Below are 48,315 nucleotides of genomic sequence, written 5' to 3'. Positions count from 1 at the left end.
AGGGCGGTCCCCGCCCGACGCCCGGCGGCATGCCCCGTCCGCAGGCTCCCGGTGGCGCCCCGCGTCCCGGCCCGGCGGGCAACCGTCCGAACCCCGGCATGATGCCGCAGCGTCCGGCCGCCGGCCCGCGTCCGGGCCCCGGCGGCGGCGGTGGCCGTGGTCCCGGTGGCGCCGGTCGTCCCGGTGGTGCCGGCCGTCCCGGCGGCGGCTTCGCCGGCCGTCCGGCCGGTCCTGGCGGCGGCGGTCGTCCGGGTGGCGGCGGCGGCTTCGCCGGCCGTCCCGGCGGCGGTGGTCCCGGTGGCGGCGGCGGTGGCTTCGGCGGCCGTCCCGGCTTCGGTGGCCGTCCCGGCGGTCCCGGTGCCCGCGGTGGCACGCAGGGTGCCTTCGGCCGTCCCGGCGGTCCGGCCCGTCGTGGCCGCAAGTCCAAGCGTCAGCGGCGCCAGGAGTACGAGGCCATGCAGGCCCCGTCGGTGGGCGGCGTGATGCTGCCCCGCGGCAACGGCGAGACCATTCGCCTGTCGCGCGGTGCCTCCCTCACCGACTTCGCGGAGAAGATCAACGCCAACCCGGCGTCGCTCGTCGCCGTGATGATGAACCTCGGCGAGATGGTCACGGCCACGCAGTCCGTCTCCGACGAGACGCTGCAGCTCCTCGGCGGCGAGATGAACTACACGGTTCAGATCGTCAGCCCCGAGGAGGAGGACCGCGAGCTCCTCGAGTCGTTCGACATCGAGTTCGGTGAGAACGAGGGCGGCGAGGAAATGCTCGTCGCGCGTCCGCCGGTCGTGACCGTCATGGGTCACGTCGACCACGGCAAGACGCGCCTCCTCGACGCGATCCGCAAGACCAACGTGGTCGCGGGCGAGGCCGGTGGCATCACCCAGCACATCGGTGCCTACCAGGTCGCGACCGAGGTCAACGAGGAAGAGCGCCGGATCACCTTCATCGACACCCCGGGTCACGAGGCGTTCACCGCCATGCGTGCCCGCGGTGCGAAGTCGACCGACATCGCGATCCTCGTGGTGGCGGCCAACGACGGTGTCATGCCGCAGACGATCGAGGCCCTGAACCACGCCAAGGCGGCCGACGTGCCGATCGTGGTCGCGGTCAACAAGATCGACGTCGAGGGCGCGGACCCGACCAAGGTGCGCGGTCAGCTGACCGAGTTCGGCCTGGTGGCCGAGGAGTACGGCGGCGACACGATGTTCGTCGACATCTCCGCCAAGCAGGGTCTGAACATCGACAAGCTGCTCGAGGCCGTCGTCCTCACCGCCGACGCCGCGCTCGACCTGCGCGCCAACGCGGAGCAGGACGCGCAGGGCATCGCGATCGAGGCCCACCTCGACCGCGGCCGCGGCGCCGTGGCCACCGTCCTCGTCCAGCGCGGTACCCTCCGCGTCGGCGACACGATGGTCGCGGGCGACGCCTACGGCCGCGTGCGGGCCATGCTCGACGACAAGGGCCAGAACGTGGAGGAGGCGGGTCCGTCGACCCCGGTCCTCGTCCTCGGTCTGACCAACGTCCCGGGCGCCGGCGACAACTTCCTGGTTGTCGACGAGGACCGCACGGCCCGCCAGATCGCCGAGAAGCGCGCCGCGCGCGAGCGCAACGCCGCCTTCGCCAAGCGCACCCGCCGGGTGTCCCTCGAGGACCTCGACAAGGTGCTCAAGGCCGGCGAGATCCAGCAGCTCAACCTCATCATCAAGGGCGACGCGTCCGGTTCGGTCGAGGCTCTCGAGTCCTCGCTGCTCCAGCTCGATGTGGGCGAGGAGGTCGACATCCGCGTGCTGCACCGCGGCGTGGGTGCGGTCACCGAGTCCGACATCAACCTGGCGTCCGGCTCCGACGCGATCGTCATCGGCTTCAACGTCCGTGCCGAGGGCCGTGCCACCCAGATGGCCGAGCGCGAAGGCGTGGACGTCCGGTACTACTCGGTCATCTACCAGGCGATCGAGGAGATCGAGGCGGCCCTCAAGGGCATGCTGAAGCCGGAGTACGAAGAGGTCGAGCTCGGTACGGCGGAGATCCGCGAGATCTTCCGCTCGTCCAAGCTGGGCAACATCGCGGGTGTCCTCATCCGCTCCGGCGAGGTCAAGCGCAACACCAAGGCGCGCCTCATCCGCGACGGCAAGGTCATCGCGGAGGAGCTCAACATCGTCGGTCTGCGTCGCTTCAAGGACGACGTCACCGAGATCCGCGAAGGCTTCGAGGGCGGTATCAACCTCGGAAACTTCAACGACATCAAGATCGACGACGTCATCGCGACCTACGAGATGCGGGAGAAGCCGCGAGGCTGAACCCTGTAGATCGCCCCGGGGCCGGTCGGCGGAGCGTATTTCCGTCGATCGGCCCCGGCCGTTGCGTGTACGGTTCGAAGAGTCGTACAGCACATGAATCTCACGCCTCCCGGGTGGGCCTCACCCGTCACGCATGTATGTAGGGACGCTGTCCTTCGACCTGCTCCTCGGCGACGTACGGTCGCTGAAGGAGAAGCGCTCCGTCGTCCGCCCGATCGTCGCCGAGCTGCACCGCAAATTCGCGGTGAGCGTGGCGGAGGTCGGCGACCAGGACCTCTACCGCAGGGCCAGGATCGGCCTGGCGGTGGTCTCCGGGGACACGGAGCACCTCATCGACATATTGGACCGTTGCGAGCGCTGGGTCGCCGCACGGCCCGAGGTGGAGCTGCTCTCCGTACGGCGGCGGTTCCACGGTGACCATGACGACTGAGCTCGTCGGGTCGTCCACAGCACAACGGCGGAAATCAAGAAGGAGACGGACCAGTGGCCGACAATGCGCGGGCTAAGAAGCTGGCGGACCTCATCCGGGAGGTGGTCGCCCAGAAGCTGCAGCGCGGGATCAAGGATCCCCGGCTCGGCACGCACGTGACCATCACGGACACCCGGGTCACCGGCGACCTGCGGGAGGCGACGGTCTTCTACACGGTCTACGGCGACGACGAGGAGCGCGCCGGCGCTGCCGCCGGACTGGAGAGCGCCAAGGGCATGCTCCGCTCGGCGGTCGGGAAGGCGGCGGGCATCAAGTTCACGCCCACCCTGACCTTCGTCCCGGACGCCCTGCCGGAGAACGCCCGGACCATCGAGGACCTCCTCGACCGGGCCCGCAACCTGGACGCCAAGGTGCGCCAGGAGGCCTCGGGCAAGGACTTCGCCGGCGAGGCGGACCCGTACCGCAAGCCGGGCGACGAGGACGAGAGCGGGGACGCGACCTCCGCATGAAGCGCAAGACACCGCCCGGCCCCGACGGGCTGGTCATCGTCGACAAGCCCGCCGGCTTCACCTCGCACGACGTCGTCGCCAAGATGCGCGGCATGGCGAGGACCCGGCGCGTCGGGCACGCCGGGACGCTCGACCCGATGGCGACCGGTGTGCTCGTCCTCGGCGTCGAGCGGGCCACCAAGCTGCTCGGTCACCTCGCGCTGACCGAGAAGGAGTACGTGGCCACCATCCGGCTCGGCCAGAACACCGTGACGGACGACGCCGAGGGCGAGATCACCTCGTCGGCCGACGCCTCCGGGGTCACCCGCGAGGCGATCGACGCGGGCGTGGCCAAGCTGACCGGGGCCATCATGCAGGTTCCGTCCAAGGTCAGCGCGATCAAGATAGACGGCAAGCGCTCGTACAAGCGGGCGCGCGAGGGCGAGGACTTCGAGATCCCCGCCCGCCCGGTGACGGTCTCGTCGTTCACCGTGCACGGCGTGCACCCGGCCGAGGCCGCCGACGGCACCCCGGTGCAGGACCTGCTGGTCTCCGTCGTCTGCTCGTCCGGCACCTACGTCCGCGCCCTCGCGCGCGACCTGGGCGCGGACACCGGCGTCGGCGGCCACCTCACGGCGCTGCGGCGCACCCGCGTCGGCCCCTACGGGATCGGCGAGGCGCGCACGCTCGACCAGCTCCAGGAGGAGCTGACCGTGATGCCCGTCGCGGACGCGGTCGCGGCCGCCTTCCGGCGCTGGGACGTGACCGAGGAGCAGGCGAAGCTGCTCGGCAACGGCGTCCGGGTCCGGATGCCGCTCTTCGACACCACCGGACCGGTCGCCGTCTTCGGGCCGGACGGTGCCTTCCTCGCCCTGGTGGAGAACCAGGGCGGACGGGCGAAGAGCCTCGCCGTCTTCGGCTGATCCACGCTCCTGATCCGCGCTCCTGGCCCACGCTCCTGATCCGCGCTTCCGATCCGTGCCTGGTCCGCGGCCGGGGACGGCCCGGAGCAGCCCCGGAACACCGTGGGGCGGGGACCGCGTCACCGCGCTCCCCGCCCCACGACCCCCCTCCCTCCTTCTCTATCCATCTGATACGCACGATTCACCCCAACGGGCAGGCGCTCGGAGTGAACGAGGGGGGTGCAAGGGGGCGCGTTCGGCTCGCGATCTGTCCCGCCGATCAACACCTGCCTACCGTCGGAACGTACGGGCGTACGGACGTACGGTCACGCTGGGAGGTTCGGCGGATGAGCGGTCGGCGGACCGATGCGGACGAGTCCTTGGTGCGCATCAGGGACCTCGCCGGGCGGCGGCGCGGCACGGGCTTCCCGGTCGACGACCGGTCCACCCTGATCACCAGCCACGAGGCGGTCGACGGCCTCGCCTGCCTGGTGCTGCACGCCGCGGGCGACCGCACCGTCGTCGTCGGCGCGGACGCCGTCACCCCGCTGCCCGAGTGCGACCTCGCCCTGGTCAGGACCGAGGGGCTGGACCTGCCGCCGCTGGCCGTCGCCGCGACGGAGGACATCGAGGACGGCACCCGGGTCCGGCTGCGGGCCGGCCGCTGGCACGACGCCGCGATCGTCGGCGAACCCGTGGTGACGTACACCGCCACCGACCGCTTCCACCTGCTCCGCACCGCGCTGGAACTCTCCCTCCCCGAGCGGACGCCGCTGCGGCTGGGGGAGGAGGCCACCGGCGGTCCCGTGCTGGACGCCGACACCGGAGCCGTGCTCGGCGTCCTCGGTACCGCGCTCCACGCCGAGCGCCGGGCCGGCGGCTACGCGATCCCGCTCCGGGCCACCGCCGCCGCCGACCCGGACGGCCCACTCGCCGCGCTCCTGGACCGGAACGCCGCGACCGTCCCTGCCTACGGCCGCGACCTCAACCTCGCGGGCGCCCTCCAGCTCACCGGCACCTCCCTGGGCTCCGTGGTCACCCCCCGCACCTGGCGGGATCCCGTCGAACGGCCCGAGACCGTACGGGAGTTCAGCTGCTTCCTGGCCGGCGGGGCGGCCGGCGCCCGGGTCCTGACCCGGGCCGGGGAGGACGGCACCCCGGCCGGGCCCTACGTCCTCGGCCTGGTCGGCGAGCCGGGCACCGGCCGCACCACCGAACTGGGCGCCCTCGCCGCCCGGCGCTCCCGCGGCGCGGAGCCCGCGCCGACGCTCTGGCTGCGCGGCGCCGACCTGCGCGCCGACGACGAGAGCGTCCGGGACGCCATCGCCCGGGCGCTGAAGGCCGCCGGCCGGATCGTCACCGCCTCGGCGGGCGCCGCGGGCACGGTCGGCGACACCTCGGCGGCCACCCCCGAGGCCGTCGCCCGGCTCGCCCACCGCGTCGGCCGGCCCCTGCTCGTCCTCCTCGACGGGCCCGAGGAGATGCCGCCCCTGCTCGCCCACGCGCTGCCCGCCTGGACCGCGGCGACGGCCCGCTGGCTGGAGCGGACCGGCAGCCGGCTGGTCGTCGCCTGCCGTCCCGAGCACTGGGAGACGGCCGGTGCCCTCTTCCCGCCGGCCGCCCTCCACTCACCGGCCACGGCCCTGGTCTCCGGCGCCCCGGCCCTCACCGCCGCGCCCCCGGCGGCGCTGCCCGCGTGCGTCCGGCTGACCGGCCTCACCCCCGAGCTCGCGGAGCGCGCCCGCGTCTCGTACGGCATCCCCGCGGGCGCCCTCGCCGTCCCGGACGGCGGCCATCCGCTCGCCCTCCGGCTCCTCGCCGAGGTCCGCGCCGCCCTGCCGGACGGGGCGGACCGGTCGGAGGGCGACACCGCCCCCGACCGGTGGGACGTCTTCGCCGCCTACCTCGACCTCGTCTGCCTGCGGATCGCCGTGCGCCTCGCCGCCGCCCGCCGGCCACCGCTGCGCGGCACGGCCGTCCGCAGGCTCGCCGCCAAGGTGGCCGGGCAGGTCCACGAGGCCGCCCGGCAGTGCCTCGGTCCCGGCCAGGGCGAGCTGGAGCGCGAAACGTTCGAGCAGCTCTTCCCCTGGCGCACCGGCTGGGCCTCCGCCGTGCTCACCGAGGGCCTGCTCGTCCCGGCGGGCAGCGGCTACCGCTTCGCCCACGAGGAGTTCGCCGACTGGCTGCACGGCACCCACCTCGACCTGGACGCCGCCCTCCACGCCCTCGTCCACCGCTGGTACGAACCGGAGGGCCCGCCCGCCGAGGCGGCCGTCCGGCTCCCTCCCCGCCGGGGCGGCGGCCCCGCCCGGGCGCCCGAGGGCCATGTGCCGCCCCCGCCCGGCTCCCGCGGCCCGACCAGACGCCGGGGCCGGCGCGGCGGCGGGGAGCAGCAGGAGCAGCCCACGCTGCTGCCTGTTCCGCGGCACCGCATCGGCCCGGTCCTCCAGGCCCTCCTCCTGCTCGCCCGCCGCTCGGGCCCCAAGGAGCTCTCCCGCCGGCTGACCGCCCTCGTGCACGCGGTGGAGACGCTGTCCGGCCGCGAGGGCGCCCCGGCGGCGAACGGAGACGTGGGGGCGGATGGGGGCGCGGGGGCGGGCGGGGGTGCGGCGGCGGACGAGTGTGCGGCGGCGAATGGGGGCGCGGGGGCCGCCGACGGACGCCCGCGGGCCCTCACCGACCCCGCCTGGTGGGCCGCCCACCTGCTCGCCGAGGCCCTGCTGCGGCTCCCCGACGCCGCCTCCCAGCTCCCCGTCCTGCGGCTGCTCGCCGAGCGGGTCGCCGCCTGCTCGCGCGCGGCCGGCGGCTTCGACAGCACCGCGACCCACGTCCTCGGCGGCCTCACCCGGTTCGGCCCGCCGTTCTGGCTCCAGCTGCGCCTCGGCCTCGCCGACCGCCTCGACCTGCTGCGACTGCTCGTCCCCGCCGACGGGCCACCGCCCGGCGCGGCCGGCGGAGCGCCCCAGCCGTTCCCGACGGACCGCTTCCTCCCGGCGACGGCCGCGCTGCTCGGGGACAACCCGTCCACCGCCCAGTCCCTCATCTGCCGCTGGTTCGACGACGACCACCCGCTGCTGACCCCGGCGGACGGCGACGGCGAGTTCGCGGCCCCCACCGTCGCCACGGCCGCCCAGGCGCTGCTCCACACCCACCGCAAGCGCGCCGTGGACGACCTCACCGACGCGCTCGTGGGCGCCGCCCACCCCAGGGCCGACGAACTGCTGGCCGCCCTGGCCGAGGACGAGCCGTCCGCCTTGTGCCGCGCCGTCGACCGCTGGGCGCACGACGACCGCGTCGAACTGCACGTCGCCGCCGCCGCGTACGGGCTCAAGGCCGTGCCGCACGTCACCACCGAGGCCGACCGCGAGCTGCTGCGCTACTCCGCCCTGGCGCTGCTCTCCCGGCCCGCCGAGGGCGCCCTGCACGGCACCGCGCTCGCTGTCCTCGTCCGCGATCCGCTGACCCGCGCCAAGCATCTGCCGGAGGCCGTCGCCCGGTTCTCCGCCGGCGACCCGCAGGTGCCGGCCAGCGCCCTGGCCGCGGCCCTCACCACCCACCCCGAGCCCGTGCTCGGCGCCTTCCGGGCCCGCCTCTACCAGCCGGGGGACGGCCCGGCGGACGTCCTGCGGATCCTCGCCGAGGTCGGCAACCCGGCCCTGGCCCGCCGCGCGGCCTCCCTGGTCCGCGAGCACGTCGAGCACCGGCCGGAGAGCGCGCCGCACGTGGCGGCCTTCGTCGACCGGCGGCTGGAGGACGGCCCGTCGGCCCGCGCCGTCCTCTTCCCGCTGGTGACGCACCTGCTGCGGACCCGCCCCGCCCAGGTCCGCCGCGCCCTCGTCCCGGTGCTCGCCGCTCCCGGGACGGCGGCCTCCCGGGGACTGCGGCGCGAACTGCTCGACGTCCTCCTGGAGCGCGAGCAGCAGGAGCCGTACGAGCGGGGCGGCACCGTCCTCGACGCGCTGTTGCGCGCCGTGGCCGAGTGCGCCTCCGAGCGCGCCGAGGCGCGCACGCGCGACCTCGTGCTCCTGACCGGGCAGCTGATGGTCCGCACCGCCGAGGGCGCCGCCTGCTTCGACCGCCGCCTGGTCCAGCTGGCCCGGGAGATCCCCGCCTTCGGCGCCCGGGTGCGCCGCTGGCTGCGCACGGCTCCCGCCCAGTGGGCACCGCTGGTCGGTCCCGGCGCCCGGATCCGGCTGACCGCGGGGGGCGGGGCGGACGGGCCGGGGGCACCGGCCGATGCGGACCGCCGGCAACCGGCATGGCACTCTTAGACCTGCGTAATCGACAGACAAGAGTTCGGGTTCGGGCGAGGAGCGGGCACAGTGCAACGCTGGCGTGGCTTGGAGGACATCCCCCAGGACTGGGGGCGCAGCGTCGTCACCATCGGCTCGTACGACGGTGTCCACCGCGGACACCAGCTGATCATCGGCCGTGCGGTGGAGCGGGCGCGCGAACTCGGCGTGCCGTCGGTCGTGGTGACCTTCGACCCGCACCCCAGCGAGGTCGTCCGCCCCGGCAGCCACCCGCCGCTGCTGGCGCCGCACCACCGGCGCGCGGAGCTGATCGCGGACCTCGGCGTCGACGCGGTCCTGGTCCTGCCCTTCACGGCGGAGTTCTCCAAGCTGTCACCGGCCGACTTCGTGGTGAAGGTCCTCGTCGACAAGCTGCACGCGCGGCTCGTCGTCGAGGGCCCCAACTTCCGCTTCGGCCACCGCGCCGCCGGCAACGTCGCCCTGCTGGAGGAGCTCGGCTCCACCTACGACTACGGCGTCGAGGTCATCGACCTCAAGCTCACCGGCGAGGCCGGCGGCGGGCTCCCCTTCTCCTCCACCCTGACCCGCCGCCTCGTCGCCGAGGGCGACGTGGCCGGCGCCATGGAGATCCTCGGCCACCCGCACCGCGTCGAGGGCATCGTCGTCCGCGGGGCCCAGCGCGGCCGCGAGCTCGGCTTCCCCACCGCCAACATCGAGACCCTCCCGCACACCGCCATCCCCGCCGACGGCGTCTACGCCGGCTGGCTCGTCATCGACGGCGAGTCCATGCCCGCCGCCATCTCCGTTGGCACCAACGTGCAGTTCGACGCGACGGAACGGACGGTGGAGGCGTATGCCATCGACCGCGTCGACCTCGATCTCTACGGGCTGCACGCCGCCGTGGACTTCCTCGCCTATCTGCGCGGCATGGAGAAGTTCGACACGATCGAGGCGCTGCTGGAGCGCATGGCGGATGACGTGAAGCGGGCGCGGGATCTGGTGGGGGCGCACCAGTAGCCCGTCCGGCGTTTGAGGACAAGCGGCGAAGCCGCTTTCACGGGGTCCGGGGCAGGGCCCGGGAAACGGTGAAATGGGGGTGCCCCCTCTGGGGGAGGGGCCGGGGCAGAACCCCCCCCGGCCCCTCCGACGTCACTGCTGCTGCCAGCCCTGCTGCGGCGGCGGGTACTGCCCGGGCTGAGCCTGAGGCTGCGGCTGCTGGTCCCCGTAGGGGTAGTACGGAGCGGGTGCCCCCTGACCCGGCTGCGCCCCCGGCACGGGCTGCTGCACCCCCGGAACAGGCGCCTGAGGCGCCATCTGCTGCGGCGGCTGCCCACTCGTCCCCCAGAGCCCCTGCTGCTGCTGAGCCCGCACGAAGTCCTCCGCCACCATCGCGGAGAGGGTGAAGTACGCCTCACGCGTCTTCGGCCGCATCATCTCCAGATCCAGCTCCGCGCCCGCCGCCAGGTGCTCGTCGAACGGCACGACCACGACGCCCCGGCAGCGGGTCTCGAAGTGGGACACGATGTCCTCCACCTTGATCATCTTGCCGGTCTCGCGGACCCCCGAGATGACGGTGATGCTGCGCCCGACGAGCTCTCCGTACCCGTGCGCCGCCAGCCAGTCGAGCGTCGTGCTCGCACTGCTCGCGCCGTCGACCGACGGGGTGGAGACGATGATCAACTGGTCCGCCAGGTCGAGCACGCCGCGCATGGCGCTGTAGAGCAGACCCGTGCCCGAGTCGGTGAGGATGATCGGGTACTGCCGTCCCAGGACGTCTATCGCCCGCCGGTAGTCCTCGTCGTTGAAGGTCGTCGAGACCGCCGGGTCCACGTCGTTGGCGATGATCTCCAGGCCGGACGGCGCCTGCGAGGTGTAACGGCGGATGTCCATATAGCTGTTGAGGCCCGGGATGGCCTGCACGAGGTCACGGATGGTGGCACCCGTCTCGCGGCGCACCCGGCGGCCGAGGGTACCGGCGTCCGGGTTGGCGTCGATGGCCAGGATCTTGTCCTGGCGCTCGCTCGCGAGGGTGGCCCCGAGCGCGGTCGTCGTCGTGGTCTTGCCGACGCCGCCCTTGAGGCTGATGACCGCGATGCGGTAGCAGGAGAGCACGGGCGTACGGATCAGCTCCAGCTTGCGCTGCCGCTCCGCCTCCTCCTTCTTGCCACCGAACTTGAACCGGCCGGAACTCTGCTTCTTCGGCTTCGGCTTGCTCTTGAGCAGCCGCTCCGAGGACAGCTCCACCGCGGCCGTGTAACCGAGCGGCGCCCCGTGCACGGAACGCTGGCGCTGCTCCGGCGTCACCGTCGGCCAGCCGCCGGTGCGGGGGTCGACCGGGGCGGCGGGCGCGGCGTCGGCGGGCGGGGTCGGGTGGGTTTGGTGGTGGGCGGGCGCGGCGAAGCCGTCCGTCCCGGCCGGACCGGGCACGGGCGCGGCCGGGCCGGCCTGCGGTGCGTACGGGCCGGGGGCCGCGGGGGCCTGCGCGGCGGCCGGGGCCTCCGGGCGCGGGTAGCCGTAGCCGTGGGGAGGGGTGGCCGCGGGGGCGGGTACTGGGGCGGGTGCCGCAGGCTGCGGGAAGCCGTAGCCACTCTGCGGTGCGGGCGCGGCGGGCGCGGGCGCTTCGTCGTGGCCCGTGGTGGGCTGGGGGAAGCCGTAGCCGCTGTGCGGTGCCGGGGTCTCGGCGGGAGCGGGTGTGGGAGCGGGGGCAGGAGCCGGGGCGGGTGCGGCGGGCTGCGGGAAACCGTAACCGCTCTGCTGCGCGGGCGCGGATGCTTCGTCGTGGGCCGTGGTGGGTGCGGAGGCAGCGGGGTGCGGGAACCCGTAGCCGCCTTGCGGCGCCGGGGTCTCGGCGGGAGCGGGAGCGGGAGGCGGAGTAGGTGCGGCGGGCTGGGGGAAGCCGTAGCCGCTGTGCGGTGCCGGGGTCTCGGCGGGAGCGGGAGCGGGAGGCGGAGTAGGTGCGGCGGGCTGGGGGAAGCCGTAGCCGCTGTGCGGTGCCGGGGTCTCGGCGGGAGCGGGAGGCGGAGTGGGTGTGGCGGGCTGCGGGAAGCCGTACCCGCCCTGGGGTGCGGCGGGCGCGGCGCCCACGGTCCCGTAACCGGGCTGCGCGACAGGCTGGTTGGGGTCGGTCGGAGGGACGGGCGCGGGCGGCGTGTGAGCCGCGGGAGCCGGGGGCGCCTCGCGCTGGGCGCCGGGCCCGCCGAAGCCGGGGTGACCGGGGTGTCCGGAGTGACCGGCGGCCGGTGACTGCCCGGTGTGCGCCGTCCCTTGGACCGGAGCGGCGGGGGACGGGTAGCCGTATCCGTCCTGCGCGGGTGCCGCGGGGGCCACCGGCGGAGTGGGCTGTGCGGCGGCGGGCAGCGCGAAGTCGCCCTGCCGGTCCGGAGTTTCGGCAGCCGGAGCGGGGGCGGGAGCGCTCGGTGCCCCATACGCGGAGGCCGGGGCGGGGGGCGTCGGCTGGACGTCATCCGACGGCGCGGCCGCGTCGGGGGAGTTGCGCGGAGCGTCCGTCGCCGAGGGCTCGAACCCGCCGGGCGCGGACGCCTGCTGGGGATCCGCGGCCGGTGCCGGGGCAGCCTCGGCCTCCGGACGGGCCGCCGCAGGGGGAACGGTCGGAGGCAGGGCGGGCATCGGGGGCGCGCCGTGGGCCTGCGGGGACCAGGGCGCGGGAGAGGCGCTGCCGTCGGCGGGGTCCGCGGGGCGGAAGTCCGGCGGCAGGGGCGGCAGGGACGCCTGCGGGACGGAGGGCGGGGCCCAGGTCTCGGTGGACGTGCTGGGCGCGTCCGGACCCTCCGGCGTCGCCGGCCCGGGGGCGGGCGCGTCGTTCGCCACCGCCTCCGCGCGGCTGCGCAGCGAGCCCGCGGAGAACCGCATGGTGCCCTCGCTGCGGAGCGTGCCGCTCTCGTCCACAGTGTCCGAAGGCTCCTCATCGGCGGGCGACTTGTCCGTGTTATCGGCCTTTGGCGCGAGTGTGGTGAGCTCGTCCCGCAGCGCCGCGGCCGACAACCGCATGGTCGAGGGCGTCGTGCCGCCGGCTGTCGCGGTCTCCTCCCGCGAGGCCGGTGCCGGTGCCGGGGCCGGTGTCAGGGCCGGGTCCGGAGCGGCGGTGACCCCGGCGTCGTCGGGGACGTGCGACCCGACGTCCTCCGGCTCGGAGGCACTCGCGCCGACGGCATCCTCGGCGACGCCGCCGGCCGAGGGGACGTCAGCGTCCTTCCCGCCCACGGCATGCGCGCCGACGGCGTCCACCCCGGACTCCCGTGCACCGGACTCCGCCGGTTCAGAAGCCCCCACGGGCGCCGGGCCGCCGGACGCGGCAGGCTCGAACGTGGCCGGTACCGAGGCGGCCGGCTCGAACCCGGTCGGCTCGGAGGAAGCCGGCGCAGGAGGAACCGGAGGCGCAGCCGGCGGAGGGGTCGCCCCGCCGGGCGGTGCGGTCTGGACGTACCAGGCGGGCGGCGTGTAATCGATGGTGAACTCGCCCGTGTGCTCGTGCTCCTGGTCCTGCTCCAGCTCGTGGTCGGCGTCGGACCGGTTCTCGCCGCCTGTGGTCCCGGCCGCGCGGATCTCGTTCCGATCGCTGCTCACAATGCCTCCTGCTGGTGTGGTCCGGCGCTTCGGGGAATCACCTTGCCGCCACCGGACCGTTCCGGCACACGACCGCCCGATTCCCCCATATGTCACGCTGCGGGCCCCCGGCGTCGGGTTCTCCATGCGTACGGTCATCAAGACTAATCGTCATCCGTAGCACTGCGGCAGGCCCGCACGATCCCTCACCCGGGCACGGCAGGTCACGGTCCGATAGCGCCGCCGGAGCCGCCGGTCGCGGCCGGTCGCGGCCGCCGTCACGCCCCGGCAGACGCATGAGTAGGCTCCTGTATCCGTCATCGAAGCGAGGGGGAGTGGCCGGAATGGAACCGTTGCGCGGGGGCGATCCCGGACGGATCGGCCCATATGCCGTGCTGGGCCGGCTCGACGCCCGAGGGGGCGACGTCCCCGCCGCCGAGCACCGGTTCCTCGCGCGGGCCCCGGGCGGTGACCGCACGGTGCTCATCGGCACGCCCCTGGAGGGCACGGACCCGGGCCGCTTCCACGCGGAAGCGGACGCCGCCCGGCGGCTGTTCGGGCCGTGGACCGCCGTCGTGGACGACGTCGGCTCGGAAGGCGCCCTCGTCTGGTACACCTCGCCCTACCTGCCCGCCCTGCCGCTGCCCGCGGCGCTTGCCGCGCACGGCGGCCCGCTCCCCGAACGCACCGTCCGCGCGCTCGGCACGGCCCTCGCCGAAGCCCTCGCGGCGGTGCACGCGACGGGGACGGCCCACGCCGGCCTGTCGCCCGCCGCGGTCCTGCTGACGGCCGACGGCCCGCGCCTGACCGGCTTCGGCACGGTGCGCGCGGTGGCCCCCGGCGGCCAGGACGGCACCGGCGGCGCCGGTCTCGCCCCGGGCACCGTGGCCCCCGAACAGCTCGCCGGGGCGCGGCCCGAGCCGTCCGGCGACGTCTTCGCGCTGGGCGCGGTCCTGGCGTACGCGGCGACCGGGTACACCGTCCCCGAGCGCAGCGAGATCCCCGAGGGCCTGCGCGGCGTCGTCTCCGCCTGCCTCGTCCGGGACGCCGCCGCCCGGCCGCCCGTCCAGCACCTGCTGGACCAACTGCCGGGTCCCGTAACCGGCTTCGGCCCGGCGCCCGCCGGGTTCGGCCCCGCGCCCGCCGTGGCCGGGCCGCAGGCCACCGTCCTGGACGGCGGGCCGAGCCGCGCGGCGGCCCTCCTCGGCCCTGGCTGGCTGCCCGGACGGGTCGTCGCCGCCCTCGTCCGGCAGTCGGCCGACGTCCTCGCCGCGGAACCGGCACCGGCGGCCGCCTAGCCACACGCGGCGCACCCGCGCGTCCCGTCCCACCCTCCCCCTCACTCACCGCGGACTGACCTGATGCCTCTGCCCCTGAACCACGACGACCCGCAGCAGCTCGGCCCCTTCCGGCTCGTCGCCCGGCTGGGCGGCGGCGGCATGGGCACGGTCTACCTGGGCCGCTCCGCGGGCGGCCGTACGGTCGCGGTCAAGACCGTGCACCCGCGGTTCGCCGCCGACGAGGCGTTCCGCGCCCGGTTCCGGCTGGAGTCCGACGCCGCCCGGGTGATCGGCGGGGAGTACGGGGCCGGGGTCGTCGACGCCGACCCGTTCGCGGCCCTGCCCTGGTTCGCCACCGAGTACGTGCTGGGCCCGCCCCTCGACGAGGCCGTGGAGCTGTGCGGCCCGCTCCCCGAGCGGACGGTGCGGGCGCTCGGCACCGTGCTGTGCCGCGCGCTCGGCCAGCTGCACCGGTCGGACGTCGTGCACCGCGACCTCAAGCCGTCCAACGTCCTCCTCACCGCCTCCGGCCCGAAGCTCATCGACTTCGGTGTCGCGCGGGCGATCGGCGACGACCGGCTGACCAGCCTCGGCACCGCGGCCGGCACCCCCGCCTACATGTCGCCCGAGCAGGCGGCGGGTGTCGAGCACACCTCCGCGGGCGACGTGTTCGCCCTCGCGGGCGTCCTCCTCTTCGCCGCGACCGGCCACGGCCCGTTCGGCGGCGGCCAGGCCGCCGACCTCCTCTACCGGGTGCGGTACACGGCGCCCGACCTGTCCGGCCTGCCCGAGGCTCTCGTCCCCCTGCTGTCCCGCTGCCTCGACAAGGACCCCGCCCGCCGCCCCGGCACCGACGAACTGGCCGCACAACTCGGCGCCTCCGAGGGCGAGGCGGCCTACTTCGCCGACACCCTGACCGACGATCTCCTCGCCGAGATCGCCCGGCGCGCCACCGAGGTCTGGCGCCTCCAGCCCCACCGGCTCCCCGTACCCCCGGGGTTCGCCGACGCCCCGACCACCCCCGCCGCCGGCCGGGCCGGGATCTCCCGGCGCCGGCTCCTCGGCATCGCCGGCGGATCCGCACTCGTCGTGGCGGCCGCCGGCACCGGAGGCTGGCTGTGGTGGCGCGACCGCGACGACGCCGGGACACCGGCCCCCGCCGCCCCCGTCCGCCTCCCCCGCCCGGCCAACATCCCCTCGCGCGCCGTCTGGTGGACCCGGCTGGAGAGCGCCGACGGCAGCCGGCCGCCCCTCGTCGTCGGCGACCAGGTCGTGGTGAAGAGCCGTGCGGGGCTGGTGGCCCTGGACGCGAAGTCCGGCCGGAAGCGGTGGACGGCCGGTGCCGTCAAGCAGTCCCACGAGTTCACCACCGACGGCGAACAGGTCTACACCTACGTTTACGAAGATCTCGACAGCATGGGGCTGAAGCTCTACGCCGTCGCACCGGACACCGGTGCCCTGAAGACCGTCGCCGGCCCCTTCCCGGAGCTCTCGTCGTCCAACCTCGGGGCCGAGCTGCTGACCGCCCGCGACGGCGTCCTCTACCTGGTCGTCCGCAAGGGGAACAACCAGGAGGACAAGAACCCCTGGAGTTTCCTCGCCGTCGACCTCCGGACCGGCAAGAAGCTCTGGAACCAGCCGTTCAAGGACTCCTACATCCCCGGCATGACGGCTTCCAACGCGGTCGCCACCCTGCGCGGCGGGCACTTCATCTACGCCCGCGCGCTCCACATGGACCGCCGGAGCATCGTCAAGTCCCGCCGGGTGTCCGACGGCCGGGAGGAGTGGGAGTGGTCGTTCCCGCGGAACCGGCTCGACGAGGGCTTCGTAGGGACCGGCCAGCTGGCGACGGACGACCGGCGCGCCTACTACGCCAGCGAGATGGTGGTCGCCGTCACCTGCGCCGACGGCAAGCGGGCATGGGCGTTCGGAGACAACCGCGACTTCGGGAGCGTCGCCGCGGACACCAGCCCCTACGGCATACCGGCGGTCCGGGACGGTGTCGTCTACGTGGCGGAGGGCACCCGCGCCATCATCGCCCTGGCCGCCGACACCGGAAAGCTGCTGTGGGAGACGCCCTTCCAGGACATCCCGCCCGTCCGGTACATGCCCCCGGTCGTCGGCAAGAAGTACCTCTACGCGCTGGCCTCCGACGGCGCGCACGACAAGGTGCGGGCCATTGACCTGCGCAGCCATCGGGTCGCCTGGTCGATGGACATCCCGGGCCGGGTCGCAGGCTCGCTCACCGCCCACGAACGGGCCGGGAGGGTCGTCTGGACGAGTGGCGAGTGGGTGTGCGCCATCCCGCTCGAATAGCCGAACCGTTTCTCCGTCCGCGATTTCTGAAGGGCCTCTCGCCATGAAGCCCCTCGCCCAGGGCGACGCCCTACGGCTCGGTTCCTATCGGTCCTACCGGCTCGGCTCGTGAGGGTCCTCGGCGAGGGCGGCATGGAGTAGCTCTTCCTGGGCGTCGAAGCCGGCGGACGGACCGCCGCTGTCAAGGAGTTAGGCCCCGAACTGAGGCATGACCGGTACCTGGCAGAGCACTTCGTCCGCGAGGCGCAGGCCGCGCAGGCCATGACCGATCCGGGGCCGCCCGGGTGCTCGGCGCGTGTGGACCGAGGGTGGACGGCCATGGATCGCCACGGAGTTCCTGGCCGGACCCACCCCGGACGAGGCCGTCGAACAGCACAACCCCTTCGACGCGACGGACGTACGGGCCCCCGGCGCGGCACTCGCCCGCACCCTCCACGACATCCATGCCATCGGCCGGTCCCGGCTCACTCCAGCCGGCGCGCCGCCCCCAACAACCCCGCCTCAGGGTCCGTCGGCTGTGTGGTGACGTACGTCCGTGACGCCGGCGTGCACCACAGGGTGACCCCGTCCGGCAGGGTGGAGAGCGCCTCGACGTCCTCCCGGGGCAGGCCCATGGTCCGGCCGATCTGGATCGCCTCCTCGGGGGCGACCCGTTGGATGCCGACGAGATCCGCCTGGGACATCAGACGGGTGGTCGTGGGACCGGGGTAGGGGAGCAGCGTCAGCACCGGCTGCCAGGGGGCGGAGCGGACGCGGCCGAGCGGCGGGCGTACGCCGCAGTCGCGTATGACGAGCACCGGGCTGAGCACCGACGGCCCCTGCGGCGGCACGCGGCCCACGTCGTGGAGGGTGATCGACTGCTGCCCGGTGTTGGCGGCCTGCGCCAGCGCCGTCCACAGTTGCTGCCGCCCGCTCTCCACGGCGACCCGCGCCCCCGTTCCCACCGCGCGCAACGCGATGACCTGGGCCGTCCAGGCACCGCCCACCAGGACCACGTCGAACGCGGTGGGCCGGACCAGGCCGAGGACGGCCGGGGCGCCCTGCGCGTCCGTACCGACGACCACGCCGTCGTCACCGACGGGCAGGCCGAGCTCCGCGAACTGGTCGAACGTCAACTCGTGCCGCTCGCGCCGCGGACCTATGAGCCCGAAGCCGGACGACGAGCGGCGGTCCGGGGACCGTACGGCCGATGACGACGACGGCGACGACGGCGACGAGGGTGAAGGAGCCGGGGCCGGAGCCGGCGCCGGGTTCCGTCGGGCTCGGGGTGTTCTCGACAGCAGGCCCATCAGCGTGTCCCTCCCAGGGGCAAGGTCGCGAGGACGCCCGGCACCTGCTCGTGGTCCAGCCGGACGAGCCCGACCTTCACCCCGCGCGCCGCCCGTTCCAGCTCGCGCCGGACCTCGCCGAGTTCGTCGGCGCTGCGGCCGCACACCCGCACGTGGCCGCTCACCGTCGGCGTGTGCCCACCGCCCTGCGTACGGCCGCGGCCGAGCGTCAGGCTGAACGTGGTCGACAGCGCGGGCAGCGAGGTGAGCAGTGCGGCCAACTGCGGCAGGGAGGCCGCCCCGGGGCCCAGCTGTGGCCACCGGCCCACCCAGTAGGAGGTGTGCCAGCGGTCGTCGCACCGCCACGTCCGCGAGGTCTCGGCCGTCCGCCGGGCACCCGTGCCCGCGCGGCTCGCCTGGGCCGTGGCGGCCGGGTTGATGTTCGCGGCGGTCGAGAGAGCCGACGTCAGGTCCTCCTCCGAGAGCAGTGCCGCCCGGAACCCGGCGCTCCGCAGTCGGCTCGCCAACTGGTCGGCCGCGCGCAGGACGCACCGCCGGGCACCGTCGACACCGCCGCCCCGGGCCGCGACGGCCTCCGGGCAGAGCTCCGGGTCGAGCTTGAGCGCCACCCAGGTCATCCGGGCCGCGGGCGCGCCGGTCAGGGCCTGGAGCGACGCGTAGTTCCGCGCCGCCAGCGCCTGCGCGGACAGGTGCGGGGCGGGCGAGGGCAGCGCGCTCTGCACCACCTGGACGGACTCCAGCCGGACGTCCGCGACGTCCAGCGCGTCCCGCAACAGGCCGAGCGGCAGCGCCTTGTCGACGCGCTGCGGCCGCAACGGCGCGTCCACCGCCTCGACCTGGAGGAGGACGGTCACGAACGTGCCGTCTCCCACGACACCTATGGACCGGCCCTCCCGGTCGGTGAACGACTCCGTGCGCAGCGCCGGATCGCACTCGACGACCGGGGCCAGCGCGGGCGCGACGTCCGCCGCCATCACGTCCGAGGTCCGGCGCGTACGGCGGCGCAGGGCGAGGACGGCACCGAGCCACTCGGGTACGGGACGCTGCCGGCGCCGGGCGAGCGCCAACGCCGCGAGGACGACGGCCACTCCGGCGGCGGGCGCGGTCAGCAGCGGGTCGACGGCGTACCCCACGAGCACCAGCGCCGCCGCCACTTCCAGAAGCACGAGCTGTTGCAACCGCACCGGACCCAGCCGGCCCGGCCCGGACCGCCGGCGCAGAACCGTGGCCTGCCCTGCTTGCGCCGCGGACGCCATACCCGCACCCCCTTCACACTCGTCGGCACCGCCCGAGAACCACCGCAAAGAGAAGAACCGTTGCAAAGAACCGCTGCGAACGGCTCCAGGAACGGCGGTCGCGGGCTCGCGCCCGCGCGATGACCGTACCCGGACGGCGGAACCGGATCGTCAACAGGCATAGTAGGGGGCCGGTCTGACAACGCGGACCGAGGGCACGGTCCGACCAGAGGGGGCCGGCCGGTTCCGGCGGCCGCCCCGGCGACCGGACCCGGACGGAGCCCGGCGACGGGGGGAGAATCTCGGCACATGGCAACACGGCGGGACGAGCTCAACGCCTACACCTTCGCGCGGAAGCGGATGGTCGCCGCGTTCCTGCAGCCCTCGGCGGCGGGAACCGACGAGGCCGCGCCGCGCCCGGTGCGGGCCGTACTGCCCGGGATCGTCGTCGGGGCGCTCATCCTGGCGGGCTTCGGCGCCTGGGGCATCTTCAAACCCAAGGCACCGGCCGGCTGGTCAGAACCGGGGACGCACGTCATCGTGGGCAGCAAGTCCACGACCCGGTACGTGGTTCTGAAGACCGGCGAGACCAAGCGCCTGCACCCGGTGCTCAACTACTCCTCCGCGAAGCTGCTGCTCACGCCGGAGAAGTCCTCGGTGATAAAGGTCGAGGAGTCGGTGCTCGACAACGGCAAGATCCAGCGCGGGCCCACGCTCGGCATCCCGTACGCCCCCGACCGGCTGCCCGACGCCAAGGACGCCGGCAAGGAGAAGAGCTGGGCCGTCTGCGAACAGCCCGGCGGCGAGGGCAGAACGGTGCAGAAGGCCGTCTTCCTCTTCGCCGACCGCGACGCGGCGAAGGTCGGCGGCAGCCGCCAACTCCACGACGGCCAGGCGCTGTACGTCGAGGGACCCACCGGCGACCGCTACCTCGTGGACCCCGGCGGCACCAAGCACCTCGTCGGCCTGCCCGTCGGCGACAACCCGCCGCCCCGCGACCAGGTGCTGCGCCGCTCCCTCTTCAGCGAGGGCGCCCAGCCCCAGAAGGTCACCAAGGACTGGCTGGGCACCCTGCACGAGGGCAGCCCCATCACCTTCCCCCGGCTGCCCGGAAAGATCGGCGCCCCGGCGGGCGTCGGCAGCCTCGACCCCCGGCTCGACAAGGTCGGCACCGTCATCCGGGCCGTGGCAGGCAAGGGCATGCAGCACTACGTGGTGCTGCCCGGCCAGGTCGCCCCCGTCTCCGACCTCGTCGCCCGGCTGCTGCTCACCAGCCCGGACACCGCGGTGCTGCGGCAGAACGCGCGCGCCGAGGAAGTCGGACCGCAGTCCTTCACCTCGTCCCAGGAGTGGTTCTACGGCCAGTACGACTGGCCGAAGCTCGTCCCCACCCAGGTCAACGACGCGAACACCGGCGTCCGTACGGTCTGCAACGTGCTCCACGGCGTGGACGGCAAGGGCGTCACGAAGCTGACCACCTGGGCCGGCTCCAGCTACCCCGCCCAGATCCTCGACGGCGCCACCAGCGCCTACGTCACTCCCGGCAGCGGCCTGCTGTACCGCCAGATCAACGGCTCCTCCACCAGCGTCGGCTCCCTCTTCCTGGTGACCGACACCGGGCTCCGCTACGCGGTGCAGACCAACAACGACAGCAGCGCGGGCCGTTCCGGTATCGGCGAGGACGGCAAGCCCAAGACGCCGGAGGAACGGGCGAACCAGGCGTACGAGGCCCAGACCCGGCTCGGCTACAAGGAGGTCAGGCCGGTCCCGGTGCCGGACAACTGGTCCGCCTTCCTACCCAAGGGGCCGCGGCTGGACGTCAACAGCGCCCAGCAGCCGCAGAGCTCGTGACGGGAGGGGATCGTTCGATGACGGTGCTGAGAACGGCCGTGCTGCCGGCCGTGGTCCTGGTCACGGCTGTTGCGGGAGGCACGGTAGGCACGGGAACGGCCACCGCCGACACCCGGGCCGGGTCCGGGAACCCGAACGCCCTGACCCTGAACGGCAGCGGTGAGTGCACTTTCCCGATGAAGCAACAGATATCGGGCATGCCGTGGGCCCTGCAACGGGTCGTCTTCGACCGGCTCTGGCAGGACACCAAGGGCAAGGGCGTCCGGGTGGCGGTCATCGACACCGGAGTCGACGACACCAACCCTCAACTGGCCCGCGCCGTGGACCGCTCCGCCGGCGCCGACCTGCTGCCGAAGGACAAGAACGCCCCTCAGGAGAAGGGCGCCCGCTCCGACGGCACCACCGACGTGGTCGGCCACGGCACGAAGGTGGCCGGCATCATCGCTGCCCGCCCGCGCGAAGGCACCGCCTTCGTCGGACTCGCCCCCGAGGCCACGATCATCCCCATCCGCCAGAACGACGAGAAGGGCACCGGCACCGAGCGGACCCTCGCCGCCGCCATCCGGCACGCCGTCCGTCAGCACGCCGGCGTCATCAACATCTCCCAGGACACCGCCAAGCCGCTGCACGGCGACTCGGACCTGGCTCTCGCCGTCCGTGAGGCCCTGAACGAGGACATCGTCATCGTGGCCTCCGCCGGCAACGACGGACTCCAGGGCAAGGTGAAGAAGACCTATCCCGCCGCCTACCCCGGAGTGCTGGCCGTCGCCGCCTCCGACCGCAACAACGAACGCGCCGCCTTTTCCCAGTCGGGCGATTTCGTCGGAGTGGCGGCCCCCGGTGTCGAAATGGTCTCCACCGTGCCGAAGGGCGGCCAATGCGTCGACAGCGGCACGAGTTTCTCCGCCCCGTACGTCGCCGGTATCGCGGCACTTCTCCGCGCGAAACACCCGAACTGGAAACAGCATCAGGTCGTCGCCCAGATCGAGCAGACCGCCGAAAGAGCCGTCAAGGGCCGCGACAACTTCGTCGGCTGGGGCGTCGCCGACCCCGTCCGCGCCCTCACCGAGGACGACCACCCCATCAACGCCCCGACCCCGGACCGCGCCGTCTCCGCCGGTCAGGCCGTACCGAAGCCTCCCGCCCTCATCATCGGCGAGACACCGCAGGAGCGCGACGAACGCCTGGCGACGTACGCCTTGATAACGGCGGGTGTCCTCATCGCGGCCGTCAGTGGAACGGCGGTGGCCCTGCGGGATCGGCGGCGACGTGGTTGATGCGCGAACCAATGAGCGTGTCACGCGTGCGTGAACTCACCGCAGTGGCATACCTGTTGGTTGCCATCGGGGGAGTGGCTAGAGTGGCGGACGACAACTTCGGTCCGATGCATGGGGGAGTCGTGTGATCGGCTCCCGTAGGGCATCCGATTCATGGGGGTAGGTGCGCAATGGCCGACGACCTTACGGTCAAAGACGAGGACCTAGGTAGCCTGGTCAAGGAGCTCGGGAAGATGCACGACGAGCTCGAAGGAAGGATCAATCGCCTGGTCGGCGCAGCCGACGAGGTCAAGTCCCACTGGCAGGGCGGTGCGGCCAGGACCTACGACGAGCTGCAGACACGCGTGAACAATGATGTCCGTCGCCTGAAGGAGCTCCTCTCCTTCACCAAGGAGGCCATGGAGGCGAGCCGCCAGGGCTTCTCCGACAAGGAGATTGAGCACATCCAAAGCTTCAAGGGCGTCGGTGAGGGCGGCGGCACCGGCATTCTGAGTCGTTTCTAGGGCTCCTGACCAGGTTTCCGCGCCAGCCCATCGCTTCAGGACCCGCCAGGAGGAGATTACTTATGGACAACCACATCAGGGTCACGTACGCCGGCTTGGAGAGCGCCTCAACGAACGTGAAGGGCGAGGCCACCAAAATCAAAAACGAGCTGGATGCCTTGGACAGGCGCGTCAACAGCGTCGTCAGCAACTGGCAGGGTGAGGCCAGCAGGCTCTTCCACGAACGTCACAGGAACTGGGGCTCGAACGTCCAGGACATGCACGAAACGCTCCTGGCGATCGCCGCCAAGCTGCTCGACGCCTCCCATGGCTACTTCGACGTCGACCACAAAGCTGCGAACCGCTTCCGCTGAGGCGTCCTCACACTGTTTTCCGTCCGTGGGTGCGGATGCGGATCTCCGCACCCTGCGCCCGCGGACGTTTTTGCAGAGTTCACTATTCAAGCGCATTGATGTATCAGGGGGCTGACTCGTGGGATCCGGGGATCCGGCACAGCATGGCGGCGGCAGTGGCAGTTCGTCGGATCTGGATGTGGGTGACGACGACAACCTCCAGGGCCTGAAAAAGCGAGTGGACCGCCTCCTCGGCAAGATGGACAAGTCTGCCGCCTCGCACAAGCACATCGCCGACCAGAAGGTCAGCAAGGAGGCGTTCGGAAGCTTCCATGAGGCGGAGGCCCTGTCGAAGGAGTACGACAGGGTCCATCAGCGGCTGGAACTTCTCTCCCAGATGCTGGGCGACCAGCTGGAGGCCATGAGTCTCGCGGTCGGCATGGCGGACGGCGACTACAAGAACACCGACCAGGAGCACTCGAAACGGCTCGCAGCCATCCAGAAGCGGTCCATCGAGAACTGGGAACAGCAGCAGAAGCTGAAGCAGCAGGACGAGCGGAACAAGCACGGAAAGCCCGGAGAGTCCGACCAGGGTGGGGGACAGGAGTCCTCCGACCAGGCCACGTCATGACGTCGGGGGAGGTAGATCATGAGTGATGGTTCCACCAGTGTGGAGAACATGTCCTACGAGGGCATTTACTACTCCTTCATTCAGGCCAAGGGCCAGGAACTGTGCAGCAAGGGCCAGGCCCTGAAGGATGCCAAGACGGAGATCGAGAGCATCGGCAACGAGCTCAAGGGACACGTCGGCCGGACCGAGTGGAAGGGCCAGGGAGGCGACGCCTTCCGCGAGTGGGGTGACGCCTTCGCCAAGCAGATCATCAAGCTTGCCCATGTCGCCGGGACGACAGGCGAGCACATGGTCTCGGCCGGCAACGACGTCCAGGATGCCGTACGGCAGATCTCCGACACGCCGCCCGAGGCGGTCGGGCAGTGCTATGCCGACGCGGACAAGGAAAAAGACCGCCTGAAGACGGTAGAGGCCAAGCGCGAAAAGGTGATGCCTCACGTGCGGAGGGCAGCTTCGACGTGCCAGGCGGCGGCGACGACGATCAAGGGGCTGGAGGTACCGGAGTTCCGGCCGATGCCGGTCCAGACAGGTGTCAAGGACGGGGGTCTCGAATGGGGCGAGCCGTACGGCCCCTCGGGCGGCGGCTCCGGCGGGGGACCCGCCAGTCAGTCGTCCTACGGTCCGGGGGCGGGCGGTGCTGGTTCCGCAGGCGGTAGCAACTCGGTACCGCACACGCCCGGGGCGGCCTATCCCGACCCGTCGGGCACGCAGGTTCCGCCGCCGGTTCACGGCGACTCCGGGACCGGACCGGTGCACGTTCCGGCACACGGTCACGATGGCTCGGATTCCAGCCAGGGCAACGGCAGCACTCGCATCGACAGCGGACCGTCCGTGCCCACGGTCCCGACGCCGACACCGACACCGACCATCCCGTCCGGCCCAGGGACGCCCGTACCGCCCGACCACACGCGGTCCGTTCCACCGCTGCCGACAGCGCCGGGGGTGCCTGGATACCCGCTTCCTGGTCGGAACCACCCCGGAGTTCCCAACGGACCGGGAGTCCCGCCGACCTCACCGGTGAACACCGGCAGGCCTGGAAGGAGTGCCATCGACCCTGGTCGTTTCGGCGTCCCCGGGGTCGGGAAGGTGCCGGCTGTGCCGCGAACCGACACCGGCATCATCGGCGGTACCCCTTCGACCGGCCCGGGTGCCGGGGCCGGCCGGGGAGTTCCTCGTGGGACGGTCATCGGTGGCGAACCACAGCAAATGGGCCGTGGAATGATGGGGATGCCGGGGGCCATGGGGACGGGCTCTCCTTCCCTGGGGCCCGGTGGTACTGCGAAGCGGTTCGCGTCGCAGCCCGGTGGTGTCGTGAGAGCTCCCTCGGGTTCGCAGGGGGCAGGACGCGAATTCACTCCGGGCGGCAGCGGGCTCGTCCGTGGGGGGAGTGCTGCCGGAGTTGCGGGTCGTGGAGCGGAGAAGGAACGCAAGCGACCCGACGGCCCCGGATACCTGACCGAGGATGAGGAAACCTGGACTGTGGGTGGAGCGGACAACGTTCCTCCCGTGATCGAGTAGAACCTCGTACGCGACGCCGGATGGTGAGCAGAGAACACGTGAACAAGACGAAGATGACAGGCGCTTGCCGCCGAGTACTGGTTGTGGCATCCGCCTTGAGTTCTCTGCTCGCCACCGGTGGGCTCGCTGCTCCTTCCGCGAGTGCCGAGACCGTCCGTGATGGTCAGTGGTACTTGGAGACGATGCAGGCCGAGCGCATGTGGGAAAAGACCACGGGCAAAGGCGTCACCGTCGCGGTAGTGGATACCGGTGTCCGGGCCTCTCAGCCGGAGCTGAGGGGGAGAGTGCTCCCCGGAAAGAGCTTCTCCTTCGGAGAAGAGGGCAAGGACGGCCGCGGAGGCGGCGAACCTCATGGCACCGCGATGGCGACCCTCATTGCCGGTGACGGCCGGAGCGACATGCAAGTCATGGGCCTCGCGCCGGGAGCCCGCATTCTCCCGATAAAGGTGAGTACAGGCTTGGGAGTGGGGAGCGTAGACCCTATCGCCGATGCCGTCAGATACGCAGCAGATAGCGACGCGAAGATCATCAGCATGTCCATCGGTGTCGACGCGGCGTCAACAGACGGCAAGAGCCAAGCGAAAATCCAGCGCGCAGTGGACTATGCCATCAAGCGTGGCAAGCTCCTTTTCGCCGCTGCGGGGAATGACGGCAGCGAGACCAATATCGCCTCTTACCCGGGGGCGACACGAGGCGTCGTGGGAGTTACCGCTCTCGACTCGCACCTGAAGATGGGTAAGTTTTCGACGCACGGCCCGCAGGTAGCCCTATCCGCTCCAGGTCTCGACATTCCCACGGTGTGTGACGGGAAGACGGGTTACTGCCGTAGCAAGGGAACTAGTCAGGCCACTGCCGTGGCCTCCGGCAGTGCGGCCCTGGTTTGGTCTCTGCACCCGACGTGGACCGGCAACCAGGTCCTGCGCGTCCTGCTGGACACCGCCGGTCGGCCCACGCACGGCAAGGTGCCCAGTGAATACGTCGGTTACGGCACGATCCGTCCCCGGATGAATGTCCTGGAGAACAAGGGCAACCCGGGACCGCCCGACGTCAACCCGCTCGTGGCCGCCGCGAAGCCCTCCGCGAAGGAGGGAGCTCCGAGCGCTCCGGTCACGCACGCGCCGGCTCTGGCGTGGGGGAAGAAGAGCAAGTCCAAGGACGAGGACGACAACCTGCCCTGGATCATCGGCGGGGTGGCGGCCATAGCTCTGCCGGGGGCAGTACTGCTCGCGCTCCTGATCCGGCGCCGTAATCGCAAGGCGAGGGCGGCGCGGGCGCGGCAGCAGCAGGCGGCCGGGGTGGCCGGTTCGGGCAGCGGGATGGGGATGTATGGCAGCACGACGCCGGTCGAGCCGCCGTATCCGCCGCAGTCGCCCCCGGGAACTCGTCCTCCGGGCGCATCCTGACCCAGGCCGTGTGTTCCTGACGGCTCGTGATGCCGCCGCCCGCAGGTAGGTCCGAGACGCAGCCAGTGCCCTACGCGACACGCGGAGGCCCTGCCGGGCAACCGGTCCAGAGCCGTCCGGCCGTCTCGTCGTCGCGCGGGTCAAGGCGGCCGGCTACGCGGAGCGGGGGCGGGGGCCGGTTGTTGGCTGTCAGGCCGGTGGTGGCTCGGGCCGGGCGGCAGCGGTGGGGGTTTACGCGGCGGGTGCTTGCCCGGCCGTCCGTTTCGTCGTTGCGTGGGTCCAGAAGCGGCGGGCTACGGGGAGGCGGGCGCCTGGCCGGGGCCGGTCGTCCGGCTTCCGGTCCGGTGGGGCGGCTTCCGGGGCGGTGGGACGGAAAGTGGTGGATCGGGGCGCGAAATACGGCGTGTGGGACCAAAATCCCGCCCCGATCCACCGGTTCCGGTTGAGCCCCACCCTGCCAGCAGCCCACGCCCCACCCGCCACATCACCCCGGCCACCCAGGATGCCGCAGTCGACCGACAACCCCCGCCGCCCCCGTCCCGTAGCCGGCCATCTTGAACGTGCGCAACGACGAGACCGGTAGACGGCCGAACACCCGCCACCTGAACCATCCGCCCCGCCCGCCCCGCCCCCTCCCGCACCCCGGCGGACCCGCCGGGCCGGTCATGGCCCGTCGGGGCAGAGCAACGCAGCGGCCCCTGCCGCGCCTCCCCGAGGAGGCGGCAGGGGCCGCTGCGTGTTGCGCGCGATGCGGACCGGACTCAGGTGATGTCGAACTCGCCGTCCCGCACGCCGAGGACGAAGGCGCGCCATTCACTCGCGGTGTACCGGAGCACCGTGTCGGGGTCCTCGGAGTTGCGCATGGCGACGGCGCCGCCGGGGAGGTAGGCGATCTCCACTCGCTCCTTGGTCGGGTTGTCGGGAGCGCTGAGCCACTCGACGCCGGAGATGTCCATGGCGTACAGCTCTTCCGTCTCACGCTGGGTAGCCATCAGGGGGAGTTCCTTTCAGCACGGATGACGAACACCGCGGGTCCACGAACCGCCTGACCCGCGGTCAGGCTACCGGCCACCGGGCGTGCCGGACCGGGCCTTCGGGGAAGAGGTGCCGTGGCCATGCGGAAGTGTGCGATCCGCCACGGGTAAGGAAATTGAGGATCAACCGGATCTTGCCTACAGTCGGATAGCTCGATTTCTGACGGTTCATTGACGGGGGAGCTGAGATGGGGGTTGTCCTTCCGGACAAATTGGTCTTCGTGCTCGACCTTATCGGCGTCAACTGGCCGAACGTGGACGAAGACGACTACCGCGACATGGCCAAGTCGCTCCGGGGTTTCGCCAAGGACGTGGACACGGGCCGCGGCGACTCCAACGTGGCCTTGAACCGCCTCATTTCCACCAACCGCGGTGAGATGACGGCGGCGATCGAGGCGCACGTCCGCAAGCTGAACGGCAAGCACCTGCACAACCTCGCGGAGGGCGCCCGTCTGTTAGCGGGTGCCATGGACGGGGCGGCGGTCGTCGTCGCGGGCGCCAAGGGGGCGGCCATCGTCCAACTGGGCATTCTGGCGACGGAGGTGGCGGCGGCTCAGGCCGCGGCACCGTTAACCCTGGGCCTGTCGGAGCTCGGGGCCATCGGCGGCGTCGCGATCACCCGCACCGTGGTCAAGCGCATCCTGAAGGAAGCAGCCGAGGCCGCCGCTCAGGAAGTGCTCTCCGTGGTGACCGGCCCGGTCTTTGCCGCTCTGGACGCGATGACCACCGATCTCATCGTCCAGGTCGTCTCCGACGGACTCGGAGTCCAGGACGGCGTCAATCTCCAGCAGACCGTCCAGGCAGGCAAGAACAACCTCAAGATCGCCAGCGCCGGTGGCGCGGGAGGCGGTCTCGTCCTGGCCAGTGCCGGCGGGGGCGGCGGAGGCAGCGCCGACCTCGTCTTCGACGACCACGAGCACAACACCTTCACCGGCAAAGTGCACGACCACTCCAAGCACCTGGACGAGAAGGGAGGCAAGCACCTCCACACCTCCCGCAACCACTTCGGCCGCACCCGTGGACGCGGTTCCCTGGCCAAGGCGATCGAGGAAGTCGCCGAGAAGGCGATGAAGTCCCTCGACGAGGCGCACGGTCAGCTGAGGAAGCACCTCAACGATGTCGGCGACGGCCTGACCGCGGCGGGCAAGAGCCAGAAGAGGCAGGACCAGCACGCCCGCGACAGCATGAACGGCGTCAAGAAGCACCACCCCGACCAGATGCCGGCGGACGGCTCCGGCGGCGGGAGTGGGGCTGGTAGGGGTGGCGGCAAAGGGCCGGGTGGGAACGGTGGGGGTGGTGGCGCTGCGGGAGGGCGTCCGCTGGACCCTCAGCCGGGTTGGCACGGGCACACCGCCAACGAGACCCGCCATCACCGTACGGACGCACAGGACGTTTCGCACCTGAGCCGTGAGGAGCAGGAGCGTCTTACCCTCGACCAGTCCAAGGTCTGTGCTGACGAGGCGAACAAGCCGAAGGACGACGGGGGTAGAGGCCCCAGGGAGCCCGGAAAGGACAGGGTCAAAACGGGGTGCGCAGGCAGTCTCCTGCACAACGGAGTGATCACGTCGCACACCAGTTTTCAGCGCCTCAAGATCTCCGGGGACCTTCCGCCCGACCGGGCGGCCCGCGGACACGCGGCCCAGACGCCCACGATCCACCCTGCGGTGCAACAGGCGCTGGACGACATCGAGGCCGATGCCGCGGCCGGCCGTGGAACGAAGTCAATCGGCCACGGCAACTGTGCGGAAGTGGCCCTCATATCCGACCGATTACATCAGATGGACCCGAATGGGACGCATATTCGCACTCCGGAAGACGCCAGGAATGCGCTGGACGGTGCGGTTGTGCACACCCGGCAGATTGGCCGGCAGAAGGGTGTGGAACCTCTTGAGCACGGTGATTACAAGCGCCCGTGCGATTCCTGCGAGACCATGCTGCCGCGCCTAGGCGTCAGGGCCATAAGATGAGTGCAAGCAACGAAGTTCGAGGAGCATGGATGTCAACGGTACCGCCTTCCGAAGAGGTTGGATCCTGGTTGGCGGCTCATGGCTGGTTCGAGGGCCGCGATGCGGGGAGCGAGGTGGAGGTGCTGATCGAGGCACGCATCCGGGATTTTCGCGAGCAAGGGGAAACGCTATCCTTGCTCGCGACGGCCGAGGCTTTTCTTCGCTCGTACGGGAAGCTGGAACTTCCTATTTCCGAGACCACCGGTGTGCGACTGATCCTCGATCCTACCGGTGGATACGACGAAGACGCCGAGGATATCGTCGAACTCGCGAATGACCTCGGGCAGCGCCTGTTCCCGGTCGGCTACGAGACGTACGAGGGGGGAATTCTTCTGGTGGACGAAGTCGACCGGTTCTTCTATCTGCATCATTCCGGTTCGTATTTCCTGGGCGAGGGAGCCTTGGAAATGTTCGCAAACCGACTCGGGGGCAGGACCGTAGCCGCGGAGGAATTCTATGTCTGAGGTCGTTCCGGGCGTCGCCTCCAGTCTCCTGATCCAGGGCAAGATCTTCAGCATCACCAGCCTTGCGGGAGAGGGCGAGCCACGCCTGCACCCGGCAGTGGGTGCATTCTTCCGGGCGCTACCCGTGGAGCAACGTGAGTCGTTCTTGGGCCGTTGTGCGGAATCCGCTCTGGTGTCCGATCAATTGTGGGGGCTGGACGACGTCAGGACTGACGGTCGGTCCAGCACACTCGACGATTCGGTGCCGCACTTCGAAGGCTCGTTGATCGTCTCAGTTCTTGTCCGGGAGCAGGGAGATCCGGAGCACGGTCGTGGCACCCTCCCCTGCCGATCCTGTACCGCTCTCCTGAACCGCCTGGGTGTGGAGATCAGACAACCGTGACCGCAAGCGAATGCGACGTGCTTGTTTCGGCAGGCTGGTCCCCCGACCGCGACGCCGGTTACAACGCCCTGCACGCCATGCTGACGGCCGTCAGCACCGTCTCGCCCGACGGCACGGAGTCGTGGGAGCCGTTCCCCGCGGCGGAGAGCGCGCTGCGGGCCTTCCACGGGCTCGTCGTGCCCCCGGCCGGGCCGGGGACGGACGTCGCGGCGACCGGTTGTGTCGTCGATCCGGCGCGGGCCCGGTTCACCGTCCGCGCGGCGGCCGCGTTCGGCAAGGAGACCGGCTCGCGGCTGTTCCCGCTGGGGGCCACGGATGCCGAAGCGCCGCTGTTCGTGGACGAGAACGGCCGGCTGTTCGTCGTCGACCCGGGCGGGTGGTGGATCCTCGGGGAGTCGGTCGAGGAGGGGCTGATCGCCCTCGCCGAGGGCCGGGCGCCGCGGCGCGTGGCGCCGGTCGCGCACCACTGGCAGCTCGGCCGGCTGCCCGACGAGGACGTGGTGGCGGACCTGGTCAAGACCGGCATGGTCCTCGTCTACGTCCTGCACCGCCACGGGCTGCTGGCGACCCGGGCCGTCCGCTTCCGCGTCGTGGGTCTGCGCGGACACGGCCCGGTGCGGCTGGACGAGGTGTTCCGGCTCGCGCCCGGTTCGCTGGACGACAGCGCGGAGCACCTGCTGCGGGACGTCCGCGAGGCGATGGGATCGATCCCGCTCGGCGCTGCCGAGAAGTCCGTCGAGCTCCTGCCCGGCACCTCGGCCAAGCGGCCGTCCCCCGGCGTCACCTGCACGGTCTCCGCGGGCCGTCAGGGCACCGGCGCCCAGGGGCTCACCGTGCGGCTGGAGGCGGGGACGCGGACCGTTCTGGAGAAGGACGCCGGGCTGGCCGGCGCCCGTGACGAACTGTCGGGGTACGCGGGTCAGCGGCTGGTCACCGACGACGTTCCCCTCCGGCAGGAGGATCCGCCGGAAGAGCGCGCGCCGGCCGAGGCCGCCGCACGCCATGAGTGACCGCGGCGTACCGGGCCGACGCCGTCGGCCCTCGCCCGACCGCACCCGCTCCCTGGAGCAGTTGGAGGGCCATGCCTGGGGAGAACCCGCCCCCGGCGCGACACACCTCGTACGGTCCGTGCACGCCCTGCGCCGCCGCCCCCTGAACACGCTGACCGCCGACGAACTGCGCCGTCTGATCGGCCAGGACGTCGGCGTGCCCTGGCTCCTGCCGATCGCCCTGGAAGTCCTCCGGGCCGAAGAGGAAGCGCCACGGCCCGATGCGGAAGAGCGATGGCCCCACGGGGATGAGCGATGGACCGACGACGCCCTGCTGGGCGCCATACTCCGACAAGGAAGCGGGACCTGGGCCGACGCACCGGAGTCGGCGCGCGAACTCTGCGCCGTCCTGGAAGCCCTGACGGAGGTGCCCTCCACCCTGAGCGCCGACATCGAGCACTTCACGGCCGCACTGCCGCCCGGCGTGCCCGCTCCGCGACTGCTCCCCGCCACGCCCCCGCCCGGACTGGCCGACTGGCTGCGGACGAACGGCTGGACGCCCGGACGGGACGCCGGCCCCTGGATCCAGGACCTCATCGACGAGCGGGTCCGTGACGCCGCCCGGCAGGGGCACCCCCTCACGCCCTCCCCGGCGGCCGTCCGCTTCCTCCGCTCCTTCGGCCTCCTCGAACTCGTCCACCCCAAGGACCCCGAGCGCCGCTGGACGGTCGACCCGACGGCCGGCCACGAGGGTGACGCCGCCGGCATCGCCGCTCTCGCCGCCGACCTCGGACGCGGCCTGTTCCCGGTGGGCGGAGACACCCGGAAGGCCGGAGACCCCCGAGCGGGGAGCTCGATCGTCATGGACGACCTCGGCCGCTGCTTCTCCCACCACCCCAGCGGCAACCACCACCTGGGCGAGGACGCGTACGCCGCCCTGGCCCAGTGGCTGGCGGGCCCGCCCGTCCCGTAACCGGACCGGACCGGACAGGAGAGCCGGGCCGAGCCCCCAACAAGTCACCTACTCCGTAGGCACCCACCCCGTCTGCACCAGCGAAGCCCCGCCCCGCCGCGAGACGAACAACCCACGCCCCGGCGGCAGCGGGCGCGGCTTGACGCTCCCCAGGAGCTCGCCCTCGCCCGAGTTGCCGGAGAGCAGGACGCCCTGGGCGCCGAGCTCCTTGAAGCGCTGGATGAACTGCTCGTACGAGGACCGTCCGGCGCCCGCGCTGCTGCGGGCGAGGATGATGTTGACGCCGGCGTCGCGCGCGTAGGGGAGGTTGTCCACCAGCTGGGCCATGGGGTTGCCGGACGAGGTGGCGACCAGGTCGTAGTCGTCCACGAGGATGAACGCCCGCGGGCCCTTCCACCAGCTGCGGTCCCGGAGCTGCTGCGGGGTCACGTCCGTACCCGGGATGCGGCTGCCGATGAGGGTGTTCATGTCGGTGAGGTACGCGTCGAAGGCGTTCTGGGTGGTGGCGTAGCCCACGAGGTAGGGCTCGGGCACGCACTCCAGCAGGCTCCGCCGGTAGTCGGCGACGCAGAAGAGCGCCTCCTCGGGCGTGTACCGCTCGGTGAGCTGCTTGATGAGCAGCCGCAGCAGCGCCGTCTTGCCGGACTCGCTCTCGCCGTAGACGGCGAAGAACGGGTCGGTGTCGAAGTTGACGAAGACCGGCGCGAGGTTCATCTCGTCGAGGCCGATGGCCACGCCGCGGCCCGGCTGGGCGTGCCCGTCCGGGAGTTCGCGGACGGAGAGCATGCGCGGCAGCATGCGGACGTGCGGGGCGTGCGGGCCGGGCCAGCTCTCGTCGGCCGCCTTGACGAAGTCGGCGGTGGCCTCGGAGAGGTCGTCGCCGCCGCCCGAACCGCCGTCGATGCGCGGCAGACCGGCCAGGAAGTGCAGCTTCTCGGCGGTGATACCGCGGCCGGGGACGCCCACCGGGACGTTCACCGCGATCTTGCGGTCGAGTTCGGAGTCGAGCGGGTCGCCCAGGCGCAGCTCCAGCCGGCTCAGGAACTGGTCCTTGAGCGCGGCGCGCATCTCCATGTAGCGCGAGACGGTGACGACGAGGTGGACGCCGAGACCGAGACCGCGGGTGGTGATGTCCGCGATGTACGGCTCCAGCATCTCGTAGTCCGTCTTGAACGTCTGCCAGCCGTCGATGACGAGGAAGACGTCGCCCCAGGGCTCGTCGGGGAGCCGCCCGGCGGCGCGGAGGCGGCGGTACGTGGCGATGGTGTCGATGTTGTTGTCGCGGAAGAACTCCTCCCGCCGGTTGAGGATGCCGGTGACCTCGGCGACCGTCCGGCGGATCTTCTCCGGGTCCAGCCGGGAGGCGATGCCGCCGACGTGCGGCAGGCCCTCGACGGCGCTCATCCCGCCGCCGCCGAAGTCCAGCCCGTAGAACTGCACCTCGTGCGGGGTGTGGGTGAGGGCGAACCCGCCGATGAGCGTGCGCAGCAGCGTGGACTTGCCGGAGCGCGGGCCGCCGACGATCAGCATATGGCCGGCCGCGCCGGAGAAGTCGCGGACCAGGACGTCGCGCCGCTGCTCGAAGGGCTTGTCCAGCAGACCGAGCGGGACCCGCAGGCCGCCGGTGGTGGCGGGGTCGGGGCAGTGCAGCCCGCGCTCGGGGGTGGCGGTGAGCTGCGGGAGGAGCTGGTCGAGGGCGGGCGCGTTGTTCAGCGGTGGCAGCCAGACCTGGTGGGCGCCGGGGCCCTGGCCCTCCAGCCGGCGGACGATCACGTCGAGGACGGTGTCGGCGAGCGCGTCGTCGTCCGGCCGCGCCGGGGTGTAGCTGAAGTCGGGGTCCGGCGCCTGGTAGCGGACCGGCACCGGAGCCGCGGTGAAGAGCACCGGCCGCCGGTCGGCGGGCAGCGGCCCGGTACGGGTGAGGGTGCCGGCGCCGTCGCGGTAGGTGCCCGAGACGTAGGCGGCCTTGAACCGCGTCATCTCGTCGGTGCCGAACTTGAGGTACCCGGAGCCCGGGACGGACGGCAGGTGGTACGCGTCCGGCACGCCCAGCGCCGTACGGGACTCGGCGGCGGAGAACGTCCGCAGGCCGATGCGGTACGACAGGTAGGTGTCCAGGCCGCGGAGCCGGCCCTCCTCCAGGCGCTGCGAGGCCAGCAGCAGGTGCACGCCCAGCGACCGGCCGATGCGGCCGATCTGGATGAACATGTCGATGAAGTCCGGTTTGGCCGTGAGGAGTTCGCTGAACTCGTCGATGACCAGGACCAGTGAGGCCAGCGGTTCCAGCGGCGCCCCCGCGGCGCGCGCCTTCTCGTAGTCGTTGAGGTTGGCGTAGTTGCCCGCGGCCCGCAGCAGCTCCTGGCGGCGCTGGAGCTCACCGGTGATGGAGTCGCGCATGCGGTCGACGAGGGTGAGGTCGTCGGCGAGGTTGGTGATGACGGCGGCGACGTGCGGGAGCTCGGCCATGCCGGAGAACGTCGCACCGCCCTTGAAGTCGGCGAGGACGAAGTTCAGGTTCTCCGAGGAGTGGGTGACCGCCAGGCCCAGGACCAGCGTCCGCAGCAGCTCCGACTTGCCGGAACCGGTGGCGCCGACGCACAGGCCGTGCGGGCCCATGCCGTCCTCCGCCGCCTCCTTGAGGTCGAGCATGACGGGCGTGCCGTCCTCGCCGACGCCTATGGGCACCCGCAGCCGCTCGGCCCTGGACCGGGGACGCCAGGTGGTGGCCGTCTCCACCGAGGCGGCGTCGCCCAGGCCCAGCAGTTCGGTGAAGTCGAGGTTGGCGAGGAGCGGTTCCTCGTCGTCCCCGCCGCTGCCCACGCAGAGCGGGGCCAGCTGCCGGGCGAGGGCCTCCGCGGCCGGGACCGTCAGGTGGTCGGGCACGCCCTGGTAGACGGCGGTCGCCGATTCGAGCCGCAGCCTGCCCGGCTTGACGGTGACGGACAGCCCGCCGCGCGGTTCGTCCTCCTCGCCCGGCGCGATCTCCAGGACGGTCACGCCCTGGAGGCCCTCGGGGGAGGCGAGCAGCGACTCGGGGGGCACCAGGCCGCCGTCCAGGACCACCACCACGTGGGGCTGGTCCAGCAGCGGCTGGGCGTCCCGGCTGAAGCGTGTACGCCCCTCCAGCCGCCTGTCCAGCAGCTCCTCCACCTCGGGGAGGTCGTCGCCGAACAGCCGCTTGGTGCCCGCCCCGTCGGCCGTGCCGGGCGCCTGGGTGTGCGGCAGCCACTTGGTCCAGTCCCACTCCGGGGCGGCCTCCTGCGCCGCGACCACCGCGATGACGAGGTCGTCGGGGGAGTGCAGGGCTGCCAGCCCGGCCACCATCGACCGCGCCGCCCCGCGCACCGCGTCCGCCTCGCCGGACACCACCACGTGGTAGAAGGCCCGCATCGACACGGCCACCGGAAGCCCGTCCAGCGAACCGTGCGTGGCGAGGAACTGCTGCATGGCACCGGCCGACAGCGGCTCCAGCTCGTCCACCGGCGCCGTGGTCGGCGCCACCAGCGGGGTCCACAGCTGCTGCGGACCCAGGCCGATGCGCACCTGCCCGAAGTCCTTGTCGGAGATGCGCCGTTCCCACAGCCGGCTGCGCTCGGCGACCAGCGCCCACAGCTGGTCGGGACCGGGGTGCAGATAGAACTGGGCGTCCCGCTGGGACCGCGCCGTGCGCCGCACCTTCCGCCGGGTCTGCGCCAGGTACTTGAGGTAGTCGCGCCGGCTGTCGGCGGCCGCCCCCTGCGTGCCCTTGCGGTAGCGGACGACCTGCGCGATCGCCATCGCGACCGTCGACGCCAGCATCATCACGCCCATGATCTTCATAAACGGCTGGGTGCCGGGCATGAAGAAGAAGACGACCGACGAGCCCATGCCGAGCATGGGCAGGAGCTGCATCGCCATCCCCTCCTGCTGCCCGCGGGGCAGTTCGGGAGGGGATTCGAGCTGGAGCTCATCCGCGTCGGGCTCGGGCGGCATGACCCGGGGCGGACGTTTGACGACGATCTGACTCACCGGCGTATCAATCCCTCGCGTGCGGGCTGGGCGGTTGTGACCGGCACCCCCCTGGTGGTGGCCTGCCTCCGCGCGACGATGATCCTACGTGCATAACACAGCGGTGGTCCCGGGTATGGTGTCGCCCCGTCAACACGCGGGGCCACGAGCGGGACACCGCGGGACCGGCGGGTGGAACAGCACGCAATGAGGGGGCCCTCCAGGTGAGTTCGACCACAACGACCGGTTACAGCCGCGTGACGGTCGTCGCGCCCGACAGCCGGATCGACGTCGCCCTCCCCGACGACGTCGCCGTCGCCGATCTCCTCCCGGAGATCCTCCGGCTGACCGGGCACACCGCCGGGGGGACGACCCCGCCCGGATACCACCTGGTGGGCACCGACGGCACCGTGCTGGAACCGGCGCGCTCGCTGGGCGCCCAGCGTGTGCTCGACGGCGCGCTCCTGCGCCTGCGCCCGTTCACCGAGTCGCTGCCGCCCGCCGTCTACGACGACGTCGCCGACGCCGTCGCGTCCGCCGTCACCCGTGACCGCACCCTCTGGAACGAGCGGCTGCTGCGCGCCTCCGGCCTGGTCGGCGGCTCGCTGCTGCTGGTGCTCCTGGGCTTCGTCCTCTGGTTCGCCGACCCGGTCCGGCACGACATGCACAGCCTGCCCGGCATCATCGCCGCCTCGGTCGGCGTGCTGCTGACGGCGCTCTCCGGCGTGCGCGCCCGGGTCTACGGCGACCGGGCCTCGTCCGTCGCGATGGGCCTGTCCGCCCTCCCGCACCTGATGATCGCCGGATCGGGCCTGATCGCCCTCCGGGACGGCGAGGGCGTGGGCCGCCTCCAGTTCCTGCTCGGCTGCGTCACCGTCCTCGTCGCCTCCGTGGTGCTCTCCGCGGTGATGCCCAGCGGGGACGCCCCCTTCGTCGCCGCCGTCTTCGCCTCGGCCGTGGGCACCCTCGCGACCTTCGGCGCGATCCTCGCCGGGGCGAGCCCCACCGACACCGCCGCCGTCTGCGCCGTCGTCGCGATCGGCGCGATCGCCTTCCTGCCCGGCCTGTCCGCCCGCGTCGCCCGGCTGCCCATCGGCTACGCCGCCCCGCGCTCGGCCGCCTCCGACGAGCCCGACCGCGAGCCGGGCGCCCCGGCCGGACCTCCCGTGGACGCGGACCGCGTCGCCGCCCAGGCCCGCCGCGGCCACGAGATGCTGCTCGGCCTGGTCGGCGGCAGCGCGGCCGTCGTCGTCGGCGCGCTCGCCGTCCTCGGCTTCTCCCACGACCTGTGGGGGCAGCTGCTGGCCCTCACGACCGGCGCCGCCATGCTGCTGCGCGCCCGCCTCTTCCGCTACACCGCCCAGGTCGCGGCCGTCCTCACGGCCGGTCTCGCCGGTCTCGGGCTGCTCGTCCTCGGCCTGTCCCTGAACCCGCCGGGCGAGGCGCTCCGCAAGATGGTGATGGAGGGTGACCGCGGCCCGCTCGACGTCCACACCGTCTGGCTGGCGGCGGCCGTCGCCGCCGGGGCCGCGCTCGTCGTCGGCGTCGCGCTGATCGTCCCGAAGAAGGGCCTGTCACCGTTCTGGGGCCGGCTCTCCGACCTCGCCGAGAGCGCCTTCCTGCTCGCCCTCGTGCCGCTCTGCCTCGCGGTCCTGGACGTGTACTCCGCGGCCCGGAGCATGACCAGCGGGTGACGCCCCGGCCGGCGCTGCTGGTACGCTGTGTGACGGCCGTATGTGTACGCGCCTCCGGACCGCCCTCCGCGGCATCTGGGGACAGCGCCCAGCGGACCCCGCCTCCCGAGTAACGGAAGCTCCCCTGAGATCAAGACCAGGGGCACTCGGTGGCCAAACGAGACTCATAAGGAGTATCGCGTGTCGCTCGACGCCGCTACGAAGAAGCAGATCATGTCCGAGTTCGCCACCAAGGAGGGCGACACCGGCTCCCCCGAGGTCCAGGTCGCCATGCTGACCCGTCGCATCTCGGACCTGACCGAGCACCTCAAGACGCACAAGCACGACCACCACTCCCGCCGTGGTCTGCTGCTCCTGGTCGGCCAGCGCCGCCGCCTGCTGCAGTACCTGGCGAAGAAGGACATCACGCGCTTCCGCGCCCTGGTCGAGCGCCTCGGCATCCGCCGCGGTGCCGCCGGCGCCAAGTAAGACGTGGTGAAGGGAGCGGTTCCCACCTTTGGGGGCCGCTCCCTTTGCGTATCTCGTGGGAGACGGAAGCTTTGTACTCTGGTCCCACAACGGCACAACGCACGGCATAACGAACACGAGGAGGAGCGCCGCCTCTCCGCCGGTCCTCGGTAGTGGCCCCCGGAACGGGGAATTCCGGGTGCTTCGATCGAAGACCGGCCCGCACAGAGCACAGCGCGCCCTCCACCACCGTCCCCGCCACACGGGCGGGGGCGGCACATGGATCCGACGAGGAGATATCCCTGGTGGAGAACGAGACCCACTACGCCGAGGCCGTCATCGACAACGGCGCCTTCGGCACCCGCACCATCCGCTTCGAGACGGGCCGCCTGGCCAAGCAGGCCGCCGGCTCCGCCGTCGCGTACCTGGACGACGACACCATGGTGCTGTCGGCCACCACCGCCTCCAAGACGCCCAAGGACCAGCTGGACTTCTTCCCGCTGACCGTCGACGTCGAGGAGCGCATGTACGCCGCCGGGAAGATCCCCGGCTCCTTCTTCCGTCGTGAGGGCCGGCCCTCCGAGGACGCGATCCTCACCTGCCGCCTGATCGACCGCCCGCTGCGCCCCTCCTTCAAGAAGGGCCTGCGCAACGAGATCCAGGTCGTCGCCACGATCATGGCGCTCAACCCCGACCACCTGTACGACGTCGTGGCGATCAACGCCGCCTCCGCGTCCACGCAGCTGGCCGGTCTGCCCTTCTCCGGCCCGATCGGCGGCGTCCGCGTCGCGCTGATCAACGGCCAGTGGGTCGCGTTCCCGACGCACACCGAGCTCGAGGACGCCGTCTTCGACATGGTCGTCGCCGGCCGCGCCCTGGAGGACGGCGACGTCGCGATCATGATGGTCGAGGCCGAGGCCACCGAGAAGACCATCCAGCTGGTCAAGGGCGGCGCCGAGGCGCCCACCGAGGAGGTCGTCGCCTCCGGTCTGGACGCCGCGAAGCCCTTCATCAAGGTGCTCTGCAAGGCCCAGGCCGACCTCGCCGCCAAGGCCGCCAAGCCGACCGGCGAGTTCCCCGTCTTCCTCGACTACCAGGACGACGTCCTGGAGGCGCTGTCCGCCGCCGTCCGCCCGGAGCTCTCCTCCGCGCTGACCATCGCGGGCAAGCAGGACCGCGAGGCCGAGCTGGACCGCGTCAAGGCGCTCGCCGCCGAGAAGCTCCTGCCGGAGTTCGAGGGCCGCGAGAAGGAGATCTCCGCCGCGTACCGCTCGCTCACCAAGCAGCTGGTCCGTGAGCGCGTGATCAAGGAGAAGAAGCGCATCGACGGCCGCGGCGTCACGGACATCCGTACGCTCGCCGCCGAGGTCGAGGCCATCCCGCGGGTGCACGGTTCCGCGCTGTTCGAGCGTGGCGAGACCCAGATCCTGGGCGTCACCACCCTGAACATGCTCCGGATGGAGCAGCAGCTGGACACCCTCTCCCCGGTGACCCGCAAGCGCTACATGCACAACTACAACTTCCCGCCGTACTCCGTCGGCGAGACCGGCCGGGTGGGCTCCCCCAAGCGCCGCGAGATCGGCCACGGCGCCCTCGCCGAGCGCGCCATCGTGCCGGTCCTGCCGACCCGCGAGGAGTTCCCCTACGCGATCCGTCAGGTGTCCGAGGCCCTCGGCTCCAACGGCTCGACGTCCATGGGCTCGGTCTGCGCCTCCACCATGTCGCTGCTGAACGCCGGTGTGCCCCTCAAGGCCCCCGTCGCCGGCATCGCCATGGGCCTGATCTCCCAGGAGATCGACGGCGAGACGCACTACGTCGCCCTCACCGACATCCTCGGTGCGGAGGACGCCTTCGGCGACATGGACTTCAAGGTCGCCGGCACCAAGGAGTTCGTGACCGCCCTCCAGCTGGACACCAAGCTGGACGGCATCCCGGCCTCCGTCCTGGCCGCGGCCCTCAAGCAGGCCCGCGACGCCCGGCTGCACATCCTCGACGTGATGATGGAAGCCATCGACACGCCGGACGAGATGTCCCCGAACGCCCCGCGGATCATCACCGTCAAGATCCCCGTGGACAAGATCGGTGAGGTCATCGGCCCCAAGGGCAAGATGATCAACCAGATCCAGGAGGACACCGGCGCCGAGATCACGATCGAGGACGACGGCACCATCTACATCGGTGCCGCCGACGGCCCGGCCGCCGAGGCCGCGCGTGCCACGATCAACGGCATCGCCAACCCGACCATGCCGGAGGTCGGCGAGCGCTACCTGGGTACGGTCGTCAAGACCACTACCTTCGGCGCGTTCGTCTCCCTCATGCCGGGCAAGGACGGCCTGCTGCACATCTCGCAGATCCGCAAGCTCGCCGGTGGCAAGCGCGTGGAGAACGTCGAGGACGTGCTCGGGGTCGGCGCCAAGGTCCAGGTCGAGATCGCCGAGATCGACCAGCGCGGCAAGCTCTCCCTCATCCCCGTGATCGAGGGTGAGAACGACGACACCGCCGAGACCAAGGACGAGTCCGCCAAGTGACGTCCCGTAGTACACGGAAGACGGCCCGCACCTCCTCGGAGGGGCGGGCCGTCGCCCGTACCCAAACGCTTCTCAAGGGCGAGAACGGCATCGGCACCGTCCGCAGGACCACCCTCCCGGGCGGCCTGCGGATCGTCACCGAGACCCTGCCGTCCGTACGCTCCGCCACCTTCGGCATCTGGGCCAACGTCGGCTCCCGCGACGAGACCCCGACGCTCAACGGCGCCACCCACTACCTGGAGCACCTGCTCTTCAAGGGCACCGCCAAGCGCAGCGCGCTGGACATCTCGGCCGCCATCGACGCGGTCGGCGGCGAGATGAACGCCTTCACGGCCAAGGAGTACACGTGCTACTACGCGCGTGTCCTCGACACCGACCTGCCGCTGGCCATCGACGTCGTCTGCGACATGCTCACCGGGTCCCTGATCGACGCGGCGGACGTGGACGCCGAGCGCGGGGTGATCCTCGAAGAGATCGCCATGACCGAGGACGACCCCGGCGACTGCGTGCACGACCTGTTCGCGCACACCATGCTGGGCGACACGCCCCTCGGCCGTCCGGTCCTGGGCACCGTCGACACGATCAACGCCCTCGGCCGCGACCAGATCGCGCGCTTCTACAAGAAGCACTACGACCCGACCCGCCTGGTCGTCGCCGCCGCCGGCAACGTCGACCACGCCAAGGTCGTCCGCCAGGTGCGGACGGCGTTCGAACGGGCCGGCGCGCTGTCCCGCACGGACGCCACGCCGGTCGGCCCCCGCTCCGGTTCCCGGACGATCCGCACGGCCGGACAGGTCGAGGTGCTCGGCCGCAAGACCGAGCAGGCGCACGTCGTCCTCGGCATGCCGGGCCTGGCCCGCACCGACGAGCGCCGCTGGGCGCTCGGCGTGCTCAACACGGCCCTGGGCGGCGGCATGAGCTCGCGGCTCTTCCAGGAAGTCCGGGAAAAGCGCGGCCTCGCGTACTCCGTCTACTCCTACACCTCCGGCTTCGCCGACTGCGGCCTCTTCGGCGTCTACGCCGGCTGCCGCCCCAGCCAGGTCCACGACGTACTGCGGATCTGCCGCGACCAGCTCGACCTGGTCGCCTCCGAGGGCCTGTCGGACGAGGAGATCGGCCGCGCCGTCGGCCAGCTCGCCGGCTCCACGGTCCTCGGCCTGGAGGACACCGGCGCGCTGATGAACCGCATCGGCAAGAGCGAGCTGTGCTGGGGCGAACAGATGTCGGTCGACGACATGCTCGCCCGCATCTCGGCCGTCACCCCGGACGAGGTCCGCGCGGTGGCCCGCGATGTACTGGGACAGCGTCCTTCGCTGTCCGTGATCGGCCCGCTGAAGGACAAGCAGGCCGCACGCCTGCACGAGGCCGTTTCGTAGTGTCTCCGGCGTCTCCGCCGGAGTCCGTATGTCACCGCTGAAGGAAGCAGGAACGATGAGCAAGCTGCGCGTGGCGGTCATCGGAGCCAAGGGCCGCATCGGCTCCGAGGCCGTCCGGGCCGTCGAGGCCGCCGACGACATGGAGCTGGTGGCCGCGCTGGGCCGTGGCGACGGCCTGGAGGCCCTGCCGGCGGCGGGCACCCAGGTCGCGGTCGAGCTGACGCACCCCGACTCCGTCATGGACAACCTGGAGTTCTGCGTCCGCAACGGCATCCACGCCGTCGTCGGCACCACCGGCTGGACCGAGGACCGCCTCGCCCGGCTCCGCTCCTGGCTCGACGCCTCCCCGTCGACCGGCGTGCTCATCGCTCCGAACTTCTCCATCGGCGCGGTGCTCACCATGACCTTCGCCCGGCAGGCGGCCCGGTTCTTCGAATCGGTCGAGGTCGTCGAGCTGCACCACCCGAACAAGGCGGACGCCCCCTCCGGCACCGCCACCCGCACCGCCCAGCTGATCGCCGCCGCGCGGCGCGAGGCCGGCTGCGCCCCGCAGCCCGACGCCACCACGACGGCCCTGGACGGCGCCCGCGGCGCCGACGTCGACGGGGTGCCCGTGCACTCCGTCCGGCTGCGCGGCCTCCTGGCTCACCAGGAGGTGCTGCTCGGCGACACCGGCGAGACCCTCACCATCCGGCACGACTCGCTGCACCACAGCTGCTTCATGCCGGGCATCCTGCTCGGCGCCCGCCGGGTGCCGGAGACCCCGGGGCTGACCTTCGGCCTCGAACACTTCCTGGATCTGGGCTGAGCGACCATGCGAGCGAAGATCGTCTACTTCGGGCTGGCCGCCGTCCTGGTCGTCTACTTCGTCCTGGTCGGCAGCCGCGGCGTCATGCTGGTCCAGCAGGGCACGGCGATCACGGTCACCTTCGGTGTCGCCGTCCTGGTCCTGCCGTTCATCGGGGCCTGGTTCCTCTACCAGACCACCAAGTTCGCGCGGGACGCCAACCGCCTGGCACGGGAGCTGGAGGCGGAGGGCGGCCTGCCCGTCGACGAGCTGGAGCGGACGCCGAGCGGCCGGGTGGACCGGGACTCGGCCGACGCCGTGTTCGCCCGCCGCCGGGCCGAGACGGAGGCCGCGCCGGGGGACTGGCGCACCTGGTTCCGGCTCGCCGTGGCCTACCACGACGCGCGGGACACCCCGCGGGCCCGCAAGGCCATGCAGCGGGCCATCGCGCTGCACGACGGGAAGCCGGTCCGCGCGGAGGCGCGGTGAGCACCTACGGGCCTACGGGCCCACGGCCCACGGGAAAGGGCCCGGTCGGGTGACCGGGCCCTTCCCTGGGCGGACAGGTGGTCCGTGCTCAGCGGGTGGACGCCTGCGAGCTCTGTGAGTGCTGCGTCTTCTGCGCGCTGGTGTCCATCGCGGGCAGGCCGAACAGAAGTGCTCCGACCAGCCCGGCGGTGACCGTCAGCCCCATGAGCACCCGCCCGACCACCTGTGAGCGGCTGGCGCGGTTGCGGGGCGGCGTGACGTTGCTGCGATACCGCTCGGCGTCGGCGACGAAGGCGAACGGTACGGGCTCTCGCCGGCCAAACATGAAGAGCTCTCCTAGGAACCTCGAAGTGGGCTGTCACACAGGAAGACGTTCGAACGCCCTCTCCGGTGCCCGATTTCTGTGACTTCTGTGAAAAATCTCAATCCGGGTCGCCGGACGCGCACGGAGCGTGCCGCGTGCGGCCCGGCTGTCAGTGGTGGCCCTTAGGCTGGGCGCGCCCGAGCAATGCGACTGGAAGGACCCGCGGTGACCGAGAGCACCACCGAGGACGTGACGACCGACAAGCCGACGTTCCGCAGCGATGTGACCGTCGAGCTGGTCAAGCACAGCGCCGCCGACAGCGACGTGCTGTGGGCGGCCCGTGTCTCCACGGCAGGTGAGCAGTCCCTCGAAGAGATCACCAAGGATCCGGAGCGGTCCAAGGGGCTCATCAACTACCTGATGCGGGACCGCCACGGCAGCCCCTTCGAGCACAACTCGATGACCTTCTTCATCAGCGCCCCGATCTTCGTGTTCCGCGAGTTCATGCGGCACCGGGTGGGCTGGTCGTACAACGAGGAGTCGGGCCGCTACCGGGAGCTCCAGCCGGTCTTCTACGTCCCCGGCCAGGACCGCAAGCTGGTCCAGGAGGGCCGCCCGGGCAAGTACGTCTTCGTCGAGGGCACCGAGGCGCAGCACGAGGTGACCACCCGCGCCATGGAGAGCGCCTACCGCGACGCCTACGAGGCGTACCAGGAGATGCTGGCCGCCGGCGTCGCCCGCGAGGTCGCCCGGTCGGTCCTGCCCGTCGGCCTGTTCTCCTCGATGTACGCCACCTGCAACGCCCGCTCGCTGATGCACTTCCTCGGCCTGCGGACCCAGCACGAGCTGGCCGCCGTCCCGTCCTTCCCGCAGCGCGAGATCGAGATGGTCGGCGAGAAGATGGAGGCGGAGTGGGCGAAGCTCATGCCGCTCACCTACGCCGCCTTCAACAAGAACGGCCGTGTCGCTCCGTGACCCGGGCGGTCGCGTGAGGTGCGTGGACACCGAGGGCAGGTTGTCCGTATTGCGACCTTTCGACCTCTTCATTTAGGCTGAATAAACGGACCCGGCACTGTTTGAACCCCCGAGCAGGCAGTGCCGGGATCCATTGCACACTCCCCGAGGGAGTACCTCACGGTGAGCAACGAGTAGCGTGGCCCCCATGGCTCCGATCTCCACACCGCAGACGCCCTTCGGACGTGTCCTGACCGCGATGGTCACCCCGTTCACCTCCGACGGTGCCCTCGACCTCGATGGCGCCCAGCGCCTCGCCGCCCACCTGGTCGACGCAGGCAACGACGGCCTCGTCGTCAACGGCACCACCGGTGAGTCGCCCACCACCAGCGACGCGGAGAAAGCCGATCTCGTACGGGCGGTCGTGGAGGCCGTCGGCGACCGGGCGCATGTGGTGGCCGGAGCCGGCACCAACGACACCCGGCACAGCACCGAGCTCGCCCGCGCCGCGGAGCAGGCCGGTGCCCATGGCCTCCTGGCCGTGACGCCGTACTACAACAAGCCCCCGCAGGAGGGCCTGTACCAACACTTCACAGCGATCGCGGACGCCACCGGCCTCCCGGTGATGCTCTACGACATCCCGGGCCGCAGCGGTACCGCGATCGAGACCGAGACGATGGTCCGGCTCGCCGAGCACCCCCGTATCGTCGCCAACAAGGACGCGAAGGGTGACCTCGGAGCCGCGAGCTGGGCCCTCAGCCGCAGCGGACTGGCCTGGTACTCCGGCGACGACATGCTGAACCTGCCGCTGCTCTCCGTGGGCGCGGCGGGCTTCGTCTCCGTGGTCGGCCACCTCGTCGCCCCCGAGCTGCGCACCCTGCTGGAGGCGTACCTCTCCGGCGACGTCACCAAGGCGACGGCGATCCACCAGCGGCTGCTGCCGGTCTTCACCGGCGTCTTCCGCACCCAGGGCGTGATCACCACCAAGCGCGCCCTCGCCCTCCTGGGCCTGCCCGCCGGGCCGCTGCGGCTCCCGCTGGTCGAGCTCGGACCGGAGCAGACCGAACAGCTCAAGCGCGATCTGGCGGCCGGCGGGGTACAGCTCTAGGCAGAGGGTGCTCCGACCGTCCGCGTGACCCACCGCGACGGGCCGCACACAGACTTCACAACTGAACAACGGCATCACAACTGAACACTGCTAACCAACAACTGCAAGTGCACGAATGTCATGCGCGCCATGTGTCCCCGGGACATATGGCGTGCGTGGTGAGGAGAGTCTTTTGAGCCACCCGCACCCTGAACTCGGTCCCCCGCCGAAGCTGCCCGAGGGCGGCCTGCGCGTCACCCCGCTCGGCGGCCTCGGTGAAATCGGCCGGAACATGACGGTCTTCGAGTACGGCGGCCGTCTGCTGATCGTCGACTGCGGAGTGCTTTTCCCCGAGGAGGAGCAGCCCGGAGTCGATCTGATCCTGCCGGACTTCACGTCCATCCGGGACCGTCTCGACGACATCGAAGGCATCGTGCTCACGCACGGCCACGAGGACCACATCGGCGGCGTCCCCTACCTGCTTCGCGAGAAGCCGGACATTCCGCTGATCGGCTCCCGGCTGACCCTCGCGCTGATCGAGGCGAAGCTCCAGGAGCACCGCATCCGCCCGTACACCCTTGAGGTCATCGAGGGCCAACACGAGAGCGTGGGCCCCTTCGACCTGGAGTTCGTGGCGGTCAACCACTCCATCCCGGACGCCCTGGCCGTCGCCATCCGGACCCCGGCCGGCATGGTCGTCCACACGGGCGACTTCAAGATGGACCAGCTCCCGCTGGACCGCCGCCTCACCGACCTCCCCGCCTTCGCGCGGCTCGGCGAGGAGGGCATCGACCTGCTGCTGGTGGACTCCACCAACGCGGAGGTCCCCGGGTTCGTCCCGCCGGAGCGCGACATCTCCAACGTGCTGCGCCAGGTCTTCGCCGGTGCGCAGAAGCGCATCATCGTGGCCAGCTTCGCCAGCCACGTGCACCGCATCCAGCAGATCCTGGACGCCGCCCACGAGTACGGCCGCCGGGTCGCCTTCGTCGGCCGCTCCATGGTCCGCAACATGGGCATCGCCCGTGACCTGGGCTACCTCCAGGTGCCGGCGGGCCTCGTCGTCGACGTCAAGGCCCTCGACGACCTGCCGGACGAGGAGGTCGTGCTGGTCTGCACGGGCTCCCAGGGCGAGCCCATGGCCGCGCTGTCCCGGATGGCCAACCGCGACCACCAGATCCGGATCGTCCAGGGCGACACCGTGATCCTGGCGTCGTCCCTCATCCCGGGCAACGAGAACGCGGTCTACCGCGTGATCAACGGCCTGACCCGGTGGGGCGCCAACGTCGTCCACAAGGGCAACGCCAAGGTCCACGTCTCCGGTCACGCCTCCGCGGGCGAGCTGCTGTACTTCTACAACATCTGCAAGCCGCGGAACCTGATGCCGGTGCACGGCGAGTGGCGCCACCTGCGCGCCAACGCGGAGCTCGGCGCCCTCACCGGCGTCCCGAAGAACCACATCGTGATCGCCGAGGACGGCGTGGTCGTCGACCTGGTCGACGGCTCCGCGAAGATCGTCGGCAAGGTCCAGGCCGGTTACGTGTACGTGGACGGCCTCTCGGTCGGCGACGTCACGGAGTCCTCCCTGAAGGACCGCCGCATCCTCGGCGACGAAGGCATCATCTCCGTCTTCGTGGTCGTCGACTCCACGACGGGCAAGGTCGTCAGCGGGCCGCAGATCCAGGCCCGCGGCTCCGGCATCGACGACAGTTCGTTCAACGCGGTGGTCCCCAAGATCGAGGAATCCATCGCCAAGGCCGCCGCGGACGGCATCGCCGAGCCGCACCAGCTCCAGCAGCTGATCCGGCGCGCGGTGGGCCGCTGGGTCTCCGACCAGTACCGCCGGCGCCCGATGATCCTTCCCGTGGTCGTCGAGGTCTGACCAGCACCTGACCGACGTCCGGTCGACGCCCGCCCACGCGCGGCGCGTTGACGCAGCGTCAGTCGTACGGACGGCCGCCCCGGCCTCGATTTGCATCCGGGCGCGGCCGTCCAGTACGTTTACGGCTCCACCGCGACGGGAACTGTGTAGCGCTTCGGCGCGCACGGGGGCCCGGCAGGCGGTCGGAGAATCCGACTGGATCGAATCTGATAAAGTCGGAATCGCCGGAAAGCGAAAGCAAGAAGGCGAAAACCCCGCTCCGACAGGGGGCCGGAAATGGATTCCGAACCGGAAACGGAACGGGAAACGGATCTGGTAGGGTTGGAAACACGAAATACCGGAGGGAAGCGCCCGGAGGAAAGCCCGA

General features: G+C 71.7%; 35 protein-coding genes and 1 pseudogene. 30 read left to right on the top strand and 6 right to left on the bottom strand.

The features are described from left to right. The 6 genes from infB to HN013_RS27755 all read left to right on the top strand — a co-directional run. A partial coding sequence (gene infB, locus HN013_RS27780; protein WP_212764891.1) for a translation initiation factor IF-2 occupies positions 1–2,297 on the top strand: 2,297 nt, incomplete at its 5' end. Positions 2,298–2,430: 133 nt separating this feature from the next. Continuing rightward, entirely contained in the window at positions 2,431–2,727 is a 297-nt protein-coding gene (locus HN013_RS27775) for a DUF503 domain-containing protein (protein ID WP_171171004.1), read from the top strand. A gap of 53 nt (positions 2,728–2,780) precedes the next feature. Further along, positions 2,781–3,236: a 30S ribosome-binding factor RbfA gene (rbfA, locus tag HN013_RS27770; protein ID WP_171171002.1), complete on the top strand. Its 456-nt coding sequence runs from the start codon at positions 2,781–2,783 to the stop codon at positions 3,234–3,236. After that, entirely contained in the window at positions 3,233–4,138 is a 906-nt protein-coding gene (gene truB, locus HN013_RS27765; protein WP_171171000.1) for a tRNA pseudouridine(55) synthase TruB, read from the top strand. Before rbfA ends, truB begins: the two co-directional genes overlap by 4 nt. 326 nt (positions 4,139–4,464) lie before the next feature. Beyond that, complete coding sequence (locus HN013_RS27760; RefSeq protein ID WP_249375481.1) at positions 4,465–8,388, top strand: serine protease; 3,924 nt, start codon at positions 4,465–4,467, stop codon at positions 8,386–8,388. A gap of 51 nt (positions 8,389–8,439) precedes the next feature. Further along, positions 8,440–9,387: a bifunctional riboflavin kinase/FAD synthetase gene (locus HN013_RS27755; protein ID WP_171170998.1), complete on the top strand. Its 948-nt coding sequence runs from the start codon at positions 8,440–8,442 to the stop codon at positions 9,385–9,387. A gap of 132 nt (positions 9,388–9,519) precedes the next feature. Here HN013_RS27755 and HN013_RS27750 read toward each other — a convergent pair whose 3' ends face one another. Then, positions 9,520–12,954 carry an SCO5717 family growth-regulating ATPase gene (locus tag HN013_RS27750; protein WP_312018731.1) on the bottom strand — a complete coding sequence of 1,145 codons (3,435 nt, stop codon included), beginning with the start codon at positions 12,952–12,954 and terminating at the stop codon, positions 9,520–9,522. Positions 12,955–13,277: 323 nt separating this feature from the next. Between HN013_RS27750 and HN013_RS27745 the strand changes: the two genes are divergently transcribed. From HN013_RS27745 to HN013_RS34245, 3 genes and pseudogenes are all read left to right on the top strand, one after another. Further along, positions 13,278–14,231, top strand: a complete 954-nt coding sequence (locus HN013_RS27745; protein WP_171170996.1) for a serine/threonine protein kinase — start codon at positions 13,278–13,280, stop codon at positions 14,229–14,231. Positions 14,232–14,294: 63 nt separating this feature from the next. Continuing rightward, positions 14,295–16,529 carry a protein kinase domain-containing protein gene (locus HN013_RS27740; protein WP_171170994.1) on the top strand — a complete coding sequence of 745 codons (2,235 nt, stop codon included), beginning with the start codon at positions 14,295–14,297 and terminating at the stop codon, positions 16,527–16,529. Between the two features lie 43 nt (positions 16,530–16,572). Continuing rightward, positions 16,573–16,983: pseudogene (locus HN013_RS34245) on the top strand (hypothetical protein); the annotation flags it as partial. A gap of 10 nt (positions 16,984–16,993) precedes the next feature. On the opposite strand, the gene HN013_RS27735 reads toward HN013_RS34245, so the two are convergent. Together HN013_RS27735 and eccE are read right to left on the bottom strand one after the other, a co-directional pair. Further along, positions 16,994–17,818, bottom strand: a complete 825-nt coding sequence (locus HN013_RS27735; protein WP_171170993.1) for a hypothetical protein — start codon at positions 17,816–17,818, stop codon at positions 16,994–16,996. Then, entirely contained in the window at positions 17,818–19,074 is a 1,257-nt protein-coding gene (gene eccE / locus HN013_RS27730) for a type VII secretion protein EccE (RefSeq protein WP_171170990.1), read from the bottom strand. The genes HN013_RS27735 and eccE overlap by 1 nt, the downstream gene beginning before the upstream one ends. Positions 19,075–19,362: 288 nt before the next feature. On the opposite strand from eccE, the gene eccB reads away from it, so the two are divergent. The 7 genes from eccB to HN013_RS27695 all read left to right on the top strand — a co-directional run bounded on the left by eccB (position 19,363) and on the right by HN013_RS27695 (position 26,568). Beyond that, positions 19,363–20,904 (top strand): type VII secretion protein EccB, encoded by a 1,542-nt coding sequence (gene eccB, locus HN013_RS27725; RefSeq protein ID WP_171170989.1) that lies wholly within the window; start codon positions 19,363–19,365, stop codon positions 20,902–20,904. A gap of 17 nt (positions 20,905–20,921) precedes the next feature. Next, the gene (gene mycP / locus HN013_RS27720; RefSeq protein WP_171170987.1) at positions 20,922–22,181 is read left to right on the top strand and encodes a type VII secretion-associated serine protease mycosin; all 1,260 of its coding nucleotides are present in this window, start codon (positions 20,922–20,924) and stop codon (positions 22,179–22,181) included. A gap of 170 nt (positions 22,182–22,351) precedes the next feature. Then, complete coding sequence (locus HN013_RS27715) at positions 22,352–22,684, top strand: WXG100 family type VII secretion target (RefSeq protein WP_171170984.1); 333 nt, start codon at positions 22,352–22,354, stop codon at positions 22,682–22,684. Positions 22,685–22,746: 62 nt separating this feature from the next. Then, positions 22,747–23,037: a WXG100 family type VII secretion target gene (locus tag HN013_RS27710; RefSeq protein WP_171170982.1), complete on the top strand. Its 291-nt coding sequence runs from the start codon at positions 22,747–22,749 to the stop codon at positions 23,035–23,037. A 178-nt stretch (positions 23,038–23,215) separates the two neighbouring features. Continuing rightward, positions 23,216–23,647: a hypothetical protein gene (locus HN013_RS27705; protein ID WP_171170980.1), complete on the top strand. Its 432-nt coding sequence runs from the start codon at positions 23,216–23,218 to the stop codon at positions 23,645–23,647. Positions 23,648–23,665: 18 nt separating this feature from the next. After that, positions 23,666–25,165 carry a WXG100 family type VII secretion target gene (locus HN013_RS27700; RefSeq protein ID WP_171170978.1) on the top strand — a complete coding sequence of 500 codons (1,500 nt, stop codon included), beginning with the start codon at positions 23,666–23,668 and terminating at the stop codon, positions 25,163–25,165. 38 nt (positions 25,166–25,203) lie between these two features. After that, positions 25,204–26,568: a S8 family serine peptidase gene (locus tag HN013_RS27695; RefSeq protein ID WP_312018730.1), complete on the top strand. Its 1,365-nt coding sequence runs from the start codon at positions 25,204–25,206 to the stop codon at positions 26,566–26,568. Between the two features lie 761 nt (positions 26,569–27,329). Here HN013_RS27695 and HN013_RS27690 read toward each other — a convergent pair. Next, a complete protein-coding gene (locus tag HN013_RS27690) occupies positions 27,330–27,560 on the bottom strand; it encodes a DUF397 domain-containing protein (RefSeq protein ID WP_171170977.1) in 231 nt (76 codons plus the stop codon). Between the two features lie 230 nt (positions 27,561–27,790). Between HN013_RS27690 and HN013_RS27685 the strand changes: the two genes are divergently transcribed. Genes HN013_RS27685 through HN013_RS27665 form a run of 5 tightly spaced genes read left to right on the top strand, consistent with a single transcriptional unit; the run spans position 27,791 to position 32,416 of the window. Next, complete coding sequence (locus tag HN013_RS27685) at positions 27,791–29,569, top strand: YwqJ-related putative deaminase (RefSeq protein WP_171170975.1); 1,779 nt, start codon at positions 27,791–27,793, stop codon at positions 29,567–29,569. 29 nt (positions 29,570–29,598) lie between these two features. Beyond that, positions 29,599–30,072 carry an SUKH-3 domain-containing protein gene (locus HN013_RS27680; protein WP_171170973.1) on the top strand — a complete coding sequence of 158 codons (474 nt, stop codon included), beginning with the start codon at positions 29,599–29,601 and terminating at the stop codon, positions 30,070–30,072. Further along, positions 30,065–30,454 carry a YwqJ-related putative deaminase gene (locus tag HN013_RS27675; RefSeq protein WP_171170971.1) on the top strand — a complete coding sequence of 130 codons (390 nt, stop codon included), beginning with the start codon at positions 30,065–30,067 and terminating at the stop codon, positions 30,452–30,454. The genes HN013_RS27680 and HN013_RS27675 overlap by 8 nt, the downstream gene beginning before the upstream one ends. After that, positions 30,451–31,464, top strand: coding sequence for an SUKH-3 domain-containing protein (locus tag HN013_RS27670; RefSeq protein WP_171170969.1), 1,014 nt, complete (start codon positions 30,451–30,453; stop codon positions 31,462–31,464). The genes HN013_RS27675 and HN013_RS27670 overlap by 4 nt, the downstream gene beginning before the upstream one ends. Next, a complete protein-coding gene (locus tag HN013_RS27665; RefSeq protein WP_171170967.1) occupies positions 31,457–32,416 on the top strand; it encodes a contact-dependent growth inhibition system immunity protein in 960 nt (319 codons plus the stop codon). Before HN013_RS27670 ends, HN013_RS27665 begins: the two co-directional genes overlap by 8 nt. 48 nt (positions 32,417–32,464) lie before the next feature. On the opposite strand, the gene eccCa is transcribed toward HN013_RS27665, so the two are convergent. Continuing rightward, positions 32,465–36,424, bottom strand: coding sequence for a type VII secretion protein EccCa (gene eccCa / locus HN013_RS27660; RefSeq protein WP_171170965.1), 3,960 nt, complete (start codon positions 36,422–36,424; stop codon positions 32,465–32,467). A gap of 203 nt (positions 36,425–36,627) precedes the next feature. Here eccCa and eccD point away from each other — a divergent pair, with 203 nt between their 5' ends. The 6 genes from eccD (at position 36,628) to HN013_RS27630 (ending at position 43,724) form a co-directional block, all read left to right on the top strand. Then, positions 36,628–38,097, top strand: a complete 1,470-nt coding sequence (gene eccD / locus HN013_RS27655; RefSeq protein ID WP_171170963.1) for a type VII secretion integral membrane protein EccD — start codon at positions 36,628–36,630, stop codon at positions 38,095–38,097. Between the two features lie 180 nt (positions 38,098–38,277). Beyond that, positions 38,278–38,565: a 30S ribosomal protein S15 gene (gene rpsO, locus HN013_RS27650; RefSeq protein WP_171170962.1), complete on the top strand. Its 288-nt coding sequence runs from the start codon at positions 38,278–38,280 to the stop codon at positions 38,563–38,565. Between the two features lie 284 nt (positions 38,566–38,849). Continuing rightward, positions 38,850–41,072, top strand: coding sequence for a polyribonucleotide nucleotidyltransferase (locus HN013_RS27645; RefSeq protein WP_171170953.1), 2,223 nt, complete (start codon positions 38,850–38,852; stop codon positions 41,070–41,072). Next, positions 41,069–42,448: a pitrilysin family protein gene (locus HN013_RS27640; protein ID WP_171170951.1), complete on the top strand. Its 1,380-nt coding sequence runs from the start codon at positions 41,069–41,071 to the stop codon at positions 42,446–42,448. Before HN013_RS27645 ends, HN013_RS27640 begins: the two co-directional genes overlap by 4 nt. A 55-nt stretch (positions 42,449–42,503) precedes the next feature. Next, complete coding sequence (gene dapB, locus HN013_RS27635) at positions 42,504–43,256, top strand: 4-hydroxy-tetrahydrodipicolinate reductase (RefSeq protein WP_171170949.1); 753 nt, start codon at positions 42,504–42,506, stop codon at positions 43,254–43,256. Between the two features lie 6 nt (positions 43,257–43,262). After that, positions 43,263–43,724, top strand: a complete 462-nt coding sequence (locus HN013_RS27630) for a hypothetical protein (RefSeq protein ID WP_171170946.1) — start codon at positions 43,263–43,265, stop codon at positions 43,722–43,724. An 88-nt stretch (positions 43,725–43,812) separates the two neighbouring features. Here the strand turns inward: HN013_RS27630 and HN013_RS27625 are convergent, their stop codons facing one another. Then, positions 43,813–44,049, bottom strand: a complete 237-nt coding sequence (locus HN013_RS27625) for a hypothetical protein (protein WP_171170944.1) — start codon at positions 44,047–44,049, stop codon at positions 43,813–43,815. A gap of 183 nt (positions 44,050–44,232) precedes the next feature. On the opposite strand from HN013_RS27625, the gene thyX reads away from it, so the two are divergent. The 3 genes from thyX to HN013_RS27610 all read left to right on the top strand — a co-directional run bounded on the left by thyX (position 44,233) and on the right by HN013_RS27610 (position 47,948). After that, complete coding sequence (thyX, locus tag HN013_RS27620; RefSeq protein ID WP_171170942.1) at positions 44,233–45,003, top strand: FAD-dependent thymidylate synthase; 771 nt, start codon at positions 44,233–44,235, stop codon at positions 45,001–45,003. Between the two features lie 187 nt (positions 45,004–45,190). Continuing rightward, positions 45,191–46,090: a 4-hydroxy-tetrahydrodipicolinate synthase gene (gene dapA / locus HN013_RS27615; protein ID WP_171170940.1), complete on the top strand. Its 900-nt coding sequence runs from the start codon at positions 45,191–45,193 to the stop codon at positions 46,088–46,090. Positions 46,091–46,262: 172 nt separating this feature from the next. Then, positions 46,263–47,948, top strand: a complete 1,686-nt coding sequence (locus HN013_RS27610; RefSeq protein ID WP_171170938.1) for a ribonuclease J — start codon at positions 46,263–46,265, stop codon at positions 47,946–47,948. The last annotated feature ends 367 nt before the right edge of the window (positions 47,949–48,315 follow it).

This window comes from Streptomyces sp. I05A-00742, from assembly GCF_013055795.1.
Lineage (GTDB): Bacteria > Actinomycetota > Actinomycetes > Streptomycetales > Streptomycetaceae > Streptomyces.
This window is presented reverse-complemented; position numbering and strand designations above follow the sequence as displayed.

Excerpts from the sequence above, each read along its gene's own strand:
- HN013_RS27775 (WP_171171004.1), top strand. The coding sequence starts at position 2,431 with ATGTATGTAGGGACGCTGTCCTTCGACCTGCTCCTCGGCGACGTACGG.
- truB (WP_171171000.1), top strand. The coding sequence starts at position 3,233 with ATGAAGCGCAAGACACCGCCCGGCCCCGACGGGCTGGTCATCGTCGAC.
- HN013_RS27760 (WP_249375481.1), top strand. The coding sequence starts at position 4,465 with ATGAGCGGTCGGCGGACCGATGCGGACGAGTCCTTGGTGCGCATCAGG.
- HN013_RS27745 (WP_171170996.1), top strand. The coding sequence starts at position 13,278 with ATGGAACCGTTGCGCGGGGGCGATCCCGGACGGATCGGCCCATATGCC.
- HN013_RS27740 (WP_171170994.1), top strand. The coding sequence starts at position 14,295 with ATGCCTCTGCCCCTGAACCACGACGACCCGCAGCAGCTCGGCCCCTTC.
- HN013_RS27735 (WP_171170993.1), bottom strand. The coding sequence starts at position 17,818 with ATGGGCCTGCTGTCGAGAACACCCCGAGCCCGACGGAACCCGGCGCCG.
- eccE (WP_171170990.1), bottom strand. The coding sequence starts at position 19,074 with ATGGCGTCCGCGGCGCAAGCAGGGCAGGCCACGGTTCTGCGCCGGCGG.
- eccB (WP_171170989.1), top strand. The coding sequence starts at position 19,363 with ATGGCAACACGGCGGGACGAGCTCAACGCCTACACCTTCGCGCGGAAG.
- mycP (WP_171170987.1), top strand. The coding sequence starts at position 20,922 with ATGACGGTGCTGAGAACGGCCGTGCTGCCGGCCGTGGTCCTGGTCACG.
- HN013_RS27715 (WP_171170984.1), top strand. The coding sequence starts at position 22,352 with ATGGCCGACGACCTTACGGTCAAAGACGAGGACCTAGGTAGCCTGGTC.
- HN013_RS27710 (WP_171170982.1), top strand. The coding sequence starts at position 22,747 with ATGGACAACCACATCAGGGTCACGTACGCCGGCTTGGAGAGCGCCTCA.
- HN013_RS27700 (WP_171170978.1), top strand. The coding sequence starts at position 23,666 with ATGAGTGATGGTTCCACCAGTGTGGAGAACATGTCCTACGAGGGCATT.
- HN013_RS27690 (WP_171170977.1), bottom strand. The coding sequence starts at position 27,560 with ATGGCTACCCAGCGTGAGACGGAAGAGCTGTACGCCATGGACATCTCC.
- HN013_RS27685 (WP_171170975.1), top strand. The coding sequence starts at position 27,791 with ATGGGGGTTGTCCTTCCGGACAAATTGGTCTTCGTGCTCGACCTTATC.
- HN013_RS27680 (WP_171170973.1), top strand. The coding sequence starts at position 29,599 with ATGTCAACGGTACCGCCTTCCGAAGAGGTTGGATCCTGGTTGGCGGCT.
- HN013_RS27675 (WP_171170971.1), top strand. The coding sequence starts at position 30,065 with ATGTCTGAGGTCGTTCCGGGCGTCGCCTCCAGTCTCCTGATCCAGGGC.
- HN013_RS27665 (WP_171170967.1), top strand. The coding sequence starts at position 31,457 with ATGAGTGACCGCGGCGTACCGGGCCGACGCCGTCGGCCCTCGCCCGAC.
- dapB (WP_171170949.1), top strand. The coding sequence starts at position 42,504 with ATGAGCAAGCTGCGCGTGGCGGTCATCGGAGCCAAGGGCCGCATCGGC.
- HN013_RS27630 (WP_171170946.1), top strand. The coding sequence starts at position 43,263 with ATGCGAGCGAAGATCGTCTACTTCGGGCTGGCCGCCGTCCTGGTCGTC.
- HN013_RS27625 (WP_171170944.1), bottom strand. The coding sequence starts at position 44,049 with ATGTTTGGCCGGCGAGAGCCCGTACCGTTCGCCTTCGTCGCCGACGCC.
- thyX (WP_171170942.1), top strand. The coding sequence starts at position 44,233 with ATGCGACTGGAAGGACCCGCGGTGACCGAGAGCACCACCGAGGACGTG.
- dapA (WP_171170940.1), top strand. The coding sequence starts at position 45,191 with ATGGCTCCGATCTCCACACCGCAGACGCCCTTCGGACGTGTCCTGACC.